The 57,671-nt window shown below is 60.8% G+C and carries 39 protein-coding genes, 3 rRNA genes and 1 pseudogene (2 of these 43 running past the window's edge); 30 read left to right on the top strand and 13 right to left on the bottom strand.

Annotated features, from left to right (window positions below; all coding sequences use genetic code 11):
• The 3 genes from GST84_00925 to rrf (GST84_00935) all read left to right on the top strand — a co-directional run.
• Nucleotides 1–1,706, top strand: a 23S ribosomal RNA gene (locus GST84_00925) (it extends 1,208 nt beyond the left edge of the window).
• Between the two features lie 116 nt (nt 1,707–1,822).
• Nucleotides 1,823–1,938: ribosomal RNA gene (gene rrf, locus GST84_00930) — 5S ribosomal RNA — on the top strand.
• 109 nt (nt 1,939–2,047) lie between these two features.
• Nucleotides 2,048–2,163: ribosomal RNA gene (gene rrf / locus GST84_00935) — 5S ribosomal RNA — on the top strand.
• A gap of 66 nt (nt 2,164–2,229) precedes the next feature.
• Here rrf (GST84_00935) and GST84_00940 read toward each other — a convergent pair.
• Nucleotides 2,230–2,508 (bottom strand): annotated as a pseudogene (locus tag GST84_00940) (TonB-dependent receptor).
• 402 nt (nt 2,509–2,910) lie between these two features.
• Nucleotides 2,911–3,600 (bottom strand): GntR family transcriptional regulator, encoded by a 690-nt coding sequence (locus tag GST84_00945; GenBank protein XGB10998.1) that lies wholly within the window; start codon nt 3,598–3,600, stop codon nt 2,911–2,913.
• Between the two features lie 272 nt (nt 3,601–3,872).
• Here GST84_00945 and GST84_00950 point away from each other — a divergent pair, with 272 nt between their 5' ends.
• Complete coding sequence (locus GST84_00950) at nt 3,873–4,565, top strand: hypothetical protein (GenBank protein ID XGB10999.1); 693 nt, start codon at nt 3,873–3,875, stop codon at nt 4,563–4,565.
• Nucleotides 4,566–4,575: 10 nt separating this feature from the next.
• Nucleotides 4,576–6,522, top strand: a complete 1,947-nt coding sequence (locus tag GST84_00955) for an EAL domain-containing protein (GenBank protein ID XGB11000.1) — start codon at nt 4,576–4,578, stop codon at nt 6,520–6,522.
• Nucleotides 6,523–6,678: 156 nt separating this feature from the next.
• Here GST84_00955 and GST84_00960 read toward each other — a convergent pair whose 3' ends face one another.
• Nucleotides 6,679–8,055 carry an HlyD family type I secretion periplasmic adaptor subunit gene (locus GST84_00960; protein XGB11001.1) on the bottom strand — a complete coding sequence of 459 codons (1,377 nt, stop codon included), beginning with the start codon at nt 8,053–8,055 and terminating at the stop codon, nt 6,679–6,681.
• Nucleotides 8,045–10,201, bottom strand: coding sequence for a type I secretion system permease/ATPase (locus GST84_00965; protein XGB11002.1), 2,157 nt, complete (start codon nt 10,199–10,201; stop codon nt 8,045–8,047). The genes GST84_00960 and GST84_00965 overlap by 11 nt, the downstream gene beginning before the upstream one ends.
• 990 nt (nt 10,202–11,191) lie before the next feature.
• Here GST84_00965 and GST84_00970 point away from each other — a divergent pair.
• Nucleotides 11,192–27,841, top strand: a complete 16,650-nt coding sequence (locus tag GST84_00970; GenBank protein XGB11003.1) for a retention module-containing protein — start codon at nt 11,192–11,194, stop codon at nt 27,839–27,841.
• A gap of 145 nt (nt 27,842–27,986) precedes the next feature.
• Nucleotides 27,987–28,328 carry a tryptophan synthase subunit beta gene (locus GST84_00975; GenBank protein XGB15689.1) on the top strand — a complete coding sequence of 114 codons (342 nt, stop codon included), beginning with the start codon at nt 27,987–27,989 and terminating at the stop codon, nt 28,326–28,328.
• Nucleotides 28,329–28,397: 69 nt separating this feature from the next.
• Here the strand turns inward: GST84_00975 and GST84_00980 are convergent, their stop codons facing one another.
• Nucleotides 28,398–28,958, bottom strand: a complete 561-nt coding sequence (locus tag GST84_00980; GenBank protein XGB11004.1) for a WYL domain-containing protein — start codon at nt 28,956–28,958, stop codon at nt 28,398–28,400.
• 207 nt (nt 28,959–29,165) lie between these two features.
• Here GST84_00980 and GST84_00985 point away from each other — a divergent pair, with 207 nt between their 5' ends.
• The 8 genes from GST84_00985 to GST84_01020 all read left to right on the top strand — a co-directional run bounded on the left by GST84_00985 (nt 29,166) and on the right by GST84_01020 (nt 38,549).
• Nucleotides 29,166–29,960 (top strand): sel1 repeat family protein, encoded by a 795-nt coding sequence (locus tag GST84_00985; GenBank protein XGB11005.1) that lies wholly within the window; start codon nt 29,166–29,168, stop codon nt 29,958–29,960.
• A gap of 208 nt (nt 29,961–30,168) precedes the next feature.
• On the top strand, nt 30,169–30,621 hold the full coding sequence (locus GST84_00990; protein ID XGB11006.1) for a winged helix DNA-binding protein: 453 nt from the start codon (nt 30,169–30,171) through the stop codon (nt 30,619–30,621).
• On the top strand, nt 30,618–32,705 hold the full coding sequence (locus GST84_00995) for an FUSC family protein (GenBank protein ID XGB11007.1): 2,088 nt from the start codon (nt 30,618–30,620) through the stop codon (nt 32,703–32,705). Before GST84_00990 ends, GST84_00995 begins: the two co-directional genes overlap by 4 nt.
• Entirely contained in the window at nt 32,702–32,914 is a 213-nt protein-coding gene (locus tag GST84_01000; GenBank protein XGB11008.1) for a DUF1656 domain-containing protein, read from the top strand. Before GST84_00995 ends, GST84_01000 begins: the two co-directional genes overlap by 4 nt.
• Complete coding sequence (locus GST84_01005) at nt 32,911–33,786, top strand: efflux RND transporter periplasmic adaptor subunit (GenBank protein XGB11009.1); 876 nt, start codon at nt 32,911–32,913, stop codon at nt 33,784–33,786. The genes GST84_01000 and GST84_01005 overlap by 4 nt, the downstream gene beginning before the upstream one ends.
• Entirely contained in the window at nt 33,783–35,198 is a 1,416-nt protein-coding gene (locus GST84_01010; protein XGB11010.1) for an efflux transporter outer membrane subunit, read from the top strand. Before GST84_01005 ends, GST84_01010 begins: the two co-directional genes overlap by 4 nt.
• A gap of 86 nt (nt 35,199–35,284) precedes the next feature.
• Complete coding sequence (locus GST84_01015; protein XGB11011.1) at nt 35,285–36,187, top strand: hypothetical protein; 903 nt, start codon at nt 35,285–35,287, stop codon at nt 36,185–36,187.
• Nucleotides 36,188–36,605: 418 nt separating this feature from the next.
• Complete coding sequence (locus GST84_01020; protein ID XGB11012.1) at nt 36,606–38,549, top strand: c-type cytochrome; 1,944 nt, start codon at nt 36,606–36,608, stop codon at nt 38,547–38,549.
• Nucleotides 38,550–38,611: 62 nt separating this feature from the next.
• Here GST84_01020 and GST84_01025 read toward each other — a convergent pair whose 3' ends face one another.
• Together GST84_01025 and GST84_01030 are read right to left on the bottom strand one after the other, a co-directional pair.
• Nucleotides 38,612–38,857 (bottom strand): TIGR02647 family protein, encoded by a 246-nt coding sequence (locus tag GST84_01025; GenBank protein ID XGB11013.1) that lies wholly within the window; start codon nt 38,855–38,857, stop codon nt 38,612–38,614.
• A gap of 69 nt (nt 38,858–38,926) precedes the next feature.
• Nucleotides 38,927–39,229, bottom strand: a complete 303-nt coding sequence (locus tag GST84_01030; GenBank protein XGB11014.1) for a hypothetical protein — start codon at nt 39,227–39,229, stop codon at nt 38,927–38,929.
• A gap of 148 nt (nt 39,230–39,377) precedes the next feature.
• Between GST84_01030 and GST84_01035 the strand changes: the two genes are divergently transcribed.
• On the top strand, nt 39,378–40,040 hold the full coding sequence (locus GST84_01035; protein XGB11015.1) for a glutathione S-transferase: 663 nt from the start codon (nt 39,378–39,380) through the stop codon (nt 40,038–40,040).
• A 124-nt stretch (nt 40,041–40,164) separates the two neighbouring features.
• Here GST84_01035 and argH read toward each other — a convergent pair whose 3' ends face one another.
• Nucleotides 40,165–41,559 carry an argininosuccinate lyase gene (gene argH / locus GST84_01040; GenBank protein XGB11016.1) on the bottom strand — a complete coding sequence of 465 codons (1,395 nt, stop codon included), beginning with the start codon at nt 41,557–41,559 and terminating at the stop codon, nt 40,165–40,167.
• A gap of 297 nt (nt 41,560–41,856) precedes the next feature.
• On the opposite strand from argH, the gene GST84_01045 reads away from it, so the two are divergent.
• The 7 genes from GST84_01045 to GST84_01075 all read left to right on the top strand — a co-directional run bounded on the left by GST84_01045 (nt 41,857) and on the right by GST84_01075 (nt 48,236).
• Complete coding sequence (locus tag GST84_01045; GenBank protein ID XGB11017.1) at nt 41,857–42,600, top strand: response regulator; 744 nt, start codon at nt 41,857–41,859, stop codon at nt 42,598–42,600.
• A gap of 118 nt (nt 42,601–42,718) precedes the next feature.
• Nucleotides 42,719–43,660 (top strand): hydroxymethylbilane synthase, encoded by a 942-nt coding sequence (gene hemC, locus GST84_01050; protein XGB11018.1) that lies wholly within the window; start codon nt 42,719–42,721, stop codon nt 43,658–43,660.
• A complete protein-coding gene (locus GST84_01055) occupies nt 43,657–44,424 on the top strand; it encodes a uroporphyrinogen-III synthase (protein XGB11019.1) in 768 nt (255 codons plus the stop codon). Before hemC ends, GST84_01055 begins: the two co-directional genes overlap by 4 nt.
• A gap of 45 nt (nt 44,425–44,469) precedes the next feature.
• Nucleotides 44,470–45,570 (top strand): heme biosynthesis operon protein HemX, encoded by a 1,101-nt coding sequence (locus GST84_01060; protein XGB11020.1) that lies wholly within the window; start codon nt 44,470–44,472, stop codon nt 45,568–45,570.
• Nucleotides 45,567–46,805, top strand: a complete 1,239-nt coding sequence (locus GST84_01065) for a heme biosynthesis protein HemY (GenBank protein XGB11021.1) — start codon at nt 45,567–45,569, stop codon at nt 46,803–46,805. Before GST84_01060 ends, GST84_01065 begins: the two co-directional genes overlap by 4 nt.
• Before the next feature lie 222 nt (nt 46,806–47,027).
• A complete protein-coding gene (locus tag GST84_01070; GenBank protein ID XGB11022.1) occupies nt 47,028–47,534 on the top strand; it encodes a disulfide bond formation protein B in 507 nt (168 codons plus the stop codon).
• 231 nt (nt 47,535–47,765) lie between these two features.
• Nucleotides 47,766–48,236 (top strand): Rsd/AlgQ family anti-sigma factor, encoded by a 471-nt coding sequence (locus GST84_01075; protein ID XGB11023.1) that lies wholly within the window; start codon nt 47,766–47,768, stop codon nt 48,234–48,236.
• Between the two features lie 8 nt (nt 48,237–48,244).
• Here GST84_01075 and GST84_01080 read toward each other — a convergent pair whose 3' ends face one another.
• Nucleotides 48,245–48,883 (bottom strand): FKBP-type peptidyl-prolyl cis-trans isomerase, encoded by a 639-nt coding sequence (locus GST84_01080; protein ID XGB11024.1) that lies wholly within the window; start codon nt 48,881–48,883, stop codon nt 48,245–48,247.
• A 178-nt stretch (nt 48,884–49,061) separates the two neighbouring features.
• Here GST84_01080 and GST84_01085 point away from each other — a divergent pair, with 178 nt between their 5' ends.
• On the top strand, nt 49,062–50,075 hold the full coding sequence (locus tag GST84_01085) for a transcriptional regulator (protein ID XGB11025.1): 1,014 nt from the start codon (nt 49,062–49,064) through the stop codon (nt 50,073–50,075).
• Here the strand turns inward: GST84_01085 and GST84_01090 are convergent.
• Nucleotides 50,054–50,533, bottom strand: coding sequence for a TIGR02444 family protein (locus tag GST84_01090; protein ID XGB11026.1), 480 nt, complete (start codon nt 50,531–50,533; stop codon nt 50,054–50,056). The two genes, GST84_01085 and GST84_01090, sit on opposite strands and share 22 nt — an antisense overlap.
• A gap of 50 nt (nt 50,534–50,583) precedes the next feature.
• Here GST84_01090 and GST84_01095 point away from each other — a divergent pair, with 50 nt between their 5' ends.
• The 3 genes from GST84_01095 to GST84_01105 all read left to right on the top strand — a co-directional run bounded on the left by GST84_01095 (nt 50,584) and on the right by GST84_01105 (nt 53,911).
• Nucleotides 50,584–52,494 carry an ATP-binding cassette domain-containing protein gene (locus tag GST84_01095; protein XGB11027.1) on the top strand — a complete coding sequence of 637 codons (1,911 nt, stop codon included), beginning with the start codon at nt 50,584–50,586 and terminating at the stop codon, nt 52,492–52,494.
• Nucleotides 52,494–53,081 (top strand): mechanosensitive ion channel, encoded by a 588-nt coding sequence (locus GST84_01100; GenBank protein XGB11028.1) that lies wholly within the window; start codon nt 52,494–52,496, stop codon nt 53,079–53,081. The genes GST84_01095 and GST84_01100 overlap by 1 nt, the downstream gene beginning before the upstream one ends.
• Nucleotides 53,082–53,278: 197 nt before the next feature.
• Nucleotides 53,279–53,911, top strand: a complete 633-nt coding sequence (locus GST84_01105; protein ID XGB11029.1) for a LysE family transporter — start codon at nt 53,279–53,281, stop codon at nt 53,909–53,911.
• A 48-nt stretch (nt 53,912–53,959) separates the two neighbouring features.
• Here GST84_01105 and GST84_01110 read toward each other — a convergent pair whose 3' ends face one another.
• Both GST84_01110 and GST84_01115 read right to left on the bottom strand, forming a co-directional pair.
• Complete coding sequence (locus GST84_01110; GenBank protein ID XGB11030.1) at nt 53,960–54,712, bottom strand: slipin family protein; 753 nt, start codon at nt 54,710–54,712, stop codon at nt 53,960–53,962.
• A gap of 2 nt (nt 54,713–54,714) precedes the next feature.
• Nucleotides 54,715–56,061, bottom strand: a complete 1,347-nt coding sequence (locus GST84_01115) for a nodulation protein NfeD (protein ID XGB11031.1) — start codon at nt 56,059–56,061, stop codon at nt 54,715–54,717.
• Between the two features lie 98 nt (nt 56,062–56,159).
• Here GST84_01115 and GST84_01120 point away from each other — a divergent pair, with 98 nt between their 5' ends.
• From GST84_01120 to GST84_01130, 3 genes are all read left to right on the top strand, one after another.
• A complete protein-coding gene (locus GST84_01120; GenBank protein ID XGB11032.1) occupies nt 56,160–56,618 on the top strand; it encodes a hypothetical protein in 459 nt (152 codons plus the stop codon).
• A 61-nt stretch (nt 56,619–56,679) separates the two neighbouring features.
• Nucleotides 56,680–56,922: a DUF2789 family protein gene (locus GST84_01125; protein XGB11033.1), complete on the top strand. Its 243-nt coding sequence runs from the start codon at nt 56,680–56,682 to the stop codon at nt 56,920–56,922.
• Nucleotides 56,923–56,991: 69 nt separating this feature from the next.
• Entirely contained in the window at nt 56,992–57,630 is a 639-nt protein-coding gene (locus GST84_01130) for an NADH:ubiquinone oxidoreductase subunit N (protein ID XGB11034.1), read from the top strand.
• Nucleotides 57,631–57,636: 6 nt separating this feature from the next.
• On the opposite strand, the gene GST84_01135 is transcribed toward GST84_01130, so the two are convergent.
• Nucleotides 57,637–57,671: the 3' portion of a CBS domain-containing protein gene (locus GST84_01135; GenBank protein ID XGB11035.1), read on the bottom strand. 403 nt of this gene lie beyond the right edge of the window; 35 of the gene's 438 nt are visible here — the last part of the coding sequence; the start codon falls outside the window, past its right edge — the gene reads right to left on this strand; its stop codon occupies nt 57,637–57,639.

Consider the following 57,671-nt stretch of genomic DNA (forward strand, 5'->3'; position numbering starts at 1 on the left):
GAAGGTGAGTTGAGAAGCTTGCTGGAGGTATCAGAAGTGCGAATGCTGACATGAGTAACGACAATGCGAGTGAAAAACTCGCACGCCGAAAGACCAAGGTTTCCTGCGCAACGTTAATCGACGCAGGGTTAGTCGGTCCCTAAGGCGAGGCTGAAAAGCGTAGTCGATGGAAAACAGGTTAATATTCCTGTACTTCCAGTTATTGCGATGGAGGGACGGAGAAGGTTAGGCCAGCCTGGCGTTGGTTGTCCAGGTTTAAGGTGGTAGGCTGAAATCTTAGGCAAATCCGGGATTTCAAGGCCGAGAGCTGATGACGAGTTGCCTTTAGGCGACGAAGTGGTTGATACCATGCTTCCAAGAAAAGCTCCTAAGCTTCAGATAACTGGGAACCGTACCCCAAACCGACACAGGTGGTTAGGTAGAGAATACCAAGGCGCTTGAGAGAACTCGGGTGAAGGAACTAGGCAAAATGGCACCGTAACTTCGGGAGAAGGTGCGCCGGCGAGGGTGAAGGACTTGCTCCGTAAGCTCATGCCGGTCGAAGATACCAGGCCGCTGCGACTGTTTATTAAAAACACAGCACTCTGCAAACACGAAAGTGGACGTATAGGGTGTGACGCCTGCCCGGTGCCGGAAGGTTAATTGATGGGGTTAGCGCAAGCGAAGCTCTTGATCGAAGCCCCGGTAAACGGCGGCCGTAACTATAACGGTCCTAAGGTAGCGAAATTCCTTGTCGGGTAAGTTCCGACCTGCACGAATGGCGTAACGATGGCGGCGCTGTCTCCACCCGAGACTCAGTGAAATTGAAATCGCTGTGAAGATGCAGTGTATCCGCGGCTAGACGGAAAGACCCCGTGAACCTTTACTATAGCTTTGCACTGGACTTTGAATTTGCTTGTGTAGGATAGGTGGGAGGCTTTGAAGTGGGGACGCCAGTTCTCATGGAGCCATCCTTGAAATACCACCCTGGCAACTTTGAGGTTCTAACTCAGGTCCGTTATCCGGATCGAGGACAGTGTATGGTGGGTAGTTTGACTGGGGCGGTCTCCTCCCAAAGAGTAACGGAGGAGTACGAAGGTGCGCTCAGACCGGTCGGAAATCGGTCGTAGAGTATAAAGGCAAAAGCGCGCTTGACTGCGAGACAAACACGTCGAGCAGGTACGAAAGTAGGTCTTAGTGATCCGGTGGTTCTGTATGGAAGGGCCATCGCTCAACGGATAAAAGGTACTCCGGGGATAACAGGCTGATACCGCCCAAGAGTTCATATCGACGGCGGTGTTTGGCACCTCGATGTCGGCTCATCACATCCTGGGGCTGAAGCCGGTCCCAAGGGTATGGCTGTTCGCCATTTAAAGTGGTACGCGAGCTGGGTTTAGAACGTCGTGAGACAGTTCGGTCCCTATCTGCCGTGGACGTTTGAGATTTGAGAGGGGCTGCTCCTAGTACGAGAGGACCGGAGTGGACGAACCTCTGGTGTTCCGGTTGTCACGCCAGTGGCATTGCCGGGTAGCTATGTTCGGAAGAGATAACCGCTGAAAGCATCTAAGCGGGAAACTTGCCTCAAGATGAGATCTCACTGGGATCTTGAATCCCCTAAAGGGCCGTCGAAGACTACGACGTTGATAGGTTGGGTGTGTAAGCGCTGTGAGGCGTTGAGCTAACCAATACTAATTGCCCGTGAGGCTTGACCATATAACACCCAAGCAATCTGCTACGCAGATTGTGGTGGTGAAGACGAAAGACCCGAAAATTCGTAAGACCACAAATATCGCATATCCGGATTCGCTGGGCTGTCCATCTGGACATTCTGGCTACAGAATTTCTTGACGACCATAGAGCATTGGAACCACCTGATCCCATCCCGAACTCAGTAGTGAAACGATGCATCGCCGATGGTAGTGTGGGGTTTCCCCATGTGAGAGTAGGTCATCGTCAAGATTCATTTCGCAAAACCCCTATCTGCACATGCAGGTAGGGGTTTTGTCTTTAAGTAGGAACTACAGATATTCGCAGGCGCGCCCGAAGGACGAGCCAGCACACAGAATTTCTTGACGACCATAGAGCATTGGAACCACCTGATCCCATCCCGAACTCAGCAGTGAAACGATGCATCGCCGATGGTAGTGTGGGGTTTCCCCATGTGAGAGTAGGTCATCGTCAAGATTCAAACCCAAAGCCCCTGTCTGCGATGCAGACAGGGGCTTTGTCTTTTATGGGTTTCAATATCGGTTAGAACTGATAACTGGCCGTGGCGCTCACATTGCACTCTTTACTCATGTAGCAGTAGTTCAGGCTGACACATGAGGTAATGTAGCGTTCATTGGTAAGGTTGTTGGCGTTCAAGCGCACATCCACACCTAGCAGGACGACCAGGCCCAGGTCATAGCCGATCGAGGCGTCCAACAGGGCGTAGGAAGGCACCTTCATGCTGTCCCCCACTTCTCGCCCCCCCGCCCAGCCGCAGACCATCCAGGGCCCCTAGCGGCAGTCGGTTCAGAGCGTGAGCATCTGTTTCGGCGCCTGAGTAGGCGAATTACCCTTGTCGCCCAGCACCAGGCTCGGCAATAACTTGGAATACCTGCTGCCGTCGGCCAGCTGAGGCTCACGCGACAGGGTATAGCCAGTCCTCGCGCTACAGCGCGTAAAAAGGCAGTGGGTGCATTCAGCTGCAATTGTTCAAGCGTTTTAGCAAGCTCACGGAGGTGTACTGGGCCAAATCTGCCGTTTCGGCTGTGTTGCAGAGCCAAGTATGCAACCAGCCATGGTGGTCACTTCAGAGCGTTTGCACGGACTCGTTGCTGGGCATGGGGAGGGTGCAGGCATCCGTGCGCATGAATGATATGTAGTCTCATTTTTTGCAGGCAGTACTAATTTGCAATCCATCAATTCGCGCGTAAGGCCGGTATCAGGCTAACGCCCCACGTGCGTATCCAGGTAATTGCGGATCACCCGTGCCCCGCCATTGAGGTGCTGTTCCAGCACCGCCACAGCGTCGTCCACCAGCTTGTCGCTGGCCGCATCTACCAGTGCGTTGTGATCGTCCTGAGTCAGTTTGCCCAGGCCCATGGACGAAAGATGGAAACGCAGGAAGCGTTCTTCCTCGTTCAGTTCGTTCTCGATAAGGCGCAGTAGTTTCTTGTTCGGCGCCTTGCTGTACAGCGCCATGTGGAACAGGCGGTTGAGGCGGCCAATTTCGGCGTGGCTGGTCTCGTTCTCCAGTTGCTGGATAAACCCGCGGGCGCTGGCGATGTCGCTGGCATCAAGCAGCGGGATAGACTGGCGTAGCGCCTCGCTCTCGAGCAATACGCGAAGGGCATAGGTGTCAACCGCGTCCTCGCCGATCAGCGGCGCAACTACGGCGCCCTTGTGCATCTCTACATTCAACAGGGATTGCGCTTCGAGCTGGCGCAGGGCTTCGCGCACAGGCATGCGGCTGACGCCGTACAACGTGGCGAGCTCTTGTTGGCGAATCGCGGTACCAGGGGGCAAGCGACCATCGAGAATGGCGCTGCGCAGGCGTTCTTCAATCGCGCCACGGGCCTGATGCGGCAACAACTGCTCGCTGGCCAGCACATCACTCAATTTGATTTTCTTGGCCACGCTACGCCTGCCTCAACGATGACTATATTGGATCCAATAACGCTAGTAACAGCTTGTGAGGGTGTCAAACCTGCACCCACACTGGTACGGGCGCCCCAAAAGCGCGGCTATGGTGGAGGAAGTCGCACGTCAAAGAAAGCTGCCTATAGAAAGATGTAAGTAGAAAGTATAGGTGGGCTGACAGCCGGGTGCGTGATTGCAGGTTGCCATTGTCTTTTGCTGTGGCAGGCCCCACCATCGCTGCTTTCGACTGGTCTGAACAGGGCTTCGCAGTGGCGATATCCTGCTTGCTCAAAACCGTTGTGCGACATGTCGGCTTTGCCGCGCTGCTGGGCAGTCTTCTGCTGGGCGGCTTGCACGCGGATTGGGATTTCTCCCAGATCAGCCGCAAGTCGCAGGCCCTGTACGGCCCACTGGGTGCCGGACAAGGCCGCATCGATGCCTGGCAGAACCTGATGGCCACGCAGAAGCAGGGTACTGAGCTTGAACGGTTGCAAGTGATCAACCGCTTCTTCAACCAGCAATTGCGTTATGTCGAGGATATCGATCTGTGGCATGAGGTCGACTACTGGGCCACACCTGTGCAGGCACTGATCAAAGGTGCAGGGGACTGCGAGGATTACGCTATTGCGAAATATTTCAGCCTTCGGCGCATGGGAATCCCCAGCGAAAAACTGCGCATCACCTACGTCAAGGCGCTGCGGCAGAACCGGGCACACATGGTCCTGACCTATTATTCAAGCCCACAGGCCCAGCCTTTGGTGCTTGACAGCCTGATGGATGCCATCAAGCCGGCAAGCCAGCGTACTGACCTGCTACCGGTGTACGCCTTCAATGGTGAGGGGTTATGGCTGACGGGCGCAGCAGGGAACAAGAAGGTTGGTGATACCAAGCGGCTGTCACGCTGGCAGGATTTGTTGAAGAAAATGCAGGCCGAAGGGTTCCCGGCCGAGCCGGTTTACTGAAGGAGCACAGATGTCACTGTTCAAACAATTGCTGTTGGCCATTTGCCTGTTCCTGGTAGTCGCCTTCAGTGGCAGTTTCATGGTCAGCCTGGAAAGCTCGCGCAGCCAGTACGTCAACCAGTTGCGCTCGCACGCTCAGGATGCGGCCACTGCGCTGGCGCTTTCGCTGACGCCGAATATCGACGACCCAGCGATGGTCGAGTTGATGGTCAGCTCGATCTTCGACAGTGGTTACTATGCAAGCATCAAGGTTGTCGACCTGGCCTCCAATGCCGTGCTGGTGGAGCGTCACGCCGAGCCAGACCCTGGCGGTGTCCCGCTTTGGTTCGTGCACCTGATCGGCCTAGAGGCCGCCGGCGGCGATGCAATCGTCAGCCGTGGCTGGCAACAGGCCGCGCGCGTTGAAGTGATCAGCCACCCGATGTTCGCCATTGCCAAGCTTTGGCAAAGTGCCTTGGGCAGCCTCGGTTGGTTGCTGTTGTGCGGTGCGGCCAGTGCCGTGCTCGGTGCCTTGTTATTGCGCCGTCAGTTGAAGCCACTGGACTACATGGTCGAGCAATCCCACGCCATTGCCCGCCGCGAATTCCTCAGCCTCCCAGAGTTGCCACGCACGCCGGAGCTACGCCGCGTGGTGCAAGCGATGAACCAGATGGTCGAGAAGCTCAAAGCCCTGTTCACCGAGCAGGCCGAGCGCAGTGAACGGCTGCGGGCGGAGTCCTATCAGGACAGCCTGACCGGGTTGTCGAACCGCCGCTATTTCGAAATGCAGCTGAACACTCGGGTAAGCAACCTGGAAGACGCGCGCGCCGGCTACCTGCTTTTGTTGCGGGTTCAGGGCCTGGCCGGCCTTAACGCCCGCCTTGGCGGCCAGCGTACTGACCAGTTGTTGCAAGCGGTAGGTGAACAGCTGCGCCGTACATGTGCCAGCTACCCAGAAACCAAAGACCTCATTTCCCGCAGCCGCGGCGGCGAGTTTGCAGTGCTGGCACCGGGCATGGTGCATGAGGAGGCAGTACAGCTTGCCCAGGCTCTGGAGGCAACGTTGCAGAGCCTGCACGAAACAGGTGCCAGTGATATCGACCCGGTGGCATGTATAGGCCTGGCGCCATTCAGCCCTGGTGATTCACCGCAGGCGTTGCTGAAGCTCGCCGACGAGGCTCTGGCCCGCGCTGAGAACCAGCCAACGCCAGGTTGGGTATGCCTTGAGCAAGGTGTTGCCGCGGTTGCTGCGGACAGCCAGCATGCCTGGCACAAGCGGCTCGATCAGGCGTTTATCAATGGGCATTTCGAACTTTTCTTCCAGCCCGTGATGGATTGCGCTTCCTCGCAACAGATACTGCATCACAAAGTCATTTCGCGTTTGCAGGATGGCCAGGGTGAAGCCTTGCCGGCGGGCCGCTTCCTGCCTTGGCTGGAGCGCTTCGGCTGGATGCCGCGGCTGGATGTGCTGGTGCTGGAGAAAGTGTTGGCGCACCTGCGAGGGCATGATCAGGTGGTGGCGTTGAACCTGTCCGCCGCCACCCTGGCCGACCCCAAGGCTCTTCAGCGCGTTTTCGAGCTGCTGGGCCAGAACGCGGCGCTTGGCCCGCGGCTGGTATTTGAAATTGGCGAGGAGCAGTTGCCTGAGCAGGCAGCATTGGAGCAACTCACCCGGCGCCTGCATGGGCTTGGCTTCGGCCTGGCGTTGCAACGCTTTGGCGGGCGCTTCAGCATGATAGGTAATCTGGCGCACCTAGGCTTGGCGTACCTGAAGATTGACGGCAGTTACATCCGCAACATCGATCATGAGCAGCACAAGCGGCTGTTCATCGAAGCGATACAGCGAGCGGCGCACAGCATCGACCTTCCGCTGATTGCCGAGCGAGTCGAGACGGAAGGGGAACGGTTGGTGTTGCAGGAGATGGGAGTGGGCGGGATTCAGGGGCAACTGGTGGGTGAGCCTGCGCCCTGGCGCTGAACGTCTTTTCGTGCCCCGCCGTAGAAGCGACCTAGAGCCGGAAAAGGGGCGCGGAACGGCCCCAGGATTCACGTAGCGATACACGGGGCCGCTTGTGCAGCCCCGTCGCGATACAAGGCCGCTCCTGCAGCAATGGCGAAACCAGCAGGCCGGCTATCACCGCTCGCGCAGCGCTTCCGAGCGCGCTTTCATGATCGGCTTGAGCAGGTAGCTCATGATGGTCTTCTTGCCTGTCATGATATCCACCGTCGCCACCATCCCCGGGATGATCAGCAGTGGCTTCTCGTCAGTCCCTAGGTGGCTGCGATCAGTGCGCAGCTTGATCAGGTAATACGTAGTCTTCTTGTCTTCATCGGTAATGGTGTCGGCGCCAATCTGCTCCAGCTTGGCCTTGAGCCCACCGTAGATGGTGTAGTCATACGCGGTGAACTTGACCGTCGCTTCCTGGCCAGGGTGCAGGAAGGCGATGTCTTTGGGCAGGATCTTAGCCTCGATGACCAGCGTGTCGTCCAGTGGCACGACTTCGATGATATCGCTGCCTGGCTGGATTACCCCGCCAATGGTGTTCACAAGCAGTTGCTTGACGATACCTCGCACGGGCGAAGTGACCAGTGTGCGGTGCACCCGGTCGTCCAGCGCTTTGCTGGTGGCAGTAGCCTTGTTCAGTTCGGTGCGTGCCTCGTTCAGTTGGGTCAGCGCTTCACTTCGAAACTTGCCACGAGTCTCTTCGATCTTGCTTTGCACCTCGCGGATGGCCGCCTCTGCGCGTGGGATCGCCAGCGCAGTGGAATCCAGCTGACCGCGGTTTTCCACTTCAGCACGGCGCAGGCGCAGCACTTCAACCTGGGAAATCGCGCCGGTTGCCACCAGCGGTTCGGACATACTGATTTCCTTGCGCAGCAGCGCAAGGCTGTTGGCGTACTGGGTGCGCTTGGAACTGTATTCGCGCAGTTCCTGCTGGCGTTGGACCAACTGCTCTTGCAGGCCGCCAATTTCGTCCTGCAGTTGCTGGCGCCGGCTCTGGTACAGCGACTCTTCATTGGCCGCCTGGTTTGGCGCGGCTTTACGCAGCTTCTCGTCGATTACCAGCGGGATGTCCTGGACCTCGGCACTCAAGCGTTCGACCCGCAGGGCCATGGCCAGGCGGTCAGCCTCGGTTTCACCTACGTTGGAGGCGAAGCGGGTTTCATCCAGGCGCAGTAATGGCTGGCCCACTTCGACGATCTGCCCCTCCTTGGCGAAGATTTCGGCAACGATTCCGCCCTCCAGGTTCTGGATCTTCTGCACCTTGGAAGACGGAATGGCCTTGCCTTCACCCCGGGTAACTTCGTCGATGGGCGCAACGCTCGCCCATACGATCAAGAACACGAAGAACAGGATCACGCCCCAGATGGTCAGTCGAACCACCCGCGGCGCATCTTCGATCAGGGCTTTGTTTACCTCGGGCAGCGGCTGGCCGCCAAGCGAGTCGCTGCCTTTGAAATAGCGCCGCAGGCCGTCCTTGAACTGCCCAATATCCAGCTTATGCAACACTGATCTGCCCCTTCTTCAGTGCATCCATGACCGCGGCTTTCGGGCCGTCGGCGACAATCTGCCCGCGATCGATCACGATCAGCCGGTCTACCAGCGACAGTAACGAGGCACGGTGCGTGACCAGCAGTACCGTCTTGCCCTCTACCACCGCTTGCAGGCGCTGCTTGAGGCGTTCTTCACCGGTGTTGTCCATGGCGCTGGTCGGCTCGTCCAGCAGCAGGATCTGCGGGTTGAGCAGCAGCGCACGGCCCAAGGCGACGTTCTGCCGCTGTCCGCCGGACAGGTTCTGACCGCGTTCACCCACTTGCAGCTCGTAGCCGTCGGGGTGCAGCCGGGCGAATTCATGTACACCCGCCAGTTCAGCGGCCTGCAGGATCAGTTCGTCCTCGATGTAACGGGCGCCGCTGACCAGGTTGTCACGCAAGGTGCCGGCGAGCAGCTGAATGTCCTGTGGGACGTAGCCGATATTGTGGCGCAGTTCGCTGACATCGATCTGGCGAATGTCGACGCCATCGACCAGCAGCGAGCCACCGTCGGCCTCGTACAGGCCGACGATGAGCTTGGCCAGCGAGCTCTTGCCCGAGCCGCTGCGACCGATGATGCCGACTTTCTCGCCAGGGCGGATGGTCAGGTTGATATTCTTCAGGGCCAGGTTCTGCTGGTTCGGATAAGTGAAGTCGACCCCGCGGAACTCCACGCTGCCCTGCAGCACCTTGCGGCTCAGCGGGCGTTCTTCGAAGTTGCGCTCTTGCGGCAGATCCATCATGTGGTCGGTGGAGACCATGGTTACCTTGGCTTGCTGGTAGCGGGCGAGCAGGCCGTTGAGCTGGCCCAAAGGGCCGAGGGCGCGGCCGCTGAGCATGTAGCAAGCCACCAGGCCGCCCATGCTCAGGTTGCCATCTATGATCAGGTACACGCCGACGCAGATCATTGCCACGCCTGCCAGTTGCTGGATCAGCAGGGTGATGTTCATCGCCAGGCTCGACAGCACTTTCACGCGCAGTTCCAGGCGGCTCAGGGTGCCGAGGGTTTGCTCCCACATGTACTGGCGTTCGCTTTCGGCGTTGTTGACCTTTACCGCATCCAGACCTGCCAGGGTTTCGATCAGGCTGGACTGGCGCTCTGATGCCAACGCCATGGTCCGCTCCATGGTCGCCATCAGTGGCCGCTGCAGGGCGTAGCCGATACCCAGAGCCAGCGGGAAGGCGATGATCGGAATCCACACCAGGTGCCCGCCAATGATGGCGATGACGATCAAAATCAGGATGGTGAAGGGCAGGTCGATCAGGCTGGTCAGGGTCAGCGAGGCGAGGAAGTCGCGCAGGCCCTGGAACTCGTGAATGTTCTGGGCAAAGCTGCCGACCCGCGCCGGCCGGTACTTCATCGACATGCCGACGATACGTTCAAACAGCGTTGCCGAGATGATCAGATCGGTCTTCTTGCCGGCCAGGTCCAGGCACAGGCCACGCAGGCCTTTCAGGATCAGGTCGAAGATGTACGCGCCGGCGATACCGATGGCCAGTACCCAAAGCGTCGAGGTGGCCTGGTTTGGCACCACCCGGTCATACACGTTCATCACGAACAGTGGCGCGGCCAGGGCGATCAGGTTGATCACCAAGCTCGCGGCGATGGCGTCGATATACAACCACTTGCTGCGCAGCAGGGTGTCGCGGAACCACGACTTCGCGCGTGGGATGAGGTTGCCGTGGTTGACATCGAACTTGTGCTGAGGCTGCGCGAAGAATACTCGGCCGCTGTAGTCGCTTAGCAGTGCTTCGCGGCTGACGTGCACCTCGCCACCGTCGCTTTCGCTGAGTAGCAGGCGCGCGGTGTCTTCGTTCTCCCAGCCGAGCAGGACGGCGCTGCGGCCCTCCTTCAGCAAAAGCATGGCCGGCATGGCGATACTCGGGATCTGCTCCAGCTTTCGCTGAAGAACGCGCCCCTGCAGGCCGGCCCGGGCCGCGGCGCGAGGCAGCAGTTCAGGGCTCAGGCGCTGGGCGGGTAACGGTAGGCCTGTTGTCAGCATGACCCGGCTGGCGGGCTTCTGATGCAGGACACACAGGCTCAACAGACTATCCAGCAGGGGATCGTCATGCTGACTGCGTGGATCGTGGCTGAGTTGGACTCGACTGACTTCGGATTCCACGCGGCGCTCTCTTCATCCTTGTGGTGGGTAGGGGGTGTGCCGTCGTTAAGGTCAGGCCGGCTCACCCTGGCTCTCTTTGGTGCTGTAAAGCTGTGCTGATAAGGGGACTCACGCCCCGATGCTTAAGCAACTTGCCAATGGTCGCCTTGAATCGGTGTTGAGTAAACAATTCTACGTGCTTCATATGCACCATACGCAGTGGCGCAATGATTGTTTCATTTTTGAGCCAGCCATCATCCGGCTTGACGTCAACTGCAGCATAGCCTGCGACCCAGCGACGGGATGCAAGGGCTTAGGGTTTCAGCTTAGTTATTGTCAGTAAACAGGCGCTGGTTTGTTGGCGCAAATCTGTGGCTTGTTAGTCAAAATTCATCTATAGAAAACAGATCCTCTGCCTTCTTGCATTCAATAATCGTAAGCGATTCCCGGTGGTTGGGAGGCCAGTATTCGCGCACTCGTCCGTCATCTCTTTGATTTGTGACAAATCGCTGCTCGTGGCTGGCGCAGATTTGAAAACCTGGTGTGCCCCAAGCGAGCACGCACCCCCGGCTTTGCTGGTTATCGACCTCTGCCTGGCCGCATTCCGGCAAGGTTTGTGCTTATTCGACAATCAGAGTCCGGCAATTGGCCGTGACCTGAATTTTGACGCCGGTAACGCTGACATTGCACACCGAGGACGGCATGATTTACGGCTGCCAACGTGTATGAAAAAAGTGCCGTGGCTGACGGATTAACACGCTTTAGATGATGTAAGGCATTTGTCCTTCGGAAACGCTTGGCTAAGGTAAAAATATCAATGTGACATTACATTGCCGATTGTTTAGGATGGCCTGTATAAGGTCAATAGTTTGGCAGTCAGTCAATTCCAGAAAGTTATAGACGGAATATTGACGTCAAAACGTCAAGAGATCATCGACATAGTTCCGCCTGAAGTGGCTATCAAGCGCCGCTCTGGCAGGGAAGTACCCATCGGGTCACACGGAGAGTCCAATGAGCAGCGTTGTAGCCATCGTCAAAAGCATTGTCGGCCAGGTTATTGCGGTATCCCCAGAGGGCATCCGGCGTGTACTTATCGAAGGTGACCGCCTATTGACCGGTGAGGAAGTGCTCACCGGTCCTGGTGGCGCAGTTACTCTGGAGCTGGCTGATGGCCGTATGCTCGATCTGGGCCGTGACAGCCAATGGAGCGCCGACGCGCCTGACAGCAGTACCGACCTGAGCCAGGCTGCAGCGCAGGCCGCGCCTTCGGTGGAAGAGCTGCAGCAGGCTATTGCTGCTGGTGTTGACCCGACTACTGAGCTTGAAGCTACCGCCGCTGGCCCGTCATCAGCGGGTGGTGGTGCGCTGGGCGGTGGCCACAGCTTCGTGATGCTCGAAGAAACGGCTGGCCGAGTTGACCCGACGGTCGGCTTCCCGACTGATGGGCTGGGCTTTGCGGGTGTACTCGATAGCGAAGAAGTGGGCCTGCTGGACACCAACGGCAACAACCTGGTGACCACACCCACGACGGATACCAACGTTGCTACTGATCTGATTCTTGGCGCAACCCCCTCTATCAGTGAAGCGGGTGGCGTAATCGTTTATACCGCCACCGTTGGTCAGGCTCCGACCACCAACTTGGTAATTACTCTGTCCAACGGTGCCGTGATCGTCATTCCGGCCGGGCAGACCAGTGGAAGCGTCAACGTCGTAGTTCCGGCAAATGACACTCCCTACATCGACGGGAGCCAGATTTCGGCGACCGTGACAGGCAGTACCGGTGGTGGCGGTCTGACGGTGACATTGCCGCAAACGCCAGCGGTTACCCAAGTGACCGATACAATCGACACCACAACTGCGACCCTGACCGCTTCGCCAAGCGTGACCGAAGGCGGCGTGATCACCTACACCGTGACCCTGAGCAATCCTGCCCAGACTCCGGTCACCGTGACTCTGTCGAACGGCCAGGTCATCACCGTTGAAGCCGGCAAAACCCAGGGCAGTGTCGACTTCCAGACCCCGGCGAATGACGTCTACAACAACGGTTCGACCGTCAGCGTCACCATCGAGAACGCCACGGGCGGCAACTTCGAGCAACTGACCCCGAACCCGACCCCGGCTCAGACCACGATCAACGACTCGGTCGATGCCACCACCGCGACCCTGACCGCCTCGCCAAGCGTGACCGAAGGCGGCGTGATCACCTACACCGTGACCCTGAGCAACCCTGCCCAGACTCCGGTGACCGTTACCCTGTCCAACGGCCAGGTCATCACCGTTGAAGCCGGCAAGACCCAAGGCAGCGTCGACTTCCAGACCCCGGCCAATGACGTCTACAACAACGGTTCGACCGTCAGCGTCACCATCGAGAACGCCACGGGCGGTAACTTCGAGCAACTGACCCCGAACCCGACCCCGGCTCAGACCACGATCAACGACTCGGTCGACACCACCACTGCGACCCTGACTGCCTCGCCAAGCGTGACCGAAGGCGGCGTGATCACCTACACCGTGACCCTGAGCAATCCTGCCCAGACTCCAGTTACCGTGACCCTGTCCAACGGCCAGACCATCACCGTTGAAGCCGGCAAAACCCAGGGCAGTGTCGACTTCCAGACCCCGGCAAATGACGTCTACAACAACGGTTCGACCGTCAGCGTCACCATCGAGAACGCCACGGGCGGCAACTTCGAGCAACTGACCCCGAACCCGACCCCGGCTCAGACCACGATCAACGACTCGGTCGACACCACCACTGCGACCTTGACGGCGAGCCCGTCGGTCACCGAAGGCGGCGTGATCACCTACACCGTGACCCTGAGCAATCCTGCCCAGACTCCAGTCACCGTGACCCTGTCGAACGGCCAGACCATCACCGTTGAAGCCGGCAAAACCCAGGGCAGTGTCGACTTCCAGACCCCGGCGAATGACGTCTACAACAACGGTTCGACCGTCAGCGTCACCATCGAGAACGCCACGGGCGGCAACTTCGAGCAACTGACCCCGAACCCGACACCGGCTCAGACCACGATCAACGACTCGGTCGACACCACCACAGCGACCCTGACCGCCTCGCCAAGCGTGACCGAGGGTGGCGTGATCACCTACACCGTGACCCTGAGCAATCCTGCCCAGACTCCGGTGACCGTGACCCTGTCGAACGGCCAGACCATCACCGTTGAAGCCGGCAAAACCCAGGGCAGCGTTGACTTCCAGACCCCGGCGAATGACGTCTACAACAACGGTTCGACCGTCAGCGTCACCATCGAGAACGCCACGGGCGGCAACTTCGAGCAACTTACCCCGAACCCGACCCCGGCTCAGACCACGATCAACGACTCGGTCGACACCACCACTGCGACCTTGACGGCGAGCCCGTCGGTCACCGAAGGCGGCGTGATCACCTACACCGTGACCCTGAGCAATCCTGCCCAGACTCCAGTTACCGTGACCCTGTCCAACGGCCAGACCATCACCGTTGAAGCCGGCAAAACCCAGGGCAGTGTCGACTTCCAGACCCCGGCAAATGACGTCTACAACAACGGTTCGACCGTCAGCGTCACCATCGAGAATGCCACTGGCGGTAACTTTGAGCAGTTGACCCCGAATCCGACTCCAGCCTCGACGGTCATCAATGACAGCATCGATACCGTCACTGTAAGCATTGTTAGCAATGGCAATGTGACCGAAGACCAGCAGCCTTCCTTTACTGTGAAAGTAAGCCAGGCGCTGGACCGTCCGATGACCGTAACCCTGTCAAACGGCGACGTCGTAACGATCGAAGCCGGTAAGACCGAAGTCGAGTACAAGACCTCGGCTCAGGGCGATGACGTCTATCTCGATGCAGGCTCCATCACGCTCAGTGTTACCGACGCTACAGTTCCGGGTACCACCTTCGAGAAGCTGGCCTTGGGGGGACCGGCCACCGTTGAAATCTCGGACACTATCAGCGAAGTTGTCGCAAAACTGACCGCAACCCCTTCGGTCACCGAAGGCGGCGAGATCACCTACACCATTACGCTGACCAACAAAGACGGCTTGCCGATCAACAACCACTCGGAGCTGTACTTCAAGCTGACCGACGGCACTACTGTTGTCGTGGCAGCGAACAGCACCACGGGCTCGGCCACTGCAACCGCCCCGGACAACGTCTATGTCGGCGCTAACCAGCCGGTGGTCAATGCCATCGACGCCGTCAGCGGCGCAGATGCGTGGAAGTTCGAAAACCTGAACCTGGACAAGACGCCGGTCAGCACCGAGGTGACCGACGAGCCAGGTACGCCGGGCAACGAAGGCGACATCGTCAAGGTCACTATTACTGCAGACCAGATGTCGGTAGCCGAGAACGTCAAACCGACGTTCACCGTGCACGTCAACCAACCGCTGGACCACGACCTGGTCGTGACCCTGAGCAACAACGCCCAGGTCACCATCAAGGCTGGCGATACCAGCGCTCCGTACGAGCACGATGCGCAAGGTGACGACGTCTATCAGGATGCTGGCGAAATCAGCCTGGGTATCAATTCGGCGGCGGACGCCACTGGTGCGACCTTCGAAAACCTCGAGTTGGGCGGTGCAGCTTCGGTTCAAGTGACTGACACCCTCGACGAAGTGGTGGCCAAGCTGACCGCGACTCCTTCGGTGACCGAAGGTGGTGAGATCACCTACACCATTACGCTGACCAACAAAGATGGTCTGCCGATCAACAACCACTCGGAGCTGTACTTCAAGCTGACCGACGGCACTACTGTTGTCGTGGCAGCGAACAGCACCACAGGCTCGGCCACTGCAACCGCCCCGGACAACGTCTATGTCGGCGCTAACCAGCCGGTGGTCAATGCTATCGACGCCGTCAGCGGCGCAGATGCGTGGAAGTTCGAAAACCTGAACCTGGACAAGACGCCGGTCAGCACCGAGGTGACCGACGAGCCAGGTACGCCGGGCAACGAAGGCGACATCGTCAAGGTCACTATTACTGCAGACCAGATGTCGGTAGCCGAGAACGTCAAACCGACGTTCACCGTGCACGTCAACCAACCGCTGGACCACGACCTGGTCGTGACCCTGAGCAACAACGCCCAGGTCACCATCAAGGCTGGCGATACCAGCGCTCCGTACGAGCACGATGCGCAAGGTGACGACGTCTATCAGGATGCTGGCGAAATCAGCCTGGGTATCAATTCGGCGGCGGACGCCACTGGTGCGACCTTCGAAAACCTCGAGTTGGGCGGTGCAGCTTCGGTTCAAGTGACTGACACCCTCGACGAAGTGGTGGCCAAGCTGACCGCGACTCCTTCGGTGACCGAAGGTGGTGAGATCACCTACACCATTACGCTGACCAACAAAGATGGTCTGCCGATCAACAACCACTCGGAGCTGTACTTCAAGCTGACCGACGGCACTACTGTTGTCGTGGCCGCGAACAGCACCACAGGCTCGGCCACTGCAACCGCCCCGGACAACGTCTATGTCGGCGCCAACCAGCCGGTGGTCAATGCTATCGACGCCGTCAGCGGCGCAGATGCGTGGAAGTTCGAAAACCTGAACCTGGACAAGACGCCGGTCAGCACCGAGGTGACCGACGAGCCAGGTACGCCGGGCAACGAAGGCGACATCGTCAAGGTCACTATTACTGCTGACCAGATGTCGGTAGCCGAGAACGTCAAACCGACGTTCACCGTGCACGTCAACCAACCGCTGGACCACGACCTGGTCGTGACCCTGAGCAACAACGCCCAGGTCACCATCAAGGCTGGCGATACCAGCGCTCCGTACGAGCACGATGCGCAAGGTGACGACGTCTATCAGGATGCTGGCGAAATCAGCCTGGGTATCAATTCGGCGGAGGACGCCACTGGTGCGACCTTCGAGAACCTGGAACTGGGCGGTGCCGCTTCGGTTCAAGTGACTGACACCCTCGACGAAGTGGTGGCCAAGCTGACCGCGACTCCTTCGGTGACCGAAGGTGGTGAGATCACCTACACCATTACGCTGACCAACAAAGATGGTCTGCCGATCAACAACCACTCGGAGCTGTACTTCAAGCTGACCGACGGCACTACTGTTGTCGTGGCAGCGAACAGCACTACGGGCTCGGCCACTGCAACCGCCCCGGACAACGTCTATGTCGGCGCCAACCAGCCGGTGGTCAATGCTATCGACGCCGTCAGCGGCGCAGATGCGTGGAAGTTCGAAAACCTGAACCTGGACAAGACGCCGGTCAGCACCGAGGTGACCGACGAGCCAGGTACGCCGGGCAACGAAGGCGACATCGTCAAGGTCACTATTACTGCTGACCAGATGTCGGTAGCCGAGAACGTCAAACCGACGTTCACCGTGCACGTCAACCAACCGCTGGACCACGACCTGGTCGTGACCCTGAGCAACAACGCCCAGGTCACCATCAAGGCTGGCGATACCAGCGCTCCGTACGAGCACGATGCGCAAGGTGACGACGTCTATCAGGATGCTGGCGAAATCAGCCTGGGTATCAATTCGGCGGAGGACGCCACTGGTGCGACCTTCGAGAACCTGGAACTGGGCGGTGCCGCTTCGGTTCAAGTGACTGACACCCTCGACGAAGTGGTGGCCAAGCTGACCGCGACTCCTTCGGTGACCGAAGGTGGTGAGATCACCTACACCATTACGCTGACCAACAAAGATGGTCTGCCGATCAACAACCACTCGGAGCTGTACTTCAAGCTGACCGACGGCACTACTGTTGTCGTGGCAGCGAACAGCACTACGGGCTCGGCCACTGCAACCGCCCCGGACAACGTCTATGTCGGCGCTAACCAGCCGGTGGTCAATGCCATCGACGCCGTCAGCGGCGCAGATGCGTGGAAGTTCGAAAACCTGAACCTGGACAAGACGCCGGTCAGCACCGAGGTGACCGACGAGCCAGGTACCCCAGGCAACCCGGGCGGCAACAACGAAGGCGACATCGTCAAGGTCACTATCACGGCCGACCAGACCTCGGTAGCCGAGAACGTCAAACCGACGTTCACCGTGCACATCAATACCGCCCTGGCCCACGACCTGGTCGTGACCCTGAGCAACAACGCCCAGGTCACCATCAAGGCTGGCGACACCAGCGCGCCATACGAGCACACGGCACAAGGCGATGACGTCTACAACGATGCTGGCCAGATCAGCCTGGGTATCACCTCCGCTGTGGATGTCGACGGTCGCACCTTCGAAAACCTCGAGTTGGGCGGTGCTGCGAAGGTGGATGTCACCGACACCACTGACGAGGTCGTGGCGAAGCTGACTGCCACCCCTTCGGTGACCGAAGGCGGCGAGATCACCTACACCATCACGCTGACCAACCAAGACGGCCTGCCGATCAACAACCACAGTGCCTTGACCTTCACGCTGAGCGACGGCACCACCGTCATCACCGTACCGGCCAACGGTACCGTGGGCACTGCCACCGTGACTGCCCCGGACAACGTCTACGTCGGTACCAACGACGCTGTCGTGAAGTCGATCGCTACCGTTGACGGCGCAGATGTTGGCAAGTTCGAGCAACTGACACTCGACAAGACCCCGGTCAGCACAGCGGTCACTGACGAGCCAGGTACCCCAGGTAACCCGGGCGGCAACAACGAAGGCGACCTGGTCAAGGTCACCATCACGGCCGACCAGACTTCGGTAGCCGAGAACGTCAAACCGACCTTCACCGTGCACGTCAACCAGCCGCTGGACCACGACCTGGTCGTGACCCTGAGCAACAACGCCCAGGTCACCATCAAGGCTGGCGACACCAGCGCGCCATACGAGCACACGGCACAAGGCGATGACGTCTACAACGATGCTGGCCAGATCAGCCTGGGTATCACCTCCGCTGTGGATGTCGACGGTCGCACCTTCGAAAACCTCGAGTTGGGCGGTGCTGCGAAGGTGGATGTCACCGACACCACTGACGAGGTCGTGGCGAAGCTGACTGCCACCCCTTCGGTGACCGAAGGCGGCGAGATCACCTACACCATCACGCTGACCAACCAAGACGGCCTGCCGATCAACAACCACAGTGCCTTGACCTTCACGCTGAGCGACGGCACCACCGTCATCACCGTACCGGCCAACGGTACCGTGGGCACTGCCACCGTGACTGCCCCGGACAACGTCTACGTCGGTACCAACGACGCTGTCGTGAAGTCGATCGCTACCGTTGACGGCGCAGATGTTGGCAAGTTCGAGCAACTGACACTCGACAAGACCCCGGTCAGCACAGCGGTCACTGACGAGCCAGGTACCCCAGGTAACCCGGGCGGCAACAACGAAGGCGACCTGGTCAAGGTCACCATCACGGCCGACCAGACTTCGGTAGCCGAGAACGTCAAACCGACCTTCACCGTGCACGTCAACCAGCCGCTGGACCACGACCTGGTCGTGACCCTGAGCAACAACGCCCAGGTCACCATCAAGGCTGGCGACACCAGCGCGCCATACGAGCACACGGCACAAGGCGATGACGTCTACAACGATGCTGGCCAGATCAGCCTGGGTATCACCTCCGCTGTGGATGTCGACGGTCGCACCTTCGAAAACCTCGAGTTGGGCGGTGCTGCGAAGGTGGATGTCACCGACACCACTGACGAGGTCGTGGCGAAGCTGACTGCCACCCCTTCGGTGACCGAAGGCGGCGAGATCACCTACACCATCACGCTGACCAACCAAGACGGCCTGCCGATCAACAACCACAGTGCCTTGACCTTCACGCTGAGCGACGGCACCACCGTCATCACCGTACCGGCCAACGGTACCGTGGGCACTGCCACCGTGACTGCCCCGGACAACGTCTACGTCGGTACCAACGACGCTGTCGTGAAGTCGATCGCTACCGTTGACGGCGCAGATGTTGGCAAGTTCGAGCAACTGACACTCGACAAGACCCCGGTCAGCACAGCGGTCACTGACGAGCCAGGTACCCCAGGTAACCCGGGCGGCAACAACGAAGGCGACCTGGTCAAGGTCACCATCACGGCCGACCAGACTTCGGTAGCCGAGAACGTCAAACCGACCTTCACCGTGCACGTCAACCAGCCGCTGGACCACGACCTGGTCGTGACCCTGAGCAACAACGCCCAGGTCACCATCAAGGCTGGCGACACCAGCGCGCCATACGAGCACACGGCACAAGGCGATGACGTCTACAACGATGCTGGCCAGATCAGCCTGGGTATCACCTCCGCTGTGGATGTCGACGGTCGCACCTTCGAAAACCTCGAGTTGGGCGGTGCTGCGAAGGTGGATGTCACCGACACCACTGACGAGGTCGTGGCGAAGCTGACTGCCACCCCTTCGGTGACCGAAGGCGGCGAGATCACCTACACCATCACGCTGACCAACCAAGACGGCCTGCCGATCAACAACCACAGTGCCTTGACCTTCACGCTGAGCGACGGCACCACCGTCATCACCGTACCGGCCAACGGTACCGTGGGCACTGCCACCGTGACTGCCCCGGACAACGTCTACGTCGGTACCAACGACGCTGTCGTGAAGTCGATCGCTACCGTTGACGGCGCAGATGTTGGCAAGTTCGAGCAACTGGCACTCGACAAGACCCCGGTCAGCACAGCGGTCACTGACGAGCCAGGTACCCCAGGTAACCCGGGCGGCAACAACGAAGGCGACCTGGTCAAGGTCACCATCACGGCCGACCAGACTTCGGTAGCCGAGAACGTCAAACCGACCTTCACCGTGCACGTCAACCAGCCGCTGGACCACGACCTGGTCGTGACCCTGAGCAACAACGCCCAGGTCACCATCAAGGCTGGCGACACCAGCGCGCCATACGAGCACACGGCACAAGGCGATGACGTCTACAACGACGCAGGTCAGATCAGCCTGGGTATCAACTCGGCGGAGGACGCCACTGGTGCGACCTTCGAGAACCTGGAACTCGGCGGTGCGGCTTCGGTTCAAGTGACCGACACCACCGACGAAGTGGTGGCCAAGCTGACCGCGACCCCTTCGGTCACCGAAGGCGGCGAGATCACCTACACCATCACGCTGACCAACAAAGACGGTCTGCCGATCAACAATCACAGTGCCTTGACCTTCACGCTGAGCGACGGCACCACCGTCATCACCGTGCCGGCCAACGGTACCGTGGGCACAGCCACCGTGACTGCTCCGGACAACGTCTACGTCGGCACCAACGACGCTGTCGTGAAGTCGATCGCAACCGTTGAAGGCGCGGATGTCGGCAAGTTCGAGCAACTGACACTCGACAAGACCCCGGTCAGCACTGCGGTCACTGACGAGCCAGGTACCCCAGGTAACCCGGGCGGCAACAACGAAGGCGACCTGGTCAAGGTCACCATCACGGCCGACCAGACTTCGGTAGCCGAGAACGTCAAACCGACCTTCACCGTGCACGTCAACCAGCCGCTGGACCACGACCTGGTCGTGACCCTGAGCAACAACGCCCAGGTCACCATCAAGGCTGGCGACACCAGCGCGCCATACGAGCACACGGCACAAGGCGATGACGTCTACAACGATGCTGGCCAGATCAGCCTGGGTATCACCTCCGCTGTGGATGTCGACGGTCGCACCTTCGAAAACCTCGAGTTGGGCGGTGCTGCGAAGGTGGATGTCACCGACACCACTGACGAGGTCGTGGCGAAGCTGACTGCCACCCCTTCGGTGACCGAAGGCGGCGAGATCACCTACACCATCACGCTGACCAACCAAGACGGCCTGCCGATCAACAACCACAGTGCCTTGACCTTCACGCTGAGCGACGGCACCACCGTCATCACCGTACCGGCCAACGGTACCGTGGGCACTGCCACCGTGACTGCCCCGGACAACGTCTACGTCGGTACCAACGACGCTGTCGTGAAGTCGATCGCTACCGTTGACGGCGCAGATGTTGGCAAGTTCGAGCAACTGGCACTCGACAAGACCCCGGTCAGCACAGCGGTCACTGACGAGCCAGGTACCCCAGGTAACCCGGGCGGCAACAACGAAGGCGACCTGGTCAAGGTCACCATCACGGCCGACCAGACTTCGGTAGCCGAGAACGTCAAACCGACCTTCACCGTGCACGTCAACCAGCCGCTGGACCACGACCTGGTCGTGACCCTGAGCAACAACGCCCAGGTCACCATCAAGGCTGGCGACACCAGCGCGCCATACGAGCACACGGCACAAGGCGATGACGTCTACAACGACGCAGGTCAGATCAGCCTGGGTATCAACTCGGCGGAGGACGCCACTGGTGCGACCTTCGAGAACCTGGAACTCGGCGGTGCGGCTTCGGTTCAAGTGACCGACACCACCGACGAAGTGGTGGCCAAGCTGACCGCGACCCCTTCGGTCACCGAAGGCGGCGAGATCACCTACACCATCACGCTGACCAACAAAGACGGTCTGCCGATCAACAATCACAGTGCCTTGACCTTCACGCTGAGCGACGGCACCACCGTCATCACCGTGCCGGCCAACGGTACCGTGGGCACAGCCACCGTGACTGCTCCGGACAACGTCTACGTCGGCACCAACGACGCTGTCGTGAAGTCGATCGCAACCGTTGAAGGCGCGGATGTCGGCAAGTTCGAGCAACTGACACTCGACAAGACCCCGGTCAGCACTGCGGTCACTGACGAGCCAGGTACCCCAGGTAACCCGGGCGGCAACAACGAAGGCGACCTGGTCAAGGTCACCATCACGGCCGACCAGACTTCGGTAGCCGAGAACGTCAAACCGACCTTCACCGTGCACGTCAACCAGCCGCTGGACCACGACCTGGTCGTGACCCTGAGCAACAACGCCCAGGTCACCATCAAGGCTGGCGACACCAGCGCGCCATACGAGCACACGGCACAAGGCGATGACGTCTACAACGACGCAGGTCAGATCAGCCTGGGTATCAACTCGGCGGAGGACGCCACTGGTGCGACCTTCGAGAACCTGGAACTCGGCGGTGCGGCTTCGGTTCAAGTGACCGACACCACCGACGAAGTGGTGGCCAAGCTGACCGCGACCCCTTCGGTCACCGAAGGCGGCGAGATCACCTACACCATCACGCTGACCAACAAAGACGGTCTGCCGATCAACAATCACAGTGCCTTGACCTTCACGCTGAGCGACGGCACCACCGTCATCACCGTGCCGGCCAACGGTACCGTGGGCACAGCCACCGTGACTGCTCCGGACAACGTCTACGTCGGCACCAACGACGCTGTCGTGAAGTCGATCGCAACCGTTGAAGGCGCGGATGTCGGCAAGTTCGAGCAACTGACACTCGACAAGACCCCGGTCAGCACTGCGGTCACTGACGAGCCAGGTACCCCAGGTAACCCGGGCGGCAACAACGAAGGCGACCTGGTCAAGGTCACCATCACGGCCGACCAGACTTCGGTAGCCGAGAACGTCAAACCGACCTTCACCGTGCACGTCAACCAGCCGCTGGACCACGACCTGGTCGTGACCCTGAGCAACAACGCCCAGGTCACCATCAAGGCTGGCGACACCAGCGCGCCATACGAGCACACGGCACAAGGCGATGACGTCTACAACGATGCTGGCCAGATCAGCCTGGGTATCAACTCGGCGGAGGACGCCACTGGTGCGACCTTCGAGAACCTGGAACTCGGCGGTGCGGCTTCGGTTCAAGTGACCGACACCACCGACGAAGTGGTGGCCAAGCTGACCGCGACCCCTTCGGTCACCGAAGGCGGCGAGATCACCTACACCATCACGCTGACCAACCAAGACGGCCTGCCGATCAACAACCACAGTGCCTTGACCTTCACGCTGAGCGACGGCACCACCGTCATCACCGTACCGGCCAACGGTACCGTGGGCACTGCCACCGTGACTGCCCCGGACAACGTCTACGTCGGTACCAACGACGCTGTCGTGAAGTCGATCGCTACCGTTGACGGCGCAGATGTTGGCAAGTTCGAGCAACTGACACTCGACAAGACCCCGGTCAGCACAGCGGTCACTGACGAGCCAGGTACCCCAGGTAACCCGGGCGGCAACAACGAAGGCGACCTGGTCAAGGTCACCATCACGGCCGACCAGACTTCGGTAGCCGAGAACGTCAAACCGACCTTCACCGTGCACGTCAACCAGCCGCTGGACCACGACCTGGTCGTGACCCTGAGCAACAACGCCCAGGTCACCATCAAGGCTGGCGACACCAGCGCGCCATACGAGCACACGGCACAAGGCGATGACGTCTACAACGACGCAGGTCAGATCAGCCTGGGTATCAACTCGGCGGAGGACGCCACTGGTGCGACCTTCGAGAACCTGGAACTCGGCGGTGCGGCTTCGGTTCAAGTGACCGACACCACCGACGAAGTGGTGGCCAAGCTGACCGCGACCCCTTCGGTCACCGAAGGCGGCGAGATCACCTACACCATCACGCTGACCAACAAAGACGGTCTGCCGATCAACAATCACAGTGCCTTGACCTTCACGCTGAGCGACGGCACCACCGTCATCACCGTGCCGGCCAACGGTACCGTGGGCACAGCCACCGTGACTGCTCCGGACAACGTCTACGTCGGCACCAACGACGCTGTCGTGAAGTCGATCGCAACCGTTGAAGGCGCGGATGTCGGCAAGTTCGAGCAACTGACACTCGACAAGACCCCGGTCAGCACAGCGGTCACTGACGAGCCAGGTACCCCAGGTAACCCGGGCGGCAACAACGAAGGCGACCTGGTCAAGGTCACCATCACGGCCGACCAGACTTCGGTAGCCGAGAACGTCAAACCGACCTTCACCGTGCACGTCAACCAGCCGCTGGACCACGACCTGGTCGTGACCCTGAGCAACAACGCCCAGGTCACCATCAAGGCTGGCGACACCAGCGCGCCATACGAGCACACGGCACAAGGCGATGACGTCTACAACGACGCAGGTCAGATCAGCCTGGGTATCAACTCGGCGGAGGACGCCACTGGTGCGACCTTCGAGAACCTGGAACTCGGCGGTGCGGCTTCGGTTCAAGTGACCGACACCACCGACGAAGTGGTGGCCAAGCTGACTGCGACCCCTTCGGTGACCGAAGGCGGCGAGATCACCTACACCATCACGCTGACCAACCAAGACGGCCTGCCGATCAACAATCACAGCGCCTTGACCTTCACGCTGAGCGACGGCACCACAGTCATCACCGTACCGGCCAACGGTACCGTGGGCACTGCCACCGTGACTGCCCCGGACAACGTCTACGTCGGTACCAACGACCCTGTGATCAAATCGATCGCAACCGTTGAAGGCGCGGATGTCGGCAAGTTCGAGCAACTGACGCTGGACAAGACCCCGGTCAGCACCGCCGTGACCGACGAACCAGGTACGGGAACTCCGGGCACCGGCAATCAGGGTGACGTCACCACCGTCGGTATTACCGGCACGTCTTCTCTGACCGAAGGTGAAACCGGCCAGTACACGCTGACCCTGAGCAACGCGTCCAAGTCCGAAGTCACTATCACCCTTAGCTACAGCGGTACCGCCAAAAACGGTGACGACTTCACCGGTGTTGCGACCGTGAAGATTCCGGCCAACAGCACAGGCACGACGTTCAATATCGCTACCATCGACGACAAGCTGGTCGAAGGTACCGAAAACTTCGTCGTGAAGATTGAAACCGCCACGGGTGGTAACTTCGAGAACCTGCAGGTCGATAGCAGCAAATCGAGCGTGACGACCACCATTCTCGACAATGATCACCTGCCGGTTTCGCCTGGTGGCGCGGTGTTTGGCGTGGAGGACACTGATTACGTGTTTGCCTGGAGTGATTTCAAAGTCACCGATGCCGATGGCAACACTAACCTGTCCGTGACCATCACCTCGCTCCCGGTCGCCGGCAACCTGCAGTTCTTCAACGGTACTGCATGGGTGAATGTGGCCGCTGGCCAGGTGGTCAGCCAGGCAGATATCACTGCCCAGCACCTGAAGTTCGTTCCGGCCCTGAACCAGTCGGGGGCGGACAACTACGGTGGTAATGGCGTGGGTAACCAGAAGGCCGACTACGCCCAGTTCAAGTTCAAGCCAAACGATGACACCAACCTGGGCAGCGAAGTGACCATGAAGGTCGATATCAGCCCGGTTGCCGACAAACCGACCCTGAGCTTCGGCAACGCCGATATCGAGTCCAAAGGGCTGACCAAGGAAGTCTGGACAAGCCTCAACGGCCTGGGTACTGGCGGCAACGGCATTACCGGCGAGAATCTGAAGGCGGTCTTTGCCAACTCCGGCAGTGCCAACTCCAGCAGCACCACTACCAACGTGCAGTCCGATGGCAGCGTCAACGCTGGCACCGGTTCAAAAACGTCTGGCCTGATCTACCTGGAAGCCGGCAAGGTCTATACCTTCAGTGGTTCGGCCGACGACAGCTTCGTGGTCACCATCGGTGGCAAGACTGTAGTCACGGCCACCTGGGGAGCCGGTGGCGGGGTGTCGGGTACCTTTACCCCGAATACCAGCGGCTACTACCCGATCGAGGTCTACCATGCCAACCAGTCCGGCCCAGGCAGCTATGACCTGAACATCCAGGTAGGCTCCGGTGCCGTTACCGACCTGAGCAGCTCGAACGTCAAGATGTACCAGAACGTTACCGAGATGGCCAATGCCGGCCTGGGCGTGTCTGACCTGCACACCGTGAACGGTCAGAGCTACTACGACGGCTACAAGCTCAACGAAGGGCCTGAGGGTGGCTCGGTGAAACTGGTCGGTATTTCCACCGCCCTGACCGACACCGACGGCTCCGAAAGCTTGAACGTGACACTCAGCGGTATCCCGAAAGGTACCGTGTTGAGCGATGGTGCAGGCCACACGGTCACGGTTGGTACTGCCCCGGTCGATGTGACAGGCTGGAAACTCAGCAGCCTGACGCTGACCCCGCCGGCCTATTACAAAGGCTCGTTCGACATCACGGTTACCTCGACTGCCACCGAAAGCCTGGGCGGCTCGGCCATCACCACCGGCAATATCCCGGTGACGGTGTACGCTGCGACCTACAAGGCAAGTGTGGGTACCTCGGGCAATGACACGATGACCGGTAGTGAAGGCAACGACATCATCGTTGCTGACGTATCCGGGCTGAACGTGGTTCAGGGCAAGAATTACAATATCGCCTTCATGGTCGACAGCTCGGGCAGTATGAGCGACAAGTCGATTGCAGATGCCAAGACGCAGTTGGCCTCGGTGTTCAATTCGCTCAAGGCCAGCCTGGGCTCGGACACCTCGGGTACCGTGAACATCTTCCTCGTCGACTTCGATAGCCAGGTCAACAAGAACGTGGCGGTGAATCTGGCCGATTCGAATGCCCTGAGCAAACTGCAAGCGGTATTGAACTCGATGGTTGGGGGGACCAGCTACGGTGGCGGTACCAACTACGAGGACGCGTTCAAGACCACGTCCAACTTCTTCAAGAGCACGATGGCCTTGAGCAACTCTGGTGCGGAGAACCTCACCTATTTCATCACTGATGGCAAGCCGACCTACTACCAGAGTGACGAGTCGACCAACCCTCGTCTGTGGACAGGTGGCAAATATCTGGATGATGTTGTGAACGTCAACAACTACAAGATTGGTGACACGTTCAGCACCATGGTCGACAGTACGCACAAGTTCGAAATCGACAGTGATGGCACTGTGTACGTCTACACGTACAAGAGTAATGGCAGAGTCGACACTTACGAACTGGGCACCATCCATGCTCAAGGTGATGGTACCTACGAGATCTCCTCGCGAGCGGGCTGGGGTAATGGGTGGAGCTACACTGAAGCGGCTGCTGGCTCTACGGCGAGTTTCAACGTGCTCGGTGGCACTAACGGCTTGAGCAAAGTCCAGGCTATCGGCCTGAACAGCGATGTCACGCTGAACGATCTGAAACCTTACGACAGTGCCGGCAAGCCACAGACCAATATCGACCCGTCCGATTTGGCCAAGGCGATTCTCGGTCACTCCGAAGCGACGGTGCCAGGTGCCGACACCATCGATGGCGGTAACGGCAACGACATCATCTTCGGTGACCTGATCACCCTCAACGGTGTGGTCAGCGAGGGCTACCAGGCCCTGCAGACGTACGTTGCAGAGAAGAGTGGTGTTGAAGTCAGCGCTGTCACTACCAGCAATGTTCACCAGTACATCACCGAGCACTACACCGAGTTCGATATCTCCGGTGCCAAAGACGGCAACGACATCCTGTCGGGCGGCAATGGCAATGACATCCTCTTCGGCCAAGGTGGTAACGACACGCTAGATGGTGGCAGAGGTAACGACATCCTGTTGGGCGGTACTGGCAATGACACCCTGATCGGTGGCCATGGCGACGATATCCTGATCGGTGGCAGCGGTGCCGACACCTTCGTGTGGAAGGCTGGCGACCTTGGTAACGACGTGATCAAGGACTTCAACAAGGCCGAGGGTGACCGTATCGACCTGAAGGACCTGCTCCAGGGCGAGAAGGGCAGCACCATCGATAACTACCTGAAGCTCACCACGGTGGAGGGTACGACCACCTTGCAAGTCAGCAGCGAAGGCAAGCTCAACGCCGAAGGTGGTATCGCCAACGCCGACGTGACCATCAAGCTGGAAGGGGTTAACTGGTCCAACCAGACGATCAACTCGTTGATCAGCGGTGCCGACCCGACCATCATCATCCACAACAAGGACAGCTGATAGACCACCGGGGCCGCATAGCGGCCCCGGCTCTTTCCTGCCACTCGCCAACAGCGCATACTCTGGCGCCGGGCCTGCGCGCCCGGCGATCTTTGCCTATGCTGCTGTCTACCAACAAGGAACCAACGTGACGAGGGACATCGCCATGTTCTACGTGCAACGCAACGCCGCCGGCCAGTTGCTGCGGGTGGAAGCAGCCGCGTTTGATCAGTTCACCGAAATACTCCCTTCAGACCATGCCGATATCCAGGAATGGTTTGCCGATGATGTTGTGGAAAACAGCCTCAACCAGCTCAAGCAAAGCGACCTTGACATGATCCGCGTGCTCGAGGACCTGATTGACGTGCTGACCGCCAAGGGCGTGTTCAAGATCACCGACCTGCCCGCCGGCGCGCAGGCCAAGCTGCTCAACCGTTCCACGGCGCGCAAGGCGCTCAGCAGCCTCAATAACCTGATTGACGAAGAAGAGCAGGGTGGGCTGATCTGACAGTGGGCTGGTCACCGCGACAGTCGCCGTCGGGCTGGTGTTCGGTGCCAGCGAAGAGGCCGGTACAGGCTAAAAATTCTGGTATTGAGCTGCCGCATTGCTCAGAATCTTGCCAATCTCTTCCCGCAAACCGGCAGGCTGCTCTACCACCACCCTGTCCCCATGGCTCAACAGCCACCAGCGTAATGGCCAACCGTCACTTACCGTGCCGCGTAACCGATGCCCATGCTCCAGCGCCGTCAGTTGCATGTCGCTGCTCAATGGCGCATCCCGCAACTGCCGCGCCAGTGCATCGCTGATTCGCGCCACCAGCTCCACGCCCTCACCCTGCGATGGCTGCAACGCATCCCCTCGCAGATGTGTCAGCAAATCGAAATTACCGCGCAATTCGCCCACGGCACTGGCCGACCAGTGCCAACCGAACGGAATGCTCTTGTCATTGCGCTCCAGCGGGAATATCAGCGAAAGCTCGTTGAGGTCACGCTCGACAGTGCGTTTGCTGACCGTGAACCCCACGTCACGCAGGCGCCAGACCAGCTCGGCGCTGGTTATGCCTGGGGAACGGCTGGGCAACTGGCGCAGCAGCGCCCACTGTCGGCTAAGGGTGGCGCGAGTGGTGGCGAACGGCAAAAGATAACGTCCTTGTCTAGGCTTGCCGCAATAGGATGGCGGCATGCGAGGGGCATGGCAATTGGCCACAGCCTGCTCAGATCAAGGAAGTCGCATTTGGTTGCCTCGTGCCGGTTCGTTCGCGACAGGTTTTGACGTGACATCACGCAGAATCACGCCTCATCACAGCCGAAGGTTGGGGTTGTGCGTCGTTCAATGAGGATGAACATGTCTGTTGCCAGCAATATCCATTCGCTACTTGCCCGCCTTCTGCCCGAGCGGGTCATCGCCCCTCCTGCCCCTGCAGGAAGGCGACAGCGGCTGTTCTCCGGTGTGGGCTTGCCCAGCCAGCGGTCACTGCTGGTCAACCGCCTGGATGAGGCCAACGACCTGCAGGCGGTGTATGTCGACCTGCGGCGCCAGGCATTGCAAGGCAGCGTGTCCGCATTGAACGATCTTGGCTGGATCTGGCTCAACGGCAAGTACTGGCGGGCCGATACCGTGCTGGCCGGGCACCTGTTGCGCATGGCGGCCCTGCAGGGCAATGCTGCTGCCTGGTTCAACCTTGGGCAGCAACACTACTTCGGCAAAGGCATCGACCCTTCCTATGTGCAGGCGGCGGAGTGTTACCGGCAGGCCTTCGACCGCGGCATGCTGCATGCGGCCGCTGCACTGGGTGACCTGTATGAGGAGGAGGTGTGCGACGGTGACCTGGAGTGGCAGGTTGACCTGGTGCAGGCCTACCAGTGGTTCATGCGTGGCGCCGAACAGGGCGAGGCACGTTGTCGTTTTGAAGTGGGCTACCGGTTGATGCATGGGCTGCACGTAGAGGCCAACCTCAAGGCAGCGCTGTACTGGCTTGAGCTGGCAGCAGCGGCGGGGGTGGTGCAGGCGGCAGAGGAGCTGGCGGTGCACTTCAGCAGCCGTGATGCGGTGCGGTATCAGGAATGGCGGGACCGGGCGGTGCAGATGGGCAGTACATTGGCCTTGACCATGAAGCTGGAAGACCAGATCCAGCCCTGAGTATTTCTCTCCAGTGCTGCACAGGGATTGCGTAGATCCCGAACCCGGTGCAGCCCCTGTGTGCGGGTTTACCCGCGAAGCGCGTCACCACTGGCTGAAAAATGAACAACATTTAACCCCCGGCTATCCGTCGCCCCCTGTTGACGACAGGGGGATGTTGGGGCGTATATTGATAGTTAGCAAACTATGAATATATTTGGTTCTCTTCATGTCCCTTGATCTCCTGCGCCTGCAAGTCAGCAGTGGCATGGTGGTTGCTGCCCGCCACTGGCGGCGCATCTGTCATACCGCCTTGACCGGCTACGGCATTTCCGAGGCCTGCGCTGCGCCGCTGCTGATGATCGTGCGCCTGGGCGACGGCGTGCACCAGGTGGCTGTGGCCCAGGCTGCCGGCCTGGAAAGCCCGTCGCTGGTACGCCTGCTTGACCAACTGTGCAAAGCTGGCCTGGTGTGCCGCAGCGAGGACCCACTGGATCGCCGCGCCAAGGCACTGAGCCTGACGGCCGAAGGCCGTGCCCTGGCCGAAGCCATCGAAGCCGAACTGGTGCGCTTGCGCCGCGATGTGCTCGGCGGTGTCGATCAGGCCGACCTGGAAGCTGCCTTGCGTGTGCTTCGTGCCTTCGAGGCTGCCGGCCTGGGCAACGCAGGCGGGGTGGCATGAACGGTTTCTTCAGCTCTGTCCCTCCGGCCCGTGACTGGTTCTACGGTGTGCGCACCTTCGGCGCGTCCATGATTGCCCTGTACATTGCTCTGCTCATGCAACTGCCGCGCCCCTATTGGGCCATGGCTACGGTGTACATCGTTTCCAGCCCGTTCGTCGGCCCGACCAGCTCCAAGGCGTTGTACCGTGCCATGGGCACGTTGCTCGGCGCAGGCGGGGCGATCTTCCTGGTGCCGCCGCTGGTACAGTCACCCTTGTTGTTGAGCATCGCCATCGCCCTGTGGACCGGCACCTTGCTGTTCCTTTCGCTGAACCTGCGCACGGCCAACAACTACGTGCTGATGCTGGCCGGTTATACCCTGCCGATGATTGCCCTGGCCGTGGTGGATAATCCGCTGGCAGTGTTCGATGTGGCCTCTTCTCGCGCGCAGGAAATCTGTTTGGGAATTGTCTGCGCGGCAGTCGTCGGGGCTATCTTCTGGCCACGCCGGCTGGCGCCGGTGGTAGTCGGTGCCACCGGAAACTGGTTCACCGAGGCGATTCGCTACAGCGACACCTACCTGGCCCGCGATGTCAGTGCCGACAAGGTCGGCGGGATGCGCGGGGTGATGGTCACCACCTTCAACTCGCTGGAGCTGATGATCGGTCAGCTCGCCCACGAAGGTGCCGGCCCGCATACCCTGAAGAACGCCCGCGAATTGCGCGGGCGGATGATCCATCTGCTGCCGGTGATCGACGCCCTCGACGATGCACTGGTAGCCCTGGAAGGCCGCGCCCCGGCCCAGTTTGCCCAGGTTCAACCCGTGCTTGAAGCCGCTCGAGAATGGCTCAAAGGCACCGCCGACAGCGCTTCGGTAGCGCACTGGGCAACGTTGCACGAGCAGATCGGCCGCCTGCAGCCCGCTACAGCCGCCCTCGACCAACGCGCCGAGCTGCTGTTGTCCAACGCCCTGTACCGCCTGACCGAATGGGCCGACCTGTGGCAGGACTGCTGCACCCTGCAGCACGCCCTGCGTACCGATGATGCCAAGCCTTGGCGTGCGGTGTATCGCCACTGGCGGCTGGGCCGCCTGACAGCGTTTTTCGACCGTGGCCTGATGCTGTACTCGGTAGCCTCCACGGTCCTGGCTATCGTGGTCGCCTGCGGCCTGTGGATCGGCCTGGGCTGGAACGACGGCGCCAGTGCGGTCATCCTCGCGGCAGTTGCGTGTAGCTTCTTCGCCGCTATGGACGACCCAGCACCGCAGATCTACCGGTTCTTTTTCTGGACGCTGATGTCGGTCATCTTCTCCAGTCTGTACCTGTTTTTGGTACTGCCTAACCTGCACGACTTCCCGATGCTGGTGCTGGCCTTTGCCGTACCTTTCATCTGCATAGGTACCCTGACTGTACAGCCGCGCTTCTACCTGGGCACCTTGCTGACCATCGTCAACACGTCGACCTTCATCAGCATCCAGGGCGCCTACGACGCCGACTTCTTCACCTTCCTCAACTCCAACCTTGCCGGCCCCGCGGGCCTCCTGTTCGCCTTTATCTGGACCCTGGTGATGCGCCCGTTCGGCGTGGAGCTGGCGGCCAAGCGCATGACCCGCTTCGCCTGGCGCGACATCGTTGAAATGACCGAGCCTGCGACGTTGGCCGAACACCGCCAGGTTGGCGTACAGATGCTCGACCGCCTGATGCAGCACCTGCCACGTCTGTCGCAAACCGGCCAGGACAGTGGTGTGGCGCTGCGCGACCTGCGCGTGGGATTGAACCTGCTCGACCTGCTGGCGTACATGCCGCGCGCCGGCCAGCAGGCTCGCGAGCGCCTGAACACTGTGGTCGAGGAAGTCGGCGCGCACTACGCCGCTTGCCTGCGTGCTGGCGAACGCCTGCATGCCCCGGCCGCACTGTTACGCAACATGGAACGCGCTCGCCTGGCGCTTAACCTGGATGAGCTGTACGAGCGCGGCGATGCCCGCACCCACCTGCTGCATGCCCTGAGCGGCCTGCGCCTGGCGCTGTTGCCGGGTGTGGAGGTGATGCTCGAGCCAGCTGAACAACCGCAACTGCCCCCCGGCCTCGACGGAGCACCCCTGTGATTGGTGAACTGGATATCAGCGGGGTGTTCCTGCCCACGCTGCTGGTGATGATGTTTGGCACCTACCTGCTGTTCCTTGGGGTGCACGCGGTGCTGGTGCGCCTGCATTTCTACCGCCTGGTCTGGCACCGGGCGTTGTTCAACGTTGCTCTGTATGCCGTACTGCTTGGTGCGGTGGACCACTTTTGCCGAAACCTGATGCTGCCATGAAAAAACCTATGCTGACCTTGGGCCGTGTGGTCCTGACCTTGCTGGTAGTGACCTTCGCCGCCGTGCTCGTGTGGCAGATGGTGGTCTACTACATGTTTGCCCCCTGGACCCGTGACGGCCACATACGCGCCGACGTGATCCAGATCGCCCCCGATGTGTCGGGATTGATCCAGAAGGTCGAGGTGCGCGACAACCAGACCGTCAAACGTGGCGACGTGCTGTTCACCATCGACCAGGACCGCTTCACCTTGGCCCTGCGTCAAGCCAAGGCAACCCTTGGCGAGCGCCAGGAGACCCTGGCCCAGGCTTCCCGCGAAGCGCAGCGCAACCGCAAGCTGGGCAACCTGGTGGCCGCCGAGCAACTGGAAGAAAGCCAGTCCCGCGAGGCCCGTGCCCGTTCAGCCGTCAGCGAGGCGCAAGTGGCTGTCGATACTGCCCAGCTCAACCTTGACCGCTCAGTGGTGCGCAGCCCGGTAGACGGCTACCTCAACGACCGCGCGCCGCGTAACCACGAGTTCGTCACCGCCGGCCGCCCGGTGCTGTCGGTGGTCGATAGCGCCTCGTACCATGTCGATGGCTACTTCGAGGAAACCAAGCTTGGCGGTATACACATCGGCGATGCCGTGGACATCCGTGTGATGGGCGACAATACCCGCCTGCGCGGCCATGTGCAGAGCTTTGCCGCTGGCATCGAAGACCGCGACCGTAGCAGTGGCGCCAACCTGCTGCCCAACGTCAACCCGGCGTTCAGTTGGGTACGCCTGGCCCAGCGCATTCCGGTGCGCATCGCCTTTGACGAAGTGCCGCAAGACTTCCGCATGATCGCCGGGCGTACTGCCACGGTGTCGATCATCGAGGGCCAGCGCCCATGAAACAGCTGATCCTGGCTGGCCTGTGCCTGTCGCTGGGGGCCTGCATGATGGTGGGCCCCGACTATGAGGTGCCTGGGGATGCGGCCGTGCAACGCAATGACCTGAACGGCCCGCTGCGCCAGGATGCCGACAGCGTCGTGTCGGCGCCGGTCCCCGAGGACTGGTGGCAGCTGTATCAGGATCAGCGGCTGAACGAGCTGGTGCGTCAGGCGCTGAGTGCCAACACCGAACTGCGCGTGGCGGCGGCCAACATCGCCAAAGCTCGCGCCCAGGTGGAGGTGGCGGAATCGCAAGGCGGCTTCAACGGTGGCGTCAAACTCGGCGCTCAGCGGTTGCAAGAGTCGGGCGAAGCCTTCCTGCAGCCTGAGAAGGTGCCGGTAGCCAACATCGGTGAGGCCATCATCAGTGCCTCGTACCAGTTCGACCTGTGGGGCACCTTCAAGCGTGGTACCGAGGCTGCCAAGGCAAATGCCGACGCAGTGCAGGCCGCTGCCGACACTGCCCGCATCACGCTTGTGGCGGACGTGGTCAAGGCTTATACCCAGGTGTGCTCGGCCAACGAGGAACACCACATTGCCCGTGAGTCCCTCGATTTGCAGGAGCAAAGCGTGAAACTCAACCAGCGCCTGCGCGATGCTGGGCGTGGCGATGAAACCCAGGTCACCCGCTCGCAGACCCAGTTCAAATCCTTGCGTGCCGAACTGCCACGCTTCAAGGCCGAACGCGAGACGGGCATGTACACCCTGGCCGCGCTGCTGGCCAAGCCGGTCGACCAGTTGCCTGCCGGTACCGCCGATTGCGCCGAGCTGCCGCACCTGAACCAGCTGGTCCCGGTGGGCGATGGCGCGGCCCTGCTCAAGCGCCGCCCCGACGTGCGCCAGGCCGAACGCCAACTGGCTGCCGCCACCGCCTATATTGGCGTAGCCACTGGCGCTTTGTACCCGGACATCAGCATTGGCGCCCAGGTTGGCACCATCGGTATCCTGGAGAACCTTGGCGAGCCTTCGACCAACCGCTGGGGTTTTGGCCCGCAGATCAGCTGGAGCATCCCCACCAACGGCACCCGTGCCCGCATTCGCATGGCCGAAGCCTCGACCCAGGCGGCGCTGGCGCATTTCGATGGCGTGGTGCTGAACGCCATTCGCGAGACCCAGACCCGGTTGGCGCAGTACAGCGCCTTGCTCGATCGGCGCGATGCGCTGGCCGAGGCGGAGAGGTCGGCGAAAGAAGCGGCGGATCAGACGCACCGGTATTACCAGGCGGGGCGTGAGTCGTTCCTGGCGGATTTGCAGGCGACGCGGACCTATACCGATATGCGTGCGCAGTTGGCGGCGGCGAACAGCCAAGTGGCAATGGGGCAGATTGGGGTGTTTCTGGCGTTGGGTGGTGGGTGGAAGGAGACGGACAGGTAATCACTGGGACTTAATTAATACTATCAATATTGCTAGTGGCGGATACCCCTGTGTTTGAGCAAGATGTGGAGTCTGAACTTATGTAGATGGAGGATACAGGGGTGAAAAGCCATGTGAATTACTCGCCTTATGGGTATCCGGGGCCAGGTGCTTTGAACTGTGTGCTTGGGTTCAATGGAGAGTATCGAAGTGATCTCTCAGGCTTCTACGTTCTCGGTAGAGGCGTCCGTTCATTTTCCTCCATCCTCATGCGCTTTTTGAGCCCGGATCCATATAGTCCATTTTCACTAGGTGGTTTGAATATCTATGCTTACTGTGCCGGCGATCCGGTTAATCGAGTCGACCGAAGCGGCTATTTTTTTTCAGCCGCCATGACACAAAAAATTCATCGTTGGCGGATTAGCGCGCAGCTCACTGTAACGTATCGTTATGCGCCTACCTCTAAGCAGTTCATTGATAGCCAGGCAGCCGGAATTGCGAAAAATTATGGTGGCTCCTTAATATCTACGTCATTTAAACAGAATCGTTTAAGAGTCATCGATAATGTGCAGAGGCTCGGCGTTCAGCATCCCAGAGAGCTAGGCGACATTGTTCGAAATATGGTGATTTTGCCTCAAGAACAGATGTCCAGTGCCGCAAAGGACCTTGGGCGAATTTTCAAGTCAAAACCTCGAAATTTCAGCGGTACGGCAGCGGGTTATCGAGGAATTCATGTCCGTTATAGTCCCCGTGGAAGAGTTCATGGCGAGACGCAGTTTCATACCAAGCAGCAAGCTTTCGCGATACTTCCTGAGAATGTAGCGCGCCCCGTGATAGGCGCAGACCTATACGATGCTTGGTCCTCCAAAGCTCAAGCTCAGGGATTTCATCCGGGGCAGGCCCACGAGCTTTATGAGATCTTCAGGGTGAGCGGTGACTCAAATAATATTAGGGAAATTTCCTTGGCGAACATTAGGGCATATTGGTCATTTATTGAGTCCTTAAATTAGGAAGTGTGTGAGCACAGTCATCATCTCCGATCTGTTCTGCCAGCAGCCAAGCATGCTGCTCGGCTGTACTGGTTATCTGCCCGTCGAATCTGAAATGGGAGATGGCCAAAATTGCTGATAGTGCCGCGCGGATACTAAGCGAGATGGTCAAGGCGCTGATCGATGATATGGAGCAAGTGGTGAACAAGGTGCGTCAATAGCCTTTAAGAACCTGAGCCCGTTGTGCGGCCCATCGCTGGTAAGCCAGCTCCCACATGATCAGAACAGGTTTTGAGGGCGCTGCAATACCTGTGGGAGCAGCTTGCCTGCGATCCAAAGGCAAAGCGCTCGGCCAACCCTCCCGCTTCACCTAATTTGCAGCAAGATTTTTCATGAAATCCGCCCTGCGGCCTTGAGCGAAGCAAAATGTAAGTGAACAATGTTCTCTTTCGCATTCCCTCCGAGACTGGCCATGAATTCCCGTTTCCGTCTACTTGCCTGGCTACCGGCTGTGTTGCTTGGCCCGGTGCTGGCGCTGTGCAGTAACCTGGCGCTGGCAGAAGCCCCCGCCGAGGCCATCAAGGCCTTGCATTTGCTCGATTACATCGGTGCCGACTACCCGCCGACCGTACAAGACGGCAAGGTGATCGACGATGGCGAGTATCGCGAACAACAGGAGTTCAGCGCGGTATTGGCCGATCTGCTCAAAGGCCTGCCGGCAAATGCTGAGCAAAATGGTCTGGAGCAAGGTGTTCAAGCGCTACGCCAAGCCATCGACCAACGCCAGGAGGGCGCCGCAGTCGCAAAACAGGCCCGGCAGCTGGGTGCGCGACTGGCTGTGGCCTACGAGGTCAGCCAGGCACCGGTGATTACCCCGGACCCAGCCCGCGGTGCTGCGCTGTACGCGCAAAACTGCTCGATTTGCCACGGCGAAACCGGCGCCGGCGATGGCCCGGCTGGCGTGGGCCTGGAGCCTGCACCCGCCAACCTGCGCGATGTTTCGCGCCTGGACCAGTTGAGCCTGTTCGACCTCTACAACACCCTGGCCCTGGGTATCGACGGCACCGAAATGCCGTCGTTTGCCGACCAGCTGGACGATCGCCAGCGCTGGGACGTGGCCGCGTACATCGCCAGCTTCACCGCCAAGCCGGAAGCGGGCAAGGGTGACAAGGCCTGGAACCTCGCCGACCTGGCTCGCCAGACGCCGGCCGAAGTCGCCGCCAACGAAGGCACTGCGGCCGTCGAGGCATTCCGTGCCCAGCGTGCTCAACCGCCGCAAGTAAAGCGCGGCCCTGCGCAATTGCTCGAATACACGGCCAGCACACTGGACAAGAGCCTGGCGGCCTACCGCGCAGGCGACCACGATCAGGCCTATGACCTGTCGGTGGCGGCCTACCTGGAGGGTTTCGAGCTGGTGGAAAGCTCGCTGGACAACATCGACACCCAGGCGCGCAAGGACACCGAAAAAACGCTGATGGCCTACCGTCAGTCCTTGCAGGACGGCTTGCCCGTGGCCCAGGCCGAACAGCGTCTGGCCGACGCCAAAACCAAGCTCGAGCAGGCGGCCAAGCTGCTGGGCAGCGATGGCCTGAGCTGGACGCTGAGTTATATCTCCGGTTTGCTGATCCTGCTGCGTGAAGGCCTCGAGGCGATTCTGGTGCTGGCGGCGATCCTGGCCTTCCTGCGCAATACCGGGCAGCAGTCGGCAGTACGCAGCGTCAACATCGGCTGGGGCCTGGCGCTGGTTGCCGGCTTCGCCACCTGGGCGCTGGCAGCCTATGTGATCGATGTGGGGGGTGCTCAGCGTGAGCTGCTGGAAGGCGGCACGGCCCTGTTCGCCGCGGTGATGGTGCTATGGCTGGGGGTGTGGATGCATGACCGCCGCCATGCAGCCGCCTGGAAGGACTACATCAAGAGCAGCCTGGTCAGCGGCGGCGGGCGCTTCGGTTTTGCTGTGCTGGCCTTTTTCTCGGTATACCGCGAATTGTTCGAAGTAATCCTGTTCTACGAGACCCTGTGGCTGCAGGCAGGCCCTGCCGGGCATCAAGCGGTGCTGGCGGGTGGTGCGACGGCACTGATGCTGCTGGTGGGCCTTGCCTGGGTGATTTTGCGGGGTTCGGCCAAGCTGCCGCTTTCGCTGTTCTTCAGCATCAACGCCGCGCTGCTGTGCGCGCTGTCGGTAGTATTCGCCGGGCATGGCGTGAAGGCGCTGCAAGAGGCCGGCGTGCTGGGCACACGGCCGGTGGCGTTCTTCGAGTTCGATTGGCTGGGGATTCATGCCGATGCCTACTCGCTGTCGGCGCAGGCGGTGGCGTTGCTGGCCATCGTGCTCCTCTACGGCCGCTCGTGGCTGGCGGAAAGGCGCAGTGCTGCGGCCAACTGAGTGGAGCGTGCGCGGTCCCACAGGGACCGCGCAAGGCCTCAGATCTTGCGCAAGCCTGATGCTCAGGCCGGCTGTGGCGCCTTGAGAATGTTCTGCAGCAGTTGGACACTTTCAACGGCGTCATGACCCAGACTGGTCAGGTAGCCGCCATCCGGTTGATCGGTCAGCCCCTTCTCATGCAGGCGTTGTGCAGCCGCGATCAGGGCGGGGGATGCGGTGCTGGTTATCTTGATGCCTTCCTGGCTGCTGTCGTGTTTGAACAGCGCGAGTACTTCCAGTTCGTCGATCAGATCGGGGGTAAAAGGCATGGCAGCTCCTGACTTCCAGACAAGGATGGCGGCACCGTCAGCGGTGCCTGATCTTCGAGTGTAGCCGGGTTATTCGTCGTCGCCTTGATCCATCTCAGGCGGCAGCTCCGGCAGTGCCCGCAGAGCGTTCTCATACCACTCGCCGTTGAACGCACGGTCCTCTACCAGCATGTTGTCGATTTCGAAGGCCAGCACATGGGCCATCAGGTTCAGAATGTCTTCACGCTCATAGCCAACCAGCGTCAGCTTGTTGAAAGTGGCCTTGGCCGCAGGCGGCTCGCCGCTCTCGATCTGGTTTTCGATGGCTTGGGTCAGCGTGGCCTCGGCGAAGGCTTCGTCGTCGTCATTGCCGATGTCGGTGGGCTCGCTCATGGCGGTACTCCTAGGATGGGATGCAACAGTGTGCCATGCCTATGGCGGCAATGCCCGAGCATTGACGCGGTGCATGACGCTGGTCAGCGGCAGGCGTTCAGTCTATAAAAGCCAGGCCAACTCCTTACGGCCTGGAGGCTGTTACCTCATGCTCAAGCTTCATGGATTCTCGGTCAGCAACTACTACAACATGGTCAAGTTGGCCCTACTGGAAAAAGGTCTGCCCTTCGAGGAAGTCACCTTCTATGGCGGCCAGGCGCCACAGGCGTTGGAAGTGAGCCCGCGGGGCAAGGTTCCGGTGCTGCAGACCGAGCAGGGCTTCCTCAGCGAAACCAGTGTGATCCTCGACTACATCGAACAGACCCAAAGCGGCAAGGCACTGGTGCCGGTCGACCCGTTCGAGCAGGCCAAGGTGCGTGAACTGCTCAAGGAAATCGAGCTGTACATCGAGCTGCCGGCGCGTACCTGCTACGCCGAGTCGTTCTTTGGCATGTCGGTCGAACCGCTGATCAAAGAGAAAGCGCGTGCTGACCTGCTGGCAGGTTTTGCCACGCTCAAGCGCAACGGACGCTTTGCACCCTATGTGGCGGGCGAGCAGATGACGCTGGCAGACCTGATGTTCTGCTTCTCGGTCGACCTGGCCAACGCGGTGGGCAAGAAGGTGCTGAACATCGACTTCCTGGCGGACTTCCCGCAGGCCAAGGCGTTGCTGCAGCTGATGGGCGAGAACCCGCACATGGCGCGGATCTTGGCGGACAAGGAAGCGTCGATGCCGGCCTTCATGGAGATGATTCGCAGCGGTAAACGCTGAGTCTGGTGTTGTGCCCTTCGCGGGCATGCCCGCTCCCACAGGTCTGCACCGCTATTGAAACTTGTGCAGTATCTGTGGGAGCGGGCGTGCCCGCGAACGAGGGCGAAGCCCTCGCCTTGGGGGGTTAGCGAGACGCCAACAGGGCCTTGCCACGAACAACGGCAGCGCGCACCTGCGCCGGCGCCGTACCACCAATGTGGTTACGGGCGTTCACCGAACCTTCCAGCGTCAGCACGGCAAACACGTCCTGCTCGATCTGGTCGCTGAACTGGCGCAGTTCGTCCAGGCTCATCTCGGCCAGGTCCTTTCCAGTGTCCACACCATACTTCACCGCGTGGCCGACGATCTCGTGGCAGTCACGGAATGGCAGGCCACGGCGAACCAGGTAGTCGGCCAGGTCGGTAGCGGTGGAGAAGCCGCGCAGGGCCGCTTCACGCATGATGGCGTGCTTGGGTTTGATCGCCGGGATCATGTCAGCAAAGGCCCGCAGCGAGTCGCGCAGGGTGTCGGCGGCGTCGAACAGCGGTTCCTTGTCTTCCTGGTTGTCCTTGTTGTAGGCCAGCGGTTGGCCTTTCATCAGGGTCAGCAGGCCGGTCAGGGCGCCGAACACGCGGCCGCTCTTGCCGCGTACCAGCTCTGGCACGTCCGGGTTCTTTTTCTGCGGCATGATCGAGCTGCCGGTGCAGAAGCGGTCCGGAAGGTCGATGAACTGGAACTGCGCGCTGGTCCAAAGCACCAGCTCTTCGGAGAAGCGCGAAAGGTGCATCATCGCCACGCTGGCAGCGGCGCAGAACTCGATGGCGAAATCACGGTCCGACACACCATCCAGCGAGTTGCCGGCCACGGCTTCAAAGCCCAGCAGCTTGCAGGTCAGTTCACGGTCGATCGGGTAGGTGGTGCCGGCCAGTGCGGCGCTGCCCAGTGGCATGCGGTTGGTGCGCTTGCGGCAGTCGACCAGGCGCTCATAGTCGCGGCTGAGCATTTCGAACCACGCCAGCAGGTGGTGACCAAAGGTGACCGGCTGCGCCGTCTGCAGGTGGGTGAAACCAGGCATGATGGTTTCGGCTTCACGCTCTGCCTGCTCCAGCAGGCCCTGCTGCAGGCGGGTGATTTCGCCCAGGATCAGGTCGATTTCGTCGCGCAGCCAAAGGCGGATGTCGGTGGCCACCTGGTCGTTGCGGCTACGGCCGGTGTGCAGCTTCTTGCCGGTGATACCGATGCGGTCGGTCAGGCGTGCTTCGATGTTCATGTGCACGTCTTCGAGGTCGACACGCCAGTCGAAGTTGCCGGCTTCAATCTCGCCCTGGATGGTTTTCAGGCCATCGATGATGGTGTCGCGCTCGTCATCACTGAGCACGCCGACCTGCGCCAGCATGGTGGCATGGGCAATCGAACCCATGATGTCGTGACGGTACAGGCGCTTGTCGAAATCTACCGAGGCGGTGAAGCGGGCGACGAAGGCGTCGACGGGCTCACTGAAGCGGCCGCCCCAGGACTGATTGGTCTTGTCGGTGCTCATGGATTCACTCATTGCAGGCGTGAACGAAAAAGTGGCGTCGATGATAGCAGGGTTGGGCTGGCTGCCGCAGGGCGCCGGTCGAGAGAAATGCCCGGAAAATCGCAGAGAAGGATTTCAAGGAATGAACGGCAGTGTTCCACGGACCGTCTACAGTTGGACAAAGGACTGGCAGTGAATCTGCCGGGCCGAGTGAATCTTTGGCCATCGCACCGGTCTAGAGCGTGACCGCAGTGTCGCTCGAACCACACCTGTCTACGCTATACCTGTGCGAGACTCATTCAGGAATCCAGCGCAATTATGAATGTCCTGATCGTTGATGACGAACCCCAAGGCCGTGAACGCCTCAGCCGGCTGCTCGGCGAACTGGAGGGGTACACCGTGCTGGAGCCCAGCGCCACCAACGGCGATGAAGCCTTGGCGCTGATCGAAAGCCTCAAGCCCGATGTGGTCCTGCTGGACATCGGCATGCCAGGCCTGGATGGCCTGCAGGTCGCCGCTCGCCTGTGCGAACGCGAGGCGCCGCCCGCGGTGGTGTTTTGCTCCGGGGATGATGAATACGGTGCAGAGGCATTCAAGGACAGTACCCTCAGCCATGTGACCAAGCCCTTCCAGGCGCAGGCCTTGCGCGATGCCTTGCGCAAGGCCGAAAAACCCAACCGTGCCCAATTGGCGGCGCTTACCCGGCCAGCCAATGAAGGCGGCGGCCCTCGCAGCCATATAAGCGCCCGCACGCGTAAAGGCATCGAACTGATCCCTTTACCCCAGGTGATCTATTTCATTGCCGATCACAAGTATGTGACCTTGCGTCACGAAGCCGGGGAGGTGCTGCTTGACGAGCCGCTCAAAGCCCTGGAAGACGAATTCGGCGAACGCTTCGTGCGCATCCATCGTAATGCGTTGGTCGCCCGTGAGCGTATCGAACGCTTGCAGCGCACCCCGCTGGGGCACTTTCAGCTGTATCTGAAAGGCCTGGACGGCGATGCCTTGACCGTCAGCCGTCGCCATGTGGCCGGTGTGCGCAAGATGATGCAGACGCTCTGAGGCCCTCGGATCCAGGCCGCTCCTGCACCTGGCTGCGTATGACCTGTTGATCCGTATCTGCAAGCGATACCGGCGATGCTGTTATCATCGGCGGTATTTCTCTGGATCGGGGCGTTTCATGTCCACTCGCGAAATCCGCATTGCCACCCGTAAAAGTGCTTTGGCCCTGTGGCAGGCCGAATACGTCAAGGCCCGCCTCGAGCAGGCCCACACCGGTCTGAAGGTGACCCTCGTACCCATGGTCAGCCGTGGTGACAAGTTGCTCGACGCGCCGCTGGCAAAAATCGGCGGGAAGGGCCTGTTCGTCAAGGAACTGGAAACCGCGCTGTTGGACAACGAAGCCGACATCGCCGTGCACTCGATGAAAGACGTGCCCATGGACTTCCCCGAGGGCCTGGGCCTGTACTGCATCTGCGAGCGTGAAGACCCGCGTGATGCCTTCGTTTCCAATACCTTTGACAGCCTTGAAGCGCTACCCGCCGGCAGTATCGTCGGGACCTCAAGCCTACGCCGTCAGGCCCAGTTACTGGCGCGCCGCTCGGACCTGCAAATCCGTTTTCTGCGCGGCAACGTCAATACCCGCCTGGCGAAGCTGGATGCCGGCGAGTACGACGCCATCATCCTCGCCGCAGCGGGCCTGATCCGTCTGGGCTTCGAAGACCGCATCACCTCCACCATCAGCGTCGATGACAGCCTGCCGGCAGGTGGTCAGGGCGCGGTGGGCATCGAGTGCCGCAGTGCCGACGTTGAGATCCATGCACTGCTGGCGCCACTGCACCATGTCGACACCGCTGACCGGGTGATGGCCGAGCGCGCGCTGAACAAACGCCTGAATGGTGGCTGCCAAGTGCCGATCGCCTGCTACGCGGTACTTGAAGGTGACCAGTTGTGGCTACGTGGCCTGGTCGGCCAGCCTAGCGGCGGGACCTTGCTGGTGGCCGATGCCCGTGCCCCGCGTGCTGCTGCCGAGACCTTGGGCGTACAGGTGGCCGAAGACCTGCTGGGGCAGGGCGCCGAGGCCATTCTCAAGGAAGTCTACGGCGAGGCCGGTCACCCGTGAGCCAATGGCGCCTGTTGCTGACCCGGCCTGCCGAGGACTGTGCGGCGCTGGCGCAAAGCCTGGCGGCAGCGGGCGTGGGTAGCAGTTGCCTGCCTCTGCTGGAAATTGAACCTATTACCGTGCAAGCCCCACAGCGACTGTCGCTGGAGGGCTTGCATGACTTCCAGGCGATCCTTGTGGTCAGCAAGCCGGCCGCCCGGCTGTTGCTAGAGCATCTGGCCCAGGCCAGCATCCAGCCTCCGCAGCGAGGCTGGTTCACCGTGGGTGAGGCAACCGCTGGGGTGCTGCAGGGTGCAGGGCTGGAGGTAAGCTTTCCGCCGCGTGGCGATGACAGCGAAGCCTTGCTGGCACTGCCGGCCCTGCGCCAGGCACTTACCGAGCCGGCACCGCGTGTCTTGATCGTTCGCGGCGTCGGAGGTCGCGAACTGCTGGCAGAGCGTCTTGCAGAGCAAGGTGCTAGTGTCGAATATCTGGAACTGTATCGTCGCTGCCTGCCGGCCTACCCGGCGGGTACGCTGATGCGCCGCATTGAAGCGGAACGCCTCAATGGCCTGGTGGTCAGCAGTGGGCAGGGTTTTGAACATTTGCAGCAGATGGCCGGTGCCGATTGGCTGCGGCTGGCCCAGTTGCCGCTGTTCGTGCCCAGCCCGCGGGTTGCCGAGCAGGCCAAGGCCGCCGGGGCCCAACAGGTTGTGGATTGCCGTGGCGCCAGTGCCACGGCCTTGCTGGCAGCCGTGCAGCGTAGCGCTGCACCTGCCTCTTAAGGCGCTAAGCTGAATGCGGTGCGCCCCCATGCAAAGGATGGATACGTGAGCGAGACTGTCTTGTCCAATAACGATCAACCGTCGGCACAGGCGCCTGCGGAACCCGTTACCACCCCACCTGCCAAGCGCTCCGGCAGTGGCCTGGCAGCGCTGGCCTTGCTGCTTGGTGCGGCCGGGGTGGCGGTAGGTGGCTGGGGTGTCTGGCAGGTGCGTCAACTGCAGGGCAGTGAGTTCAACCAAGGCCAGCACATCGAGGCGCTGAACCAGCGCGCCGAGGCGCTGCAGCAACGTGAGCAGCAGATCAGTGCGCAACTGGCCAGTCTGCCAGCTGCCAGCGAGCTGGAAGACCGCCGGCGTTTGGTAGCCCAGCTACAGGGCGACCAGCAGCGTCTCAGTCAGCGCCTGGAAACCGTGCTGGGAGAAAGCCGCAAAGAATGGCGCCTGGCCGAAGCCGAGCACCTCCTGCGCCTGGCTACCCTGCGCCTTTCGGCGTTGCAGGACATCACCAGTGCCAAAGCCTTGGTCGAAGGCGCCGACGAGATCCTGCGCGAGCAGAGCGACCCGGGTGCCTTCGCTGCCCGCGAGCAACTGGCACGCAGCCTGGCCATGCTCAACAGCACTCAGCAACCGGACCGAACCGGCCTGTTCTTGAAACTGGCTGCACAGCGTGAGCTGGTACAGCAGTTGAGCGCCCAGTCCCCAGAGTTCGACAGTAACGCCGATGCGCTTGGCGCCCTGACCGCCGACGGTGATGGTGCCAGCAGGCTGTCGCAGTGGTGGGCGGAAATATCCAAGTACTTCCAGATCGACTTCAACGCCGATGAAAACGTGCGTCCGTTGCTGGCCGGGCAGCAACTGAACCAGCTGCGCCTGGCCTTGAGCCTCACTATCGAGCAGGCCCAGTGGGCGGCGCTCAATGGCGATGCCAAGATTTACACGCAGGCGCTGGACGACGCCCGCAGCGTACTGCTGGCCAACTTCAACGCAGACAACCCGCAAAGCAAGGCCATGCTCGACAGCCTCAATGCCTTGGCCGATCAGCCGGTGTCGGTGGTTACCCCTGACCTCAGTGAAAGCCTGGCGGCTGTGCAGGCCTATATTCAGCGCCGTCACCTGCCGGCCGAGGCTGAAGGGGGCAAGCCATGAAGCGTGTCTACCTGTTGGCCGTGCTTGCAATCGTGGTTGCTGCGGCACTGGGCATCGCGGTCGCCAAGCACAGCGGCTATGTACTGATTTCCTATGGTGGCTTCCGTTATCAGTCGGGGCTGTGGGCAGCCTTGGCGGGTATTTTGGCGGTCGTCCTGCTGCTGTGGTTGCTGCGCTATCTGGTCGGCCTGGTGCTGACCTCCAGTGGTGTGGTCAACCCTTGGTCACGGCGCAACCGCAGCCGACGTATCCGCCTGGCGATCGAACAGGGCCAGCTCGATCTCGCCGAAGGCCGCTGGGCCAGTGCCCAGCGACACTTGCACCGTGCCGCCGAGGCTGAGCGCCAGCCGTTGTTGTACTACCTTGGTGCCGCGCGCGCGGCCAACGAGCAGGGCCGCACCGAAGACAGCGACAACCTGCTGGAGCGTGCCCTGGAGCGCCAGCCACAAGCGGAGCTGGCCATTGCCCTGACCCATGCCCAATTGCAAATGGACCGCGGTGAAAGCGATGGAGCCCTGGAAACCCTGCTGGCCATGCAGGAACGTCACCCGCACAACAGCCAGGTGCTGCGCTTGCTGCAGCGCCTGCACCTGGAGCGCGGCGACTGGTCTGCACTGATCCGCCTGCTGCCCGACCTGCGCAAGGGCAAGGTGCTGCCGGCCGCCGAGCTGGCGGCTCTGGAACAACGTGCCTGGGGCCAGAACCTGAGCCTGGCCGCCACCCGTGGCGAAGACACGCAAAGTGCACGTCAATCCTTGGAGCGCGCTTGGCAGCAACTGACCGCAGCCCAGCGCCAGGAGCCACAACTGGTGCTGGCGTACGCCGAGCAATTGCGCCAGGTAGGTGCCCAGAACGAGGCCGAACAAGTGCTGCGCACTGCCCTCAAGCGCGACTATGAAAGCCATCTGGCCCGCCTTTATGGCCTGGTGCGTGGGGATGACCCGGCACGTCAGTTGCAAACCGCTGAAGGTTGGCTCAAGGCTCACCCGCAAGACGCAAGCCTGCTGCTGACCCTGGGGCGTCTGAGCCTGCAGAACCGCCTGTGGGGTAAGGCGCGTGATTACCTGGAAAGCAGCCTGCGCATGGAGCGCAATCCCGAGGCCTGTGCTGAACTGGCCCGCCTGCTTGCGGGGCTGGGCGAGACCGAGCGCAGCAACCAACTATTCCAGGAGGGCCTTGGCCTTCTGGACGAGCGCCTGCTGGCGCTGCCTTTGCCAGAAGGCGTACGCGCCTGACCCACCCCAAGGCCCGCGCCAAGGTGCGGGCTTTGGGGGCGGGTAATTTATCTTTTCCTGTCAGTTAGATCTGAAGTCCATCTCTTCCGTCGTCTCCTACCTCATATCTGGAAATTTCCTACGCGATTCAGCGACTTGTCGTTGTTGTCGTGCCTTGAAACAAAGCGTGTCTTTCCTCTACCGTTTCAAGCCACTACTTTTTCCCCGGGACCTTCACTGCCCATGCTGCCGGCCCGTTTGCGCACCTTTTTTCTTCCTGCCTGCCTGGTTGCACTGGCGGTACTGGTTGCGTCTTTTCGTCTGGAAAACACAGTGGGGCTGAGGCCGTGCCCACTGTGCCTCAGCCAACGGTTGCTGCTTGGCGTTTACGCGCTGCTGTGTTTCGCAGCCGTGCTGCAGGCACCGGGCACGCAGGGCATCCTTCGTTACGCTCGACTGGCGCTGGGCTGCTCGCTGGCCGGCGCATTGCTGGCCGCACGGCATGTCTGGTTGCAGGGTGTTGAGGTGGGCAATGATGTATGCCCGGTGCCGATAGGGCGAGTGTTCGAGCAATCTTGGGGTGAGGCGGCACGGCAACTGTTGCTGGGTGGCCCGGATTGCCGTTCGCTTGCCTGGAGCTTTCTCGATCTGACACTGCCGGAATGGAGCCTGTTGGCTTTCCTGCTGCTGGCGGCTCTGCCCTTGAGTTGCCTGCTGGCGTATCGTTTCCGCACCCTGGCTAGAACATGACCTGACGCAAGGTTGCGCCATTAGCGCGACCAATGGCGATGTAACAGGTTATTAAACACTTGTATGAACTTTGTGTGCTGCGTACCTTGAAGGGCAGCACGCGCGGGAATAATCTCCCAGCACGCATACCGGAAAAACAACTGCTCGATGCCGTCCTGCTGATGTCACCTTTGTGCTGCGCGGTCGTGGTGCGAGGTGCAGCGGCATCTACCCAGAAGGGAAGAGATCGCCATGCTCGATAGTTGTCAGAACGCCCAGGAACGCTGGGGTGGGGTTCACAAGCTGATCGACCGTTGGCTGGAGGAGCGCCAGGAACTGGTGCAGGCTTTTCGCGCCCTGCGCGATGTGAAGCCAGCCTTCGCCGACAAGGACACCAACGGGGACTTTTGCTCACTTCTGGTCGACTACGTTTCGGCGTGGCACTTCGAAGTCTGCGAGCAACTGGTCAGCGAGGCCAAGGCGTTCGGAGACGAGAAGGCGCTGAAGCTGGCCGAAGAGATCAACCCTCGGATCAACGACAGTACTCAGATTGCACTGGCCTTCAATGACCATTGCGCCAAGGGGGAGTGCAAGGACACCGAACGCTTTGCCGAGAAGCTGGCCAAATTGGGCGGGTTGTTGCATGAGCGCTTCGAGCTTGAAGACTGTCTGATCGAAGTGCTGCACAACGCACACAAAGAAGAGGGTGCAGTGCAGGCCTGAGGTTGGCGTCAGTCGCCAACCGCCAGCAGTTCGATCTCGAATACCAGGGGGGTGTAGGGTGCAATCAAATCTCCCGCCCCCTCGGCGCCATAGGCTTGCGCTGAAGGAATTACCAGGCGCCATTTAGCGCCAGTGTGCATTTTCGGCAAGGCGACCTGCCAGCCTTCGATAACCGAATCCAGGTTGAACCATTGTGGTGTCTGGTTTTGGTCGAATACCGAGCCATCCGGCAGTCTGCCCACATAGCGTACCTGCACTTTGCCGCCTGCTTTCGGCTGAGCCCCCGTGCCCGCCTGCAGTTCACTGTACAGCACACCTTCCGTTAGTTCGTGTACCCCGTAACGCCCACGCTCATTAGCCATGAAACGTGTTTCGGCAGCCTGCAGCTTTTGCATAGCGGCGTCACTTTCCTGGGTTTCATGCTGCTGGAGCACCGCCTGCATGCGTGCCTTGTCGAGCTTGAGGGGTTGCCCCTGATAGGACTGCTTCAGGCCTTCGACCAGCGCATCCAGTTGCAAACCCGGCATCTCCTGGCGCAGGCGTTCACCCAGGCTGGCACCCAGGCTGTAGGCCAAATCGTGGTCTTCGCTCTCGGCCAAGGCGAGGGGTGCCATCAGGCATAAACCTAAAACAAGATATCGAGGCAACGCCTGACTCCCAAATACCAGCAATGATTAATTCAGCAACTACACTTTCACGCAGCTGCAAGATAACAACTTTGCCCAGGCATGCAACGCGGCGTAAATATTACGGTCAACATGCCCTAGCGGCGGTAGCAGCAGAAGCATAGTATGAGCCGTAATCTCGTCAGCCAGGAGGTAAACCATGTCGGCCAAAAAGAAGCCAGTAAGTACGCCGTTACACCTGCTCCAGCAACTTTCGGGCAGCTTGCTCGAGCACTTGGAAGAGGCCTGCTCGCAAGCGCTGGCTGATGCGGAAAAACTGCTGGCGAAGTTGGAAAAGCAGCGTGGCAAGGCACAGGAAAAACTGCACAACGGTCGCCTGAAACTGCAAGACGCGGCCAAGGCAGGTAAAGCCAAGGCGCAGACCAAGGCGCAAAAAGCCATTGGTGAACTTGAGGAACTGCTCGATTCTCTCAAGGAACGTCAAACCCAGACCCGCTCTTACATTCAGCAACTCAAACGCGATGCTCAGGACAGCCTCAAGCTGGCCCAGGGTGTAGGCAAGGTACGCGAAGCTGCAGCCAAGGCACTTGATCAGCGTGCAGCGAAACCCGCCAAGTCGGCTGCCGCCAAGCCTGCGGCCAAACCAGCTACGAGGTCGGCCGCTGCCGCCAAGCCTGCGACCAAACCAGCTGCGAGGTCGACCGCTGCTGCGAAGTCTGCGGCCAAACCGGCTGCCAAGGCGACCGCTGCCGCGAAGCCTGCGGCCAAACCGGCTGCCAAGGCGACCGCTGCCGCGAAGCCTGCGGCTAAACCGGCTGCCAAGGCGACCGCTGCCGCCAAGCCTGCGGCCAAACCGGCTGCCAAGGCGACCGCTGCCGCCAAGCCTGCGGCCAAACCGGCTGCCAAGGCGCCCGCTGCCGCGAAGCCTGCGGCCAAACCGGCTGCCAAGGCGACCGCTGCCGCGAAGCCTGCGGCTAAACCAGCAGCCAAGGCGCCCGCAGCAGCCAAACCTGCGGCCAAGCCAGCTGCCAAAGCCCCTGCTGCCAAGCCAGCCACAAAACCAGCTGCCGCCAAGGCACCTGCACGCACGGCCGCTAAGCCTGCCGAGGCCAAACCCGCTACACCGGCCGCCGCAACCAACTCGGTGAGCCCGGCTGCAGCAGCACCGTCGGCACCTGTGAGCACGCCTGCTCAGGCACCTTCGGCGTCCTGAAGCGCAGCCGCTGCGACGCGCAACTGAACTAGCGCGTCATGATGCAGAGCCTGGTCCGGTGCCAGCCGGGCCAGCCAGTCGTCCGCGGGCTCATGGGAGCCCACGGGCCACTCTTGCGAGCGTTCCTGCAAGCGCTCAAGCAAGGCTTTTTCAGCCCGCAACTCCAACCCTTTCACTTGTTCACGTAATGCCGCCAGTTGTGTATCACCCGATGCTGTGGCTCGCCATTGCTGGCGCAGGCTGCGTAGCGGGGTAACCACGTCACGCTGCCAGGGCTCGGCGAGTTCTTGCAGTGCTTGTGCGCGTTCGCCCAGCACGGTTACTCCGCGTGCTTGTAGCCAGGTTGCGCACAGCAGCAGGCAGACATCACCGCCCAGTGCCTGCAGTTCAAGGCAGGCGGCTTCCACGCCGGGCCTGGCATACAGGGTCAGGGCGTAATTCCAAAGGTCGGTGTGCATGGTTCCACTCGCGCTATGGGCCGAGGAAGCTGGTAGACTCCGCGACCATCATGATCAGACTATCCAACCTCACTTTACAGCGTGGTCCGCAGCGCTTGCTAGAAGGCGCCGAGATGACCCTGCACGCCGGTCACAAGGCCGGCCTGATCGGCGCCAACGGCGCCGGAAAATCCAGCCTGTTCGCCTTGCTGCGCGGTGAGCTGTCACCCGATGCCGGTGACTGCCAACTGCCCGGCGACTGGCGCATCGCCCACATGCGCCAAGAGGTCGACACCCTCGACCGCCTGGCTGTGGACTATGTGCTTGACGGCGACGTGCGCCTGCGCAAGGTCCAGGCCGAACTGGCCGCGGCCGAGCAGGCCCACGACGGCACCGCCCTGGCGCGCCTGCACAGTGAGCTGGAAAGCGCCGACGGCTATACCGCCGACGCCCGTGCGCGCAAATTGCTGGCTGGGTTGGGCTTCACCAACGAGCAGATGGACCGCCGTGTCGGCGATTTCTCTGGTGGCTGGCGGATGCGCCTGAACCTGGCCCAGGCCCTGATGTGCCCGTCCGACCTGTTGCTGCTCGACGAGCCCACCAACCACCTCGACCTCGACGCGATCCTGTGGCTGGAAGACTGGCTCAAGGGCTACCCCGGCACGTTGTTGCTTATCTCCCACGACCGTGACTTCCTCGATGCCGTGGTCGACCATGTGCTGCACGTCGAGCAGCGCAAGCTCAACTTGTACAAAGGCGGCTATACCGCCTTTGAGCGCACCCGTGCCGAGCGTCTGGCGCAGCAGCAGCAGGCCTACGAGAAGCAGCAGGCGCAGCGCGCGCACATGGAAAAGTACATTGCCCGCTTCAAGGCTCAGGCTACCAAGGCCCGTCAGGCGCAAAGCCGGATCAAGGCCCTTGAGCGCATGGAAGAGCTGTCGGCGGCGCATGTCGATTCGCCGTTCGACTTTGTCTTCCGTGAATCGCAGAAAATTTCCAGCCCGTTGCTGAGCCTTTCCGAAGGTTGCCTGGGTTATGGCGACAAGGCCATCCTCGACAAGGTCAAGCTGCAGCTCACCCCGGGTGCTCGTATTGGTCTGCTCGGTCCCAACGGCGCCGGCAAGTCGACCCTGATCAAGAACCTTGCAGGTGAGCTGGAACCGTTGTCGGGCCGTCTGGTTCGCGGCGAGAACCTGGCTGTAGGCTACTTTGCCCAGCATCAGCTGGACTCGCTGGATGACAAGGCCAGCCCGCTGCTGCACCTGCAGCGCATTGCCCCTACCGAGCGTGAGCAGACGCTGCGCGACTTCCTCGGCGGCTTCGACTTCCACGGTGCCCGCTGCGACGAGCCGGTGGTGAACTTCTCCGGTGGCGAAAAGGCTCGCCTGGCACTTGCGCTGATTGCCTGGGAGCGGCCAAACCTGCTGCTGCTTGATGAACCGACCAACCACCTGGACCTGGAAATGCGTCTGGCGCTGACCATGGCCTTGCAGGAGTTTGCCGGTGCAGTGGTGGTGGTATCCCACGACCGTCATTTGCTCAAGAGCACCACGGATGACTTCCTGCTGGTGGCCGACGGCAAGGTCGACACCTTCGACGGTGACCTGGAAGACTACAGCCGCTGGCTGGTCGAGTACCGCCAGCGCAGCGCGCCGGCCAGTAGTGCACCGGCCAACCCGGACAAGACCGACAAGAAAGCCCAGCGCCAGGCTGCCGCAGCCTTGCGCCAGCAGTTGGCACCGCACAAGAAGGCTGCCGACAAGCTGGAAAGCGAGCTCAACCAGGTGCACGCGCAATTGGCCGAGATCGAGACTGCGCTGGGTGATGGTGGCCTTTACGACGCAACGCGCAAGGACGAGTTGCGCGATCTGCTGGCGCGCCAGACCAAGCTCAAGCAACGCGAAGGCGAGCTGGAAGAGGCCTGGATGGAAGCGCTGGAAACCCTTGAAAGCATGCAGGCCGAACTCGAGGCGCTGTCCTGATGGAGGAACTGCGTTCGCTGCTGCCAGGGCAATGGATGGATACCTTCTGGCTAGGCTTGCAGATACTCTTGATCCTGGTCGCGGCGTTCATCCTGCAGCGTATCGTCGCCCGTGGGCTTGGCCGACTCGGCCAGCGTTACCCGTTGCCGCCGGAGTTGCTGGTGCCCGTTCGCGGTGGCCTGCGCTGGCTGATCATGGGCAGCGCGCTGCTGTTCGTGCTGGAGCGCCTGGGTGTTTCGGCGACTGTGTTGTGGACAGCACTTTCCGGCTTCGTAGCGGTAGCGGCGGTGGCCTTCTTTGCCATGTGGAGCGTGCTGTCCAACCTGTTGTGCGCGGTGTTGATCTTCACGGTTGGGCCGTTTCGCATCGGCGATGTGGTCGAGCTGGTCGACACCCTCGACAAGCCCGGTGTGAAAGGCCGGGTGATCGCCATCAACCTGCTGTTCACCACGCTGCTGGAAATGCCCGAGGCGGGTGGGGCGCTTGTGCAGGTGCCCAATAGCCAGTTCTTCCAGAAGTCAGTACGACGCTGGCGCGGGGCCGAGGTACAGGCCCTGCACAAAGAAACAGCTGCCGAAGCTGACTGAACCTGTACTGGCCCCTTCGCCGGCGCGCCCGTTCCCACAGGTATCCCACAGCGTCTGAAAATGCACTGTAGAGGGGGAGCGGGCGTGCCCGCGAAGAGGTCAGGTCAGGCACCACAAATCCATCAGAAATCACTGGTTATTTTTTCGCCAAAACCTTAGCTTAACGTTTTGCAACAAATGTTCGAGCGAGGTGTGTGATGTCGATGGAAGTATGGTTGGGCTTCTTTGCTGCCTGCTGGGTGATCAGCCTTTCACCTGGTGCCGGGGCGATTGCCTCGATGTCCAGCGGCCTGCAATACGGCTTCTGGCGTGGTTACTGGAACGCCTTGGGCCTGCAGCTGGGCCTGATCATGCAGATCGCCATCATCGCCGCCGGCGTCGGTGCCATCCTGGCCGCCTCGGCCACGGCGTTCCAGGTCATCAAGTGGTTTGGCGTCGCCTACCTGGTGTACCTGGCCTATAAGCAATGGCGTGCACTGCCGATGGACATGAGCGATGAATCAGGCGTGCGCCCGATCGGCAAGCCGCTGAGCCTGGTGTTCCGTGGTTTCCTGGTCAACATCAGCAACCCCAAGGCGCTGGTGTTCATGCTGGCGGTGCTGCCGCAGTTCCTCAACCCGCATGCGCCGCTGCTGCCGCAATATGTGGCGATCACCGTGACCATGGTCACTGTCGACCTGCTGGTGATGGCGGGGTACACCGGGTTGGCTTCGCATGTGTTGCGCATGTTGCGCACACCCAAACAGCAGAAGCGTTTGAACCGGACCTTTGCCGGGTTGTTCATTGGTGCAGCCACCTTCCTCGCGACCTTGCGCCGCGCGCCGGTCTGACAGACCGAATACAGGCCATTCGCGGGCAAGCCCGCGATTGGTCCATCACTATTTCTCCTTGCCAGCCAGCCCCTTCAGCAAATCTATCGGCAGCGGGAAGACGATGGTCGAGCTCTTGTCCCCGGCAATCGCCCCCAGTGTCTGCATATAGCGCAACTGCATCGCCCCCGGCTCTTTGCTCAGCATTTGCGCGGCTTGCATCAGTTTCTCCGACGCTTGCAGTTCACCTTCGGCATGAATCACCTTGGCCCGACGTTCGCGCTCGGCCTCGGCCTGGCGGGCGATGGCGCGTATCATCGACTCGTTCAGGTCAACGTGCTTGATCTCGACGTTGGCCACCTTGATGCCCCAGGCATCCGTCTGCGCATCCAGCACCTGGCGGATATCCAGATTCAGTTGCTCGCGCTCTGCCAGCAGCTCATCCAGTTCGTGCTTGCCCAGCACCGCACGCAGGGTAGTCTGGGCCAGCTGGCTGGTCGCCACCAGAAAATCCTCGACCTGAATGATCGCTTTCTGCGGGTCGAGCACGCGAAAGTACAACACTGCGTTGACCTTGACCGAAACGTTGTCGCGGGTGATCACATCCTGCGGCGGCACATCCAGTACCACTGTACGCAGGTCGACCCGTACCATTTGCTGAATCACCGGGATCAACAGGATCAGCCCCGGCCCTTTGACCTGCCAGAAGCGCCCCAGTTGAAACACCACGCCGCGCTCGTATTCGCGCAGGATGCGAAACGCCGACAGCACCAGCATGGCCAGCACGATCAGCACTGCGCCGAAACCGAATTGCATGAACATGCTCATTCTCCTTGCGTCGCAGGGGCGGCGGCGCTCACTTCCAGCATCACGCCATGGCGCGCGGTCACCCGTACGTTCTGGCCAGTTTGCAGGGGCGTTGCGCACCGCGCTTGCCATGGTTCGCCCTGAGCCAGCACGACACCACAGAATGGGTCGCTTGCCATCACCTGGGTGACGGTGACCAGGCTGCCGACCAGGCCGGCGTCGCCACTGACCAGCGCCCGCTTACGGGCCTTGAGAGCCATGCCCAGCACGCCACCGATCAATAATGCCGAGAGCAGCGCCAGGGTGCCGATCAAGGCCAGCGGGATGCCGAAACCGGGGGCGTCGGTGTCAATCAGGATCAACGCGCCGACCACAAAGGCAACGATGCCGCCGAAGCCGACCACGCCGAAACTGGGCAAGAAGGCTTCGGCGACCATGAAGGTAATGCCAAGCAGGATCAGCGCCACCCCGGCGAAACTCACCGGCAATAGCTGCAGCGCATACAGCGCCAGCAGCAGGCAGATACCACCGACCACACCACCCACCGCAGAACCGGGGTTCATGAATTCGAACAACAGGCCGTAAACGCCGATCATGATCAGGATCAGTGCCACGCTGGGGTTGGTGATCACCGCCAGAACCCGTGTGCGCCAGTCCGGCAGATGCTCGACCACGCTGGCGCCTGCGGTCTGCAACTGCCGTGGCTGGCCGGCCACCTGGAGCATTTTGCCGTCGAGCTTGCGCAGCAGGTCAGGCAGGTCATCGGCCACCTGATCGATCACGTTCAGGCGCAAAGCCTCGCTGGCGGACAGGCTGACCGCCTCGCGCACGGCCTTCTCCGCCCAGTCGGCGTTGCGGCCGCGCATTTGCGCCAGGCCACGGATGTAGGCAGCAGCGTCGTTGACCTGTTTGCGTGCGAGGGTTTCATCGTCGCCGCCTTTGGCCTTGTCATCATCGGGCGTGCCAGGCGGGCCGCCGATCCGCACCGGCGTGGCAGCACCCAGATTGGTCCCGGGCGCCATCGCCGCAATATGGCTGGCGTAGAGAATATAGGTGCCGGCGCTGGCGGCGCGGGCTCCGCTGGGGGCAACGTAGCTGGCGACCGGCACAGGGCTGGCGAGAATTGCCTTGATCATCTGGCGCATGGCGCTGTCCAGCCCGCCCGGGGTATCCATGCGGATAACCACCAGTTGCGCGCCTTGCGCCTGGGCCTGGCCAAGGCTGCGTACCAGGTAGTCGGCGCTGGCCGGGCCGATGGCGTCGTCGATGCCCAGCACCCACACCGCGCCGGGCGCTGCCTGGCCACCTGGCGTGATGCCAAGCAACAACAGCAGCAACAGCCAGCGCCAGCAGTGGGCGATCACCTGTCGTCACCTCATTTGCGCGTATTACACAAGTTTAGCCCCGACCACTCGTACCCGGCCTAAAATTGAAGATTGGGGGGCGAAACCGGAGGTGCATCATGCGTATGGCAAAGACCCTGCAGGCCAGCCTGGACAAGGCCAACTGCGACTACGACATCATTCCCCACCCACATTCGGCCACCAGCCTGGAGTCGGCCCGTATGGCCGGCGTGCCCGCCGAACGGGTCGCCAAGGCGGTGATGGTCGATGACCGTCACGGCAACTACATTATGGCCGTGCTACCGGCCAACCGGCATCTGGACCTGGACAAGGTGCGCATGTCCGGGGCCTGGCATCTGACCCGTGAAAGCGGTCTGCCGAGCCTGTTCAATGACTGCGAACGCGGTGCTGTGCCGGCCCTTGGCGATGCTTACCAGATAAAAATGCTGCTCGACCCGAGTCTTACCCGCCAAGGCGATGTCTACCTGGAGGCGGGTGACCACGATCACCTGATTCACATGAGCATGGAGCAGTACATGAAACTGGTGCCGCACGCCGAAGTGTGCGAGCTGTGCTGATGTTTTCAAACCAATGCCAGGCGGGCGTCGTGGACGGCTTGCCTGGCGCTCAGGAGGAACCATGGAAGCGCTGATCCATCCCTTTGCCGAGCTGTTCAAGCAGCTGGGCTTGCCCGACGATCCCAAGAGTATCGATCAGTTCATTACCAGCCATTCCCCGCTGAAGAACGAAATCAAGCTGGTGGATGCGCCATTCTGGAACGACTCTCAGCGTGCATTTCTCAAGGACAGCATCATTGAAGATTCCGATTGGGCTGTGCCCTTCGATCAACTCAACGAAGCATTGCGCCGCCCCCGAAAATAAAGCGCCGAGTGGCACCTGACGAGTGATCGGCCGTTGCTATGCTCAGGAAAACAATAAGGGGATAGCGCGATGAAAGATCCCTACGCACCAGGTTTCTGGTGTTCCGTGACGATCCTGGGCACCCTGACGGCCAGTTACTTCTATGGCATCAGGCAGACGCAACAGATGACTCAGGCGGTGCATTTCCTGTATGCCGCTGCCGCAGTCACTGTGGCGGTTGCACTGGTGGCGCTGACATGGATCGCCTGGCAGCAACTGCGCCTGAACAAGCGCGAAGTGGTGCAGGGGCGAACGTTGCTGACCATCTGGAACACCAAGGTTGCACTACGCCGCGTCGAGACGGTTTTCGACCGCTATTTCTGGGGCAGCTACTGGCATTCGGGGCGTACCTTCGAAGAGGTCATGGGCGAGCTCAGAGGCACACCGCTGGAGCAGAGCCTGGATGCGTTGAAGCGCCAGTGCCGGGTGCTCGACCGCGAAATCCATGACCGCCATCACCACTGGCTGGCCAACGCTCGCGACCTGTCCAGCGTGGCCCAGGCGATGGCCCGTGAACGCTACCAGCTTGACCTCGGCGAGCCCACGCACAGCGGCCACGGCAATACGGCAGTGCTCAACCGCGACCTGGAAGTGTTGGTGTACACCTGGTCGGCGCGCTTGCGTAGCTTCGACCATCAACTGGACGAGTTGGAGCGCGCCTACCATTGAGGCGCGTCATTCGCCGCGGATGTACTGCTCCATCTGCTTGA

The organism is Pseudomonas putida, from assembly GCA_041879295.1.
Taxonomy (GTDB): domain Bacteria; phylum Pseudomonadota; class Gammaproteobacteria; order Pseudomonadales; family Pseudomonadaceae; genus Aquipseudomonas; species Aquipseudomonas putida_Y.

Bases quoted from the DNA above. Each gene is read 5' to 3' on its own strand.
- GST84_00955 (XGB11000.1), top strand. From the start codon at position 4,576: ATGTCACTGTTCAAACAATTGCTGTTGGCCATTTGCCTGTTCCTGGTA.
- GST84_00970 (XGB11003.1), top strand. From the start codon at position 11,192: ATGAGCAGCGTTGTAGCCATCGTCAAAAGCATTGTCGGCCAGGTTATT.
- GST84_00975 (XGB15689.1), top strand. From the start codon at position 27,987: ATGTTCTACGTGCAACGCAACGCCGCCGGCCAGTTGCTGCGGGTGGAA.
- GST84_00985 (XGB11005.1), top strand. From the start codon at position 29,166: ATGTCTGTTGCCAGCAATATCCATTCGCTACTTGCCCGCCTTCTGCCC.
- GST84_00990 (XGB11006.1), top strand. From the start codon at position 30,169: ATGTCCCTTGATCTCCTGCGCCTGCAAGTCAGCAGTGGCATGGTGGTT.
- GST84_00995 (XGB11007.1), top strand. From the start codon at position 30,618: ATGAACGGTTTCTTCAGCTCTGTCCCTCCGGCCCGTGACTGGTTCTAC.
- GST84_01005 (XGB11009.1), top strand. From the start codon at position 32,911: ATGAAAAAACCTATGCTGACCTTGGGCCGTGTGGTCCTGACCTTGCTG.
- GST84_01010 (XGB11010.1), top strand. From the start codon at position 33,783: ATGAAACAGCTGATCCTGGCTGGCCTGTGCCTGTCGCTGGGGGCCTGC.
- GST84_01015 (XGB11011.1), top strand. From the start codon at position 35,285: ATGGAGGATACAGGGGTGAAAAGCCATGTGAATTACTCGCCTTATGGG.
- GST84_01020 (XGB11012.1), top strand. From the start codon at position 36,606: ATGTTCTCTTTCGCATTCCCTCCGAGACTGGCCATGAATTCCCGTTTC.
- GST84_01025 (XGB11013.1), bottom strand. From the start codon at position 38,857: ATGCCTTTTACCCCCGATCTGATCGACGAACTGGAAGTACTCGCGCTG.
- GST84_01030 (XGB11014.1), bottom strand. From the start codon at position 39,229: ATGAGCGAGCCCACCGACATCGGCAATGACGACGACGAAGCCTTCGCC.
- GST84_01035 (XGB11015.1), top strand. From the start codon at position 39,378: ATGCTCAAGCTTCATGGATTCTCGGTCAGCAACTACTACAACATGGTC.
- argH (XGB11016.1), bottom strand. From the start codon at position 41,559: ATGAGCACCGACAAGACCAATCAGTCCTGGGGCGGCCGCTTCAGTGAG.
- GST84_01045 (XGB11017.1), top strand. From the start codon at position 41,857: ATGAATGTCCTGATCGTTGATGACGAACCCCAAGGCCGTGAACGCCTC.
- hemC (XGB11018.1), top strand. From the start codon at position 42,719: ATGTCCACTCGCGAAATCCGCATTGCCACCCGTAAAAGTGCTTTGGCC.
- GST84_01065 (XGB11021.1), top strand. From the start codon at position 45,567: ATGAAGCGTGTCTACCTGTTGGCCGTGCTTGCAATCGTGGTTGCTGCG.
- GST84_01070 (XGB11022.1), top strand. From the start codon at position 47,028: ATGCTGCCGGCCCGTTTGCGCACCTTTTTTCTTCCTGCCTGCCTGGTT.
- GST84_01075 (XGB11023.1), top strand. From the start codon at position 47,766: ATGCTCGATAGTTGTCAGAACGCCCAGGAACGCTGGGGTGGGGTTCAC.
- GST84_01085 (XGB11025.1), top strand. From the start codon at position 49,062: ATGTCGGCCAAAAAGAAGCCAGTAAGTACGCCGTTACACCTGCTCCAG.
- GST84_01090 (XGB11026.1), bottom strand. From the start codon at position 50,533: ATGCACACCGACCTTTGGAATTACGCCCTGACCCTGTATGCCAGGCCC.
- GST84_01095 (XGB11027.1), top strand. From the start codon at position 50,584: ATGATCAGACTATCCAACCTCACTTTACAGCGTGGTCCGCAGCGCTTG.
- GST84_01100 (XGB11028.1), top strand. From the start codon at position 52,494: ATGGAGGAACTGCGTTCGCTGCTGCCAGGGCAATGGATGGATACCTTC.
- GST84_01105 (XGB11029.1), top strand. From the start codon at position 53,279: ATGTCGATGGAAGTATGGTTGGGCTTCTTTGCTGCCTGCTGGGTGATC.
- GST84_01110 (XGB11030.1), bottom strand. From the start codon at position 54,712: ATGTTCATGCAATTCGGTTTCGGCGCAGTGCTGATCGTGCTGGCCATG.
- GST84_01120 (XGB11032.1), top strand. From the start codon at position 56,160: ATGCGTATGGCAAAGACCCTGCAGGCCAGCCTGGACAAGGCCAACTGC.
- GST84_01125 (XGB11033.1), top strand. From the start codon at position 56,680: ATGGAAGCGCTGATCCATCCCTTTGCCGAGCTGTTCAAGCAGCTGGGC.
- GST84_01130 (XGB11034.1), top strand. From the start codon at position 56,992: ATGAAAGATCCCTACGCACCAGGTTTCTGGTGTTCCGTGACGATCCTG.